Origin of the sequence: Streptomyces sp. NPDC058257 (genome assembly GCF_042881845.1) — a bacterium.
Lineage (GTDB): Bacteria > Actinomycetota > Actinomycetes > Streptomycetales > Streptomycetaceae > Streptomyces.
Genome location: NZ_JBHVXJ010000013.1, coordinates 22,320 through 78,772 on the forward strand (window position 1 = coordinate 22,320; position 56,453 = coordinate 78,772).

General features: G+C 70.0%; 51 protein-coding genes and 3 pseudogenes (1 of these 54 only partly in view). 31 read left to right on the forward strand and 23 right to left on the reverse strand.

Annotation, left to right across the window (positions count from 1 at the left end):
- A partial coding sequence (locus ACFVXC_RS27555; RefSeq protein WP_389910094.1) for a winged helix-turn-helix transcriptional regulator occupies positions 1 to 272 on the reverse strand: 272 nt, incomplete at its 3' end.
- Positions 273 to 502: 230 nt separating this feature from the next.
- On the opposite strand from ACFVXC_RS27555, the gene ACFVXC_RS27560 reads away from it, so the two are divergent.
- Positions 503 to 964 carry a nuclear transport factor 2 family protein gene (locus tag ACFVXC_RS27560; protein WP_389910097.1) on the forward strand — a complete coding sequence of 154 codons (462 nt, stop codon included), beginning with the start codon at positions 503 to 505 and terminating at the stop codon, positions 962 to 964.
- A 4-nt stretch (positions 965 to 968) separates the two neighbouring features.
- Here ACFVXC_RS27560 and ACFVXC_RS27565 read toward each other — a convergent pair whose 3' ends face one another.
- Positions 969 to 1,925, reverse strand: a complete 957-nt coding sequence (locus ACFVXC_RS27565) for an endonuclease/exonuclease/phosphatase family protein (RefSeq protein ID WP_389910100.1) — start codon at positions 1,923 to 1,925, stop codon at positions 969 to 971.
- Between the two features lie 105 nt (positions 1,926 to 2,030).
- On the opposite strand from ACFVXC_RS27565, the gene ACFVXC_RS27570 reads away from it, so the two are divergent.
- From ACFVXC_RS27570 to ACFVXC_RS27580, 3 genes are all read left to right on the forward strand, one after another.
- Positions 2,031 to 3,392, forward strand: a complete 1,362-nt coding sequence (locus ACFVXC_RS27570) for an amidohydrolase (protein WP_389910103.1) — start codon at positions 2,031 to 2,033, stop codon at positions 3,390 to 3,392.
- A gap of 300 nt (positions 3,393 to 3,692) precedes the next feature.
- Positions 3,693 to 4,382: a DUF899 domain-containing protein gene (locus tag ACFVXC_RS27575; RefSeq protein ID WP_389910106.1), complete on the forward strand. Its 690-nt coding sequence runs from the start codon at positions 3,693 to 3,695 to the stop codon at positions 4,380 to 4,382.
- A 117-nt stretch (positions 4,383 to 4,499) separates the two neighbouring features.
- A complete protein-coding gene (locus tag ACFVXC_RS27580) occupies positions 4,500 to 4,715 on the forward strand; it encodes a hypothetical protein (RefSeq protein ID WP_389910621.1) in 216 nt (71 codons plus the stop codon).
- A 55-nt stretch (positions 4,716 to 4,770) separates the two neighbouring features.
- Here ACFVXC_RS27580 and ACFVXC_RS27585 read toward each other — a convergent pair.
- The 7 genes and pseudogenes from ACFVXC_RS27585 to ACFVXC_RS27615 form a co-directional block, all read right to left on the reverse strand.
- Positions 4,771 to 6,099, reverse strand: a pseudogene (locus ACFVXC_RS27585) (ABC transporter ATP-binding protein); the annotation flags it as partial.
- Between the two features lie 176 nt (positions 6,100 to 6,275).
- Positions 6,276 to 7,352, reverse strand: a complete 1,077-nt coding sequence (locus ACFVXC_RS27590; RefSeq protein WP_389910109.1) for a protein kinase family protein — start codon at positions 7,350 to 7,352, stop codon at positions 6,276 to 6,278.
- A 1-nt stretch (position 7,353) separates the two neighbouring features.
- The gene (locus ACFVXC_RS27595) at positions 7,354 to 7,854 is read right to left on the reverse strand and encodes a hypothetical protein (protein WP_389910112.1); all 501 of its coding nucleotides are present in this window, start codon (positions 7,852 to 7,854) and stop codon (positions 7,354 to 7,356) included.
- 1 nt (position 7,855) lies between these two features.
- Positions 7,856 to 9,895, reverse strand: coding sequence for an integrase (locus ACFVXC_RS27600; RefSeq protein ID WP_389910115.1), 2,040 nt, complete (start codon positions 9,893 to 9,895; stop codon positions 7,856 to 7,858).
- Between the two features lie 137 nt (positions 9,896 to 10,032).
- Complete coding sequence (locus tag ACFVXC_RS27605) at positions 10,033 to 11,781, reverse strand: hypothetical protein (protein WP_389910118.1); 1,749 nt, start codon at positions 11,779 to 11,781, stop codon at positions 10,033 to 10,035.
- Positions 11,781 to 13,232 (reverse strand): site-specific integrase, encoded by a 1,452-nt coding sequence (locus ACFVXC_RS27610; protein WP_389910121.1) that lies wholly within the window; start codon positions 13,230 to 13,232, stop codon positions 11,781 to 11,783. Before ACFVXC_RS27610 ends, ACFVXC_RS27605 begins: the two co-directional genes overlap by 1 nt.
- 105 nt (positions 13,233 to 13,337) lie before the next feature.
- Positions 13,338 to 13,913, reverse strand: a pseudogene (locus ACFVXC_RS27615) (ABC transporter ATP-binding protein); the annotation flags it as partial.
- Between the two features lie 539 nt (positions 13,914 to 14,452).
- Between ACFVXC_RS27615 and ACFVXC_RS27620 the strand changes: the two are divergent.
- A complete protein-coding gene (locus ACFVXC_RS27620; RefSeq protein ID WP_389910124.1) occupies positions 14,453 to 14,611 on the forward strand; it encodes a hypothetical protein in 159 nt (52 codons plus the stop codon).
- Positions 14,612 to 14,639: 28 nt separating this feature from the next.
- Here the strand turns inward: ACFVXC_RS27620 and ACFVXC_RS27625 are convergent, their stop codons facing one another.
- The gene (locus tag ACFVXC_RS27625) at positions 14,640 to 15,092 is read right to left on the reverse strand and encodes a hypothetical protein (protein ID WP_389910126.1); all 453 of its coding nucleotides are present in this window, start codon (positions 15,090 to 15,092) and stop codon (positions 14,640 to 14,642) included.
- A gap of 45 nt (positions 15,093 to 15,137) precedes the next feature.
- A complete protein-coding gene (locus tag ACFVXC_RS27630) occupies positions 15,138 to 15,506 on the reverse strand; it encodes an ATP-binding protein (RefSeq protein ID WP_389910128.1) in 369 nt (122 codons plus the stop codon).
- A 263-nt stretch (positions 15,507 to 15,769) separates the two neighbouring features.
- Between ACFVXC_RS27630 and ACFVXC_RS27635 the strand changes: the two genes are divergently transcribed.
- Positions 15,770 to 16,630 (forward strand): helix-turn-helix domain-containing protein, encoded by an 861-nt coding sequence (locus ACFVXC_RS27635; RefSeq protein WP_389910131.1) that lies wholly within the window; start codon positions 15,770 to 15,772, stop codon positions 16,628 to 16,630.
- Positions 16,631 to 16,723: 93 nt separating this feature from the next.
- Entirely contained in the window at positions 16,724 to 16,939 is a 216-nt protein-coding gene (locus ACFVXC_RS27640; RefSeq protein ID WP_383272964.1) for a DUF397 domain-containing protein, read from the forward strand.
- 48 nt (positions 16,940 to 16,987) lie between these two features.
- Here the strand turns inward: ACFVXC_RS27640 and ACFVXC_RS27645 are convergent, their stop codons facing one another.
- From ACFVXC_RS27645 to ACFVXC_RS27655, 3 genes are all read right to left on the reverse strand, one after another.
- On the reverse strand, positions 16,988 to 18,478 hold the full coding sequence (locus ACFVXC_RS27645) for a glutamate synthase subunit beta (RefSeq protein WP_389910132.1): 1,491 nt from the start codon (positions 18,476 to 18,478) through the stop codon (positions 16,988 to 16,990).
- Positions 18,479 to 18,592: 114 nt separating this feature from the next.
- Positions 18,593 to 19,072: a DUF1772 domain-containing protein gene (locus tag ACFVXC_RS27650; protein ID WP_389910135.1), complete on the reverse strand. Its 480-nt coding sequence runs from the start codon at positions 19,070 to 19,072 to the stop codon at positions 18,593 to 18,595.
- Between the two features lie 446 nt (positions 19,073 to 19,518).
- Positions 19,519 to 20,214, reverse strand: a complete 696-nt coding sequence (locus ACFVXC_RS27655) for a DUF2293 domain-containing protein (protein WP_389910137.1) — start codon at positions 20,212 to 20,214, stop codon at positions 19,519 to 19,521.
- Positions 20,215 to 20,304: 90 nt separating this feature from the next.
- On the opposite strand from ACFVXC_RS27655, the gene ACFVXC_RS27660 reads away from it, so the two are divergent.
- From ACFVXC_RS27660 to ACFVXC_RS27670, 3 genes are all read left to right on the forward strand, one after another.
- Positions 20,305 to 20,946: a uridine kinase gene (locus ACFVXC_RS27660; RefSeq protein WP_389910624.1), complete on the forward strand. Its 642-nt coding sequence runs from the start codon at positions 20,305 to 20,307 to the stop codon at positions 20,944 to 20,946.
- Positions 20,947 to 21,025: 79 nt separating this feature from the next.
- Complete coding sequence (locus ACFVXC_RS27665; RefSeq protein ID WP_389910139.1) at positions 21,026 to 21,430, forward strand: PPOX class F420-dependent oxidoreductase; 405 nt, start codon at positions 21,026 to 21,028, stop codon at positions 21,428 to 21,430.
- A 170-nt stretch (positions 21,431 to 21,600) separates the two neighbouring features.
- The gene (locus ACFVXC_RS27670) at positions 21,601 to 22,020 is read left to right on the forward strand and encodes a CBS domain-containing protein (RefSeq protein ID WP_389910142.1); all 420 of its coding nucleotides are present in this window, start codon (positions 21,601 to 21,603) and stop codon (positions 22,018 to 22,020) included.
- Positions 22,021 to 22,118: 98 nt separating this feature from the next.
- Here the strand turns inward: ACFVXC_RS27670 and ACFVXC_RS27675 are convergent, their stop codons facing one another.
- The gene (locus ACFVXC_RS27675; RefSeq protein ID WP_389910145.1) at positions 22,119 to 23,255 is read right to left on the reverse strand and encodes a magnesium and cobalt transport protein CorA; all 1,137 of its coding nucleotides are present in this window, start codon (positions 23,253 to 23,255) and stop codon (positions 22,119 to 22,121) included.
- 147 nt (positions 23,256 to 23,402) lie between these two features.
- Between ACFVXC_RS27675 and ACFVXC_RS27680 the strand changes: the two genes are divergently transcribed.
- The 3 genes and pseudogenes from ACFVXC_RS27680 to ACFVXC_RS27690 all read left to right on the forward strand — a co-directional run bounded on the left by ACFVXC_RS27680 (position 23,403) and on the right by ACFVXC_RS27690 (position 25,167).
- Positions 23,403 to 24,215, forward strand: a complete 813-nt coding sequence (locus tag ACFVXC_RS27680; RefSeq protein ID WP_389910148.1) for a class I SAM-dependent methyltransferase — start codon at positions 23,403 to 23,405, stop codon at positions 24,213 to 24,215.
- Positions 24,216 to 24,291: 76 nt separating this feature from the next.
- Positions 24,292 to 24,713 (forward strand): annotated as a pseudogene (locus tag ACFVXC_RS27685) (VOC family protein); the annotation flags it as partial.
- An 88-nt stretch (positions 24,714 to 24,801) separates the two neighbouring features.
- Positions 24,802 to 25,167, forward strand: a complete 366-nt coding sequence (locus tag ACFVXC_RS27690; protein WP_389910150.1) for a cupin domain-containing protein — start codon at positions 24,802 to 24,804, stop codon at positions 25,165 to 25,167.
- A gap of 24 nt (positions 25,168 to 25,191) precedes the next feature.
- On the opposite strand, the gene ACFVXC_RS27695 is transcribed toward ACFVXC_RS27690, so the two are convergent.
- The 3 genes from ACFVXC_RS27695 to ACFVXC_RS27705 all read right to left on the reverse strand — a co-directional run bounded on the left by ACFVXC_RS27695 (position 25,192) and on the right by ACFVXC_RS27705 (position 28,124).
- Positions 25,192 to 26,454: an MFS transporter gene (locus tag ACFVXC_RS27695; protein WP_389910153.1), complete on the reverse strand. Its 1,263-nt coding sequence runs from the start codon at positions 26,452 to 26,454 to the stop codon at positions 25,192 to 25,194.
- A 130-nt stretch (positions 26,455 to 26,584) separates the two neighbouring features.
- A complete protein-coding gene (locus ACFVXC_RS27700; protein WP_389910155.1) occupies positions 26,585 to 27,163 on the reverse strand; it encodes a methylated-DNA--[protein]-cysteine S-methyltransferase in 579 nt (192 codons plus the stop codon).
- A gap of 64 nt (positions 27,164 to 27,227) precedes the next feature.
- Positions 27,228 to 28,124, reverse strand: a complete 897-nt coding sequence (locus ACFVXC_RS27705; RefSeq protein ID WP_389910158.1) for a glycerophosphodiester phosphodiesterase — start codon at positions 28,122 to 28,124, stop codon at positions 27,228 to 27,230.
- A 249-nt stretch (positions 28,125 to 28,373) separates the two neighbouring features.
- Between ACFVXC_RS27705 and ACFVXC_RS27710 the strand changes: the two genes are divergently transcribed.
- The 7 genes from ACFVXC_RS27710 to aroQ all read left to right on the forward strand — a co-directional run bounded on the left by ACFVXC_RS27710 (position 28,374) and on the right by aroQ (position 37,202).
- Entirely contained in the window at positions 28,374 to 29,243 is an 870-nt protein-coding gene (locus ACFVXC_RS27710; RefSeq protein WP_389910160.1) for an MHYT domain-containing protein, read from the forward strand.
- Between the two features lie 40 nt (positions 29,244 to 29,283).
- Positions 29,284 to 31,413, forward strand: coding sequence for an excinuclease ABC subunit UvrB (uvrB, locus tag ACFVXC_RS27715; RefSeq protein WP_389910163.1), 2,130 nt, complete (start codon positions 29,284 to 29,286; stop codon positions 31,411 to 31,413).
- 132 nt (positions 31,414 to 31,545) lie between these two features.
- Positions 31,546 to 32,124 carry a TerD family protein gene (locus ACFVXC_RS27720; RefSeq protein ID WP_389910165.1) on the forward strand — a complete coding sequence of 193 codons (579 nt, stop codon included), beginning with the start codon at positions 31,546 to 31,548 and terminating at the stop codon, positions 32,122 to 32,124.
- A gap of 46 nt (positions 32,125 to 32,170) precedes the next feature.
- On the forward strand, positions 32,171 to 34,108 hold the full coding sequence (locus tag ACFVXC_RS27725; RefSeq protein ID WP_389910168.1) for a TerD family protein: 1,938 nt from the start codon (positions 32,171 to 32,173) through the stop codon (positions 34,106 to 34,108).
- 307 nt (positions 34,109 to 34,415) lie between these two features.
- Positions 34,416 to 35,405 (forward strand): TerC family protein, encoded by a 990-nt coding sequence (locus ACFVXC_RS27730; protein WP_389910171.1) that lies wholly within the window; start codon positions 34,416 to 34,418, stop codon positions 35,403 to 35,405.
- Between the two features lie 182 nt (positions 35,406 to 35,587).
- Complete coding sequence (locus ACFVXC_RS27735; RefSeq protein ID WP_389910173.1) at positions 35,588 to 36,685, forward strand: calcium:proton antiporter; 1,098 nt, start codon at positions 35,588 to 35,590, stop codon at positions 36,683 to 36,685.
- 55 nt (positions 36,686 to 36,740) lie between these two features.
- Complete coding sequence (gene aroQ / locus ACFVXC_RS27740; protein ID WP_389910176.1) at positions 36,741 to 37,202, forward strand: type II 3-dehydroquinate dehydratase; 462 nt, start codon at positions 36,741 to 36,743, stop codon at positions 37,200 to 37,202.
- Positions 37,203 to 37,245: 43 nt separating this feature from the next.
- On the opposite strand, the gene ACFVXC_RS27745 is transcribed toward aroQ, so the two are convergent.
- Entirely contained in the window at positions 37,246 to 37,902 is a 657-nt protein-coding gene (locus tag ACFVXC_RS27745) for an MBL fold metallo-hydrolase (protein ID WP_389910179.1), read from the reverse strand.
- Between the two features lie 10 nt (positions 37,903 to 37,912).
- Entirely contained in the window at positions 37,913 to 38,596 is a 684-nt protein-coding gene (locus ACFVXC_RS27750; protein ID WP_389910181.1) for a maleylpyruvate isomerase family mycothiol-dependent enzyme, read from the reverse strand.
- 223 nt (positions 38,597 to 38,819) lie between these two features.
- On the opposite strand from ACFVXC_RS27750, the gene uvrA reads away from it, so the two are divergent.
- Both uvrA and ACFVXC_RS27760 read left to right on the forward strand, forming a co-directional pair.
- A complete protein-coding gene (uvrA, locus tag ACFVXC_RS27755; protein ID WP_389910184.1) occupies positions 38,820 to 41,834 on the forward strand; it encodes an excinuclease ABC subunit UvrA in 3,015 nt (1,004 codons plus the stop codon).
- A 139-nt stretch (positions 41,835 to 41,973) separates the two neighbouring features.
- Positions 41,974 to 42,741 carry a crotonase/enoyl-CoA hydratase family protein gene (locus ACFVXC_RS27760; protein WP_389910187.1) on the forward strand — a complete coding sequence of 256 codons (768 nt, stop codon included), beginning with the start codon at positions 41,974 to 41,976 and terminating at the stop codon, positions 42,739 to 42,741.
- Positions 42,742 to 42,847: 106 nt separating this feature from the next.
- Here ACFVXC_RS27760 and ACFVXC_RS27765 read toward each other — a convergent pair whose 3' ends face one another.
- Complete coding sequence (locus ACFVXC_RS27765) at positions 42,848 to 43,432, reverse strand: YceI family protein (RefSeq protein WP_389910190.1); 585 nt, start codon at positions 43,430 to 43,432, stop codon at positions 42,848 to 42,850.
- A 102-nt stretch (positions 43,433 to 43,534) separates the two neighbouring features.
- Between ACFVXC_RS27765 and ACFVXC_RS27770 the strand changes: the two genes are divergently transcribed.
- On the forward strand, positions 43,535 to 44,389 hold the full coding sequence (locus ACFVXC_RS27770) for a helix-turn-helix domain-containing protein (RefSeq protein WP_389910193.1): 855 nt from the start codon (positions 43,535 to 43,537) through the stop codon (positions 44,387 to 44,389).
- Between the two features lie 6 nt (positions 44,390 to 44,395).
- On the opposite strand, the gene ACFVXC_RS27775 is transcribed toward ACFVXC_RS27770, so the two are convergent.
- Positions 44,396 to 45,307, reverse strand: a complete 912-nt coding sequence (locus ACFVXC_RS27775; RefSeq protein WP_389910196.1) for a carbohydrate kinase — start codon at positions 45,305 to 45,307, stop codon at positions 44,396 to 44,398.
- Between the two features lie 200 nt (positions 45,308 to 45,507).
- Here ACFVXC_RS27775 and ACFVXC_RS27780 point away from each other — a divergent pair, with 200 nt between their 5' ends.
- The gene (locus ACFVXC_RS27780) at positions 45,508 to 45,927 is read left to right on the forward strand and encodes a Rieske (2Fe-2S) protein (protein WP_389910199.1); all 420 of its coding nucleotides are present in this window, start codon (positions 45,508 to 45,510) and stop codon (positions 45,925 to 45,927) included.
- Between the two features lie 134 nt (positions 45,928 to 46,061).
- Here ACFVXC_RS27780 and ACFVXC_RS27785 read toward each other — a convergent pair whose 3' ends face one another.
- The gene (locus tag ACFVXC_RS27785) at positions 46,062 to 47,009 is read right to left on the reverse strand and encodes a hypothetical protein (RefSeq protein WP_389910202.1); all 948 of its coding nucleotides are present in this window, start codon (positions 47,007 to 47,009) and stop codon (positions 46,062 to 46,064) included.
- Between the two features lie 228 nt (positions 47,010 to 47,237).
- Here ACFVXC_RS27785 and ACFVXC_RS27790 point away from each other — a divergent pair, with 228 nt between their 5' ends.
- The 7 genes from ACFVXC_RS27790 to ACFVXC_RS27820 all read left to right on the forward strand — a co-directional run.
- Positions 47,238 to 47,891: a papain-like cysteine protease family protein gene (locus ACFVXC_RS27790; RefSeq protein WP_389910205.1), complete on the forward strand. Its 654-nt coding sequence runs from the start codon at positions 47,238 to 47,240 to the stop codon at positions 47,889 to 47,891.
- Positions 47,892 to 47,896: 5 nt separating this feature from the next.
- Positions 47,897 to 48,733 (forward strand): hypothetical protein, encoded by an 837-nt coding sequence (locus ACFVXC_RS27795; protein ID WP_389910626.1) that lies wholly within the window; start codon positions 47,897 to 47,899, stop codon positions 48,731 to 48,733.
- Between the two features lie 195 nt (positions 48,734 to 48,928).
- Entirely contained in the window at positions 48,929 to 51,022 is a 2,094-nt protein-coding gene (gene uvrC, locus ACFVXC_RS27800; protein ID WP_389910208.1) for an excinuclease ABC subunit UvrC, read from the forward strand.
- Positions 51,019 to 51,954, forward strand: coding sequence for an RNase adapter RapZ (rapZ, locus tag ACFVXC_RS27805; RefSeq protein ID WP_389910211.1), 936 nt, complete (start codon positions 51,019 to 51,021; stop codon positions 51,952 to 51,954). Before uvrC ends, rapZ begins: the two co-directional genes overlap by 4 nt.
- Entirely contained in the window at positions 51,951 to 52,958 is a 1,008-nt protein-coding gene (gene yvcK / locus ACFVXC_RS27810; protein WP_389910214.1) for a uridine diphosphate-N-acetylglucosamine-binding protein YvcK, read from the forward strand. The genes rapZ and yvcK overlap by 4 nt, the downstream gene beginning before the upstream one ends.
- Positions 52,949 to 53,938, forward strand: coding sequence for a DNA-binding protein WhiA (gene whiA / locus ACFVXC_RS27815; protein ID WP_383282218.1), 990 nt, complete (start codon positions 52,949 to 52,951; stop codon positions 53,936 to 53,938). Before yvcK ends, whiA begins: the two co-directional genes overlap by 10 nt.
- A 160-nt stretch (positions 53,939 to 54,098) precedes the next feature.
- Positions 54,099 to 56,453: the 5' portion of a M14 family zinc carboxypeptidase gene (locus ACFVXC_RS27820; RefSeq protein WP_389910217.1), read on the forward strand. The gene runs 618 nt beyond the window's last position; only the first 2,355 of its 2,973 coding nucleotides appear in the window; the start codon lies at positions 54,099 to 54,101; its stop codon lies beyond the right edge, outside the window.

Below are 56,453 nucleotides of genomic sequence, written 5' to 3' on the forward strand. Positions count from 1 at the left end.
TTCCGCGCGCCGCGGCGGGGGGGCCGGGGGCCCCGGGGGGGGGGGGGGGGGCGCCCCCCCCCCCCCCCCCCCCCCACGACGCCCTCGGCGGTCAGGTGTTCGAGACGGTCCGCCAGGATGTTCGTCGCGATGCCCAGGTCGGCGCGGAGGTCCTCGTAGCGGTTCAGGCCCAGGAACAGGTCGCGCAGGATCAGCACCGTCCACCGGTCGGCCGTCACGGCCGCCGCGCGCGCCACCGAGCAGTGCATGCGGGCAAAGCGTTCGCCTTTCATGGCGCCCACGGTACTCGCTTGTGATTTGCAAGGGACCGGCTCACCGGCTTACGGTTGCCAGGGATGGTCCCTTGTGAAATGCAAGCCACACGTGCGAGTCGATCGTGCAAGCCACACGCGCGAGTAGGTCGTGCGAGCCACACGCGCGAGTAGGTCGTGCGAGCCACACGCGCGAGTAGGTCGTGCGAGCCGCACGCGCGCACGTCACTCGGTCACCGGAGGTGCCCCCGATGTACCACGCCATCGTCCGCCGCAAGGTCCGAGCTCTCTGGCGCATCGCCGGCGACGGCAGCGGAAACTACCGGCCCGCCGTCGCCATGGCTGCCCCCGATCTGAGGTTCCGCTTCATCGGCGACGGCGTCCTCGGCGCCGAACTGCGCGGCCCCGCGGCTTTCGCCGACTGGTTCGAGCGGGCCAACCGGTGCATCCCCGGCATGCGGCTCAGCCTCACCGACGTGGTCGTCAAGGGCTGGCCCTGGAACACCGACGTCGTCGTCCGGCTGCGCATCGAGGCGACCCTCGCGGACGGCAGCCTGTACGAGAACGAGGGCATCCAGTGGGCCAGGATCCGCTGGGGCCGCATGGTCGAGGACACGGTCCTCGAAGACACGTTGCGGCTCCAGCAGGCATGGGAGCGCCAGCAGACGGCGACGGCAGCAGCGGTCGGGATCGCCGTGACCGGCCGGGGCTAGGGCCCTAGCGCTCGATCCGGATCCACACCGGCGCGTGGTCCGAGCCCCTCGCGTCCCTGCGTACCGCCGGATTCTCGTCCCGCACCGACGGCAGCGCGGTCGCCGTCGAGCCGGGCACGCCCGTGCCCGCCGCCGTGACCAGGCCGAGAAGGCCGCGGCTCACCAGGACGTGGTCGATCAGCTCGCGGCGCCCCGCATGGATACGGGAGTAACGCTGCTCGGCCGGGATGCGCGGCGCCACGTTCCACAGCCGCTGCGCGTCCCCTTTGTCCGGCTGGTCGAATCCCGGGGTGCCGATCTCGGAGCCGGGCGGACCGAGCAGGATCTGAGTCGTCGCCGCGGACACCTCGTCGTTCAGGTCGCCGAGCACTACGACATCGTGCTCGCGGCCGTCCCCCCGCAGGAGACGGCCGGCCACCGAACGCACCAGCGCGGCCTCCGCCGAGCGCCGGTTCAGCGCGTACGCCCCGAAGCGGGCCCGCTCTCCCTCGTCCCGCGGCTGGAACCGGCCACCGCCGTACGAGAGCAGCTTCGACTTCAGATGGCAGACGGCCGCGTCGAAGAAGAAGGCGCGCGTCGAGACCGTCACCGCGAGCACCCCGCGCCCCGCCCGCGCCACCGGCTTGCCCGCGTCGCTGATCTGCACAGGCCGCAGCGGTGCGGGGAAGCGGTCCTCGTCGGCCACGACCGAGACCGGGAGCGAGCTGAGGAAGCCGACGCGGGTGCCTCGCTCGTCCGCGTGCTCCGAGAGCGTGGTGTGCCAGTTGCCCTCCAGCATCCCGGCCAGGTCCGTGAGGGCCTCCGGGTCGCCGACCTCCTGCACGCCGAGGACACTCGGGTCCAGCGCCTTGATCGTCGCGGCGAGCGAGGCCAGCTTCGCCTCGTACGCGGCCTTGTCCTTGGGCCCGAACCTGCCGCCGGGCCGGTAGAGGTTCTCCAGGTTCCACGTGCCGAGGAGCATGACGGGCTCCAACTGTAATCGCGCGGCGGGTAGTTGACATCAGCGTGCTCGCGAAACGGGCGACGCGACAGGGTACGGGATGCGCACTCCCCGTACCGTGAAGAGATGACGCCGCCCCCCGCGCACGGCCCCGCCGACCTCGTCATCACGGGCTGCACGGCCCTCGTCCACGACTCACAGGGCCAGATCGGCTTTCTCGACGACGCGGCCATCGTCGTACGCGACGGTCGCATCGAATCCGTCACCGCCACCCCCGTGGTCGCGGGACTCCAGGCCGCCGAGCACATCGACGGGCGTGGCCAGGTGGCCCTGCCGGGTCTGATCAACTGCCATACGCACACGCCGATGGTGGCCCTGCGCGGCATCGCCGAGGATCTGCCGGAGCACGAGTGGTTCAACGACTGGATCTGGCCCATCGAGTCGAATCTGACCGAGCGGGTCGTGGGACTCGGCGCGCGGCTCGCCTGCGCCGAGATGATCCGTGGCGGAGTGACGACCTTCGCCGACCACTACTTCGCGATGGACACCGTCGCCGACGTCGTCGACCGGAGTGGACTTCGCGCCAATCTCGGCGCGGCCTTCTTCTCCTCGCAGGGACCTGAGGGACGCGCCGCCTCGCTGGAGTTCGCGCTGAGGCAGCGCGGCGCAGCCGACGGCCGCATCACCACCTCGCTCGCCCCGCACGCCCCGTACACCGTCGACGACACGGACCTCGCCGCGACCGCCGAGCTCGCCCGCGAGCACGGCCTCATGGTCCATCTGCACGCGGCGGAGAACCGCGCCCAGACCGACCACAGTCTCGACCGCCACGGCCGCACCCCCATCGAGACCCTGCACCGCACAGGACTGCTCGACGTCGACGTCCTCATCGCGCACGGCACCGGAATCCTCGACCGCGACCTGCCCTTCCTCAAGGAGGGCACGGGGCGCGTCGCCGTCGCGTCAGCGCCCCGCGGCTACCTCAAGTTCGGCTGGGACACCACGCCGGTGCGCGCCCTGCGTGAGATCGGCATCCCCGTCGGCCTGGCCACGGACGGCGCCGCGTCGAACAACACCCTGGACGTGTGGGAGTCCATGACGCTCACCGCGCTCGTGCAGAAGTCCACGCGGCGCGACCCGGCGTGGCTGACCGCACGCCAGGCCCTCGACCACGCCACGCTGCAGAGCGCGCGGGCCGTCGGCCTGGGGGACGACATCGGCAGCCTCGCGCCGGGCCGCCGTGCGGACATCGTCCTCGTAGGCCTCGACGGGCCGCACACCCGGCCCGTGCACGACCTCGCGGCCACGCTCGTGCACAGCGCCCGCTCGTCGGATGTCACCACGACGATCGTCGACGGACGGATCCTGATGCGCGACCGGCGACTGCTGACCCTCGATGTGCCGGAAATCGTCGCGGAGTTGGAAGCCGAACTTCCTGCCCTGATCGACCGCGGCCACGGCGGACGCATCCAGGAGTACGAGGGCTGACCACAAGGACCGAGGGCGTGAGCGGGGCCGGGCGGCTACCGGGGTCGGGCGGCTACCGGGGATTGGCTTCCGCCCGCCCTGGAGCGCCCGCCCTGGACGCGAACCTGCTCACCACGGATTCGCCGGACCGCACCCGCACCCGCATCAGGCGCCCGGTGTCGGATACCGGCGCCACCCCAGATTCTTCTGGATTCTTTGGAAGATTCTCCGCCGCGACCGATGAGTTCCGACGATCCCGCAGGTCACCCCTCTCAGAAGTACGGATCCGAGGGGCGGGTCCGCAGGAGGGACTGACGGATCATGGGACTTCCCGACATCGTCACGCGCGAGGAGTGGCTCGCCGCGCGCAAGGACCTGCTCGCCAAGGAGAAGGCGGAGACCAGAGCGCGCGACGCGCTCAACGCCGAGCGGCGCCGGCTTCCGATGGTCGAGATCGAGAAGGAATATCTGTTCCACGGTTCCGACGGCAAGGCGACGCTGTTCGACCTCTTCGCCGGAGACGCCCAACTGATCGTCTACCACTTCATGTTCGCCCCGGAGTGGGACGCGGGATGCCGCAGCTGCTCGGCGTTCATCGACCAGATCGGGCACCTCGCGCATCTGCGGGCCCGGGGCACGAACTTCATCTCCGTCTCCCGTGCGCCGTTCACCAAGATCCTGCCCTTCAAGGCGCGGATGGGCTGGACGGTGCCGTGGTACTCCTCGAACGACAGCGACTTCAACCACGACTTCGACGCCACCGTCGACAAGGGCGAAGGCTCCTACGAACAGCCCGGCCTCAGCTGCTTCCTGCGTGACGGGGACCGCGTCTTCCACACGTACTCGACGTACGACCGCGGCCTCGACTGGATCGCCTCGTACTCCAGCTTCCTCGATCTCACCGTCCTTGGCCGACAGGAGGAGTGGGAGGAGCCGAAGGGCCGCTCGACTGGGCTCGGGGCTCCGGCGGGCAGCAGCCGACTGCGGTATCACGACGAGTACGAGTTGTGAGGAACTGACACAACTCGGTGTCAGGTACGTCACGTTGCGAGTCTTTCAGGCCCCTCGGCGCGTTCTACTTCGAAAGAGTCCTACGAGGACTGCCAACGGGGGAGCAGAAGGACAATGATGAACAGTCGAGTGGTACTTGAACGCTTTCCGGCCGGTGGGTCGCGAGGATCGTGGCCCGCGGAGGAGTTCGCGCGGGCCCGCCGTACGGAGGGGCAGCAGGCGGAGGTCGTGATGGACCTCGCCTCCGACGCCTTCCTGGTGATCGTGCGCCGTCCCGCCGCGACCGCGGTGACGGATCTGGCCGATCTGGCCGAGATAGCCGTCGCCGCGTAGGCCCGGGCCGGGCACGGCCCTCAGCGCTCAGGCCTCAGGCCTTGGGCCTTGGGCCTCAGCGCTCGGCGTGTCCGTTCGGTGAGGGGATCTTCGCCGTGAACTGGTCGGCCTGCAAGGCGTACAGCTCCGCGTAGACACCACCCGTCCGCAGGAGCTCGTCGGGCGAGCCCGACTCCACCAGGCGGCCGCCCTCCAGGACGTGGACCAGGTCCGCGTGGCGCACGGAGGCCAGGCGGTGGGTGATGAGGATGACGGTCTGGCCCGTTCCGGCAAGGGCCCGGATCTTCTCGAAGACCTCTAGCTCGGCGCGGGCGTCGAGCGCCGCCGTCGGCTCGTCCACGATGAGGATGCTGCCGCGCCGGTACGCGGCACGCGCGATGCCGAGCCGCTGCCACTGACCACCGGAAAGCTCGTGCCCGCCGGTGAACGCGCGGGCCAGCAACGTATCGAGTCCGCGCGGCAGATCGGCCACGACGTCCCCGGCACCGGCCTCCCCGACGGAGTCGCCGATCCGGTCGTCCGTGAGCGGCACCGACGACCGGCCGATCGCGATGTTCACGCGCGCCGTGAACGGCCAGCGCTTGAAGTCCTGCGCCACCATCGCGATACGTTCCGCCAACTGATGCCGGTCCGCGCTCGCCGCGTCGACGTCGTCCCACAGGATCCGGCCGCCCTTCGGCGCGTACAGGCCCGCGAGCAGCTTGACCAGCGTGGTCTTGCCGGAGCCGTTCTCGCCCACGAGGGCGACGATCTTCCCGGTGGGCAGGGTGAGGGAGATGTCGCTGAGCGCGTCCTTGCCCGAGGCCCCCGGATAGCGGAAGGTGACGTTCTCGAACCGTATCTCCCGTGGATCCGCGGGGAGTTCGGCGCCGCCGACCGGGATCGCGCGCTGCGCCGCCTCCACGAAGAGCCGCTCCAGGTCGCCGACGAACAGGGCGTCCTCGTGCAGGGAGTTGATCTCCACGACGAGAGTGTCGAGATTGGAGGCGCCGGTGCGGATCGCGATGACGGCGGTGCCCGCCACGGAGAGCGCCATCGCCCCGGCGAGCATCAGCCCGCCCAGCGTCGCGTACGTCGCCACCGTGGCGAGGCCGGTCCAGGCCGCCGCGAACAGACCCGTCCGGGCGGCGAGCCGCGCCAGGCGCGCCTGCTCCTCCTCCGCGGCCTCCGCCATGGAACGGAAGTGCCGCAGCAGGAACGGACCCACGCCGTGCACCCGGATCTCCGGGGCCGCCCGCGCCTCCGTGAGCAGGCTGCCGATGAGCCGCCCCGCACGGGCGTGCTGCACCCAGGCGTGGAAGGAGACATAGCGGCGCCGGGCGATCGTCAGTGCGCTCCACGCGCTCGGCAGGGTCATCGTCACCAGGAGCGGGAGCAGCAGCGGGTTAGTCGTTGCAGACACCGTGTCCCCCGCAGGTCGTGTCGCTTTACACCAGGGCAGAGCCTCTGGTGCGTGTCGCGTTGCGGCGAGCCATCGTGTCCCTTTCCGGCTGCAGCCTGTGGCCGGTGTCACGTCTCCTTGGGTCCCTACGCCAGGTGGCATCTTGTCTTGCAGGTCCGTCAGCCGACGGATGGGCTGTACATGCGGCCGATCCGGCGGATCTCCTCCAGCGGATATGGGGTCTGCCTGCTCTCGCGCTGGAACTTGCGGTTGAAGTCCGATATCACGGCGGCGATTGGCGCGTGCTGGGCGAGGATCGCTGCAGCCTCCTCTGGGATTCCGGTGGGGCGCTCGCCCTCTGCGTAGGCGCGGACCAGCTCGTAGCGGCCGTCCCGGTCCTCCCTCTGGTATCCGAACAGAGCGGTGACCAGCCAGTTCACCAGATATGTGGCGGTGTAACAGCGGTCGTAGGTTTGATGCCTGTCGAAGAAGTCGGCCTCGTCCTGCGACAGCTCGAACTGGGAGGAGATCGCGAGGCCGTAGTCTGCGAAGTAGAGGCGCTGACCATCGGTCAGGATGTTCTCGAAGTGCGCGTCGAAGTGCAGGAGCCCGCGGTTGTTCATGAACGAGATACCGGCTGCCAGTTCCCTCTCCACCATCACGCAAGCCCGGTTGGCGACCTCGTCGCCTGCTTCGACCTGAGTGCCCAGCCACTGGTGCAGGTTTCGCGGGATGTACTCCAGGAACAGCGCGACGCTCGCCGAGGACTGCTGGAGAGCCTCGATCCGGCGGCGTATCTGCGATCCGCCACCCCGGTAGGCAACAGCCCGTTCGATGTCGGCCAGGTCCTCGGGCAGGGGCGTCGAGTCCGGCAGCACCCGCCAGTGGTACATCAGAGGGAAGCCCTCGTGTTCCGCCGCGAGCACCCAGTTCGTCGTCATGGTGTGCACGGCGAGTTCTCTCCAGGCCCCGAAGCCCGGCCCGGCGATGGTGCCGACGCCGTAGTGGCAGAAGACGGGCAGCTCGAACAGGTTCGCCGTGGACCGGACGTGCTCAGGTTGCCCCTCCAAGCCGGTCAGGGGCACCCGTTTTACGAAGACCGGGGTTCCGGCGACCTCCAGCAGGGACGACTTCCCGCCGATGCCGGATCCGATCGGCACGGCCGTGTCCACGAGCTCGCGCAGGGCGCGATCACTGCACAGGGCCAGGGATGTGGAGACGGCGCTATGGGCGGTGAGGCGCACACGTCGCGACATGTCAGGGACGTTCACTGTTGCCTCCACCGATACGGTCTGCGGTTCCCGGTAACAGTCTCACGGTGCGTCCCTCGGCAACTTGGCGACGCAGACGTTCGATCTCGTCGTGCTGTGCAGCAAGGCGGGAGATAGCCAGGGTCCGGAACTCGGTGAGCTGCGCAATTTTCTCGTCGCGGGCGATGATGCGCTCCTTGAACTCGGTGTTCTGAGCCCTGAGGCGTTCGATCTGCGCGAGTCGTGGATCGACGATCTCGCCAGCATCGCGAAGAGCTTCGAGCCTGCGCTCGAACTCCTCGGCGAGGTGCTGGTAGGCGCCGGGCCTGGCCGTTCCGTCGCGGTTCTTCTTGGGATAGAAACCGGTGCGGGTCACGCCGGCCAGGGCGGCGAGGGTCTTCAGGTCAGCTTTGCCGCCGGGCGGGAGATCTCCCTTCAGGATGCGTTCCATGGCGGATCGGATCGCGGCTTCGTTATGAGTCTTGGACTCCTCGGTGAGCCGGGCCATCTCAGTCCTCTCCAATGGACGCGGTCTGGGCGGCGTCGATCTCGGCGACGACTCGCAGGGCGCGATCGCGTTCTGGGGCCAGCCGCGCCTTCTCGCCCTTGGCGACCCGGGGGCTTTCGATGAACACGTCGATAGCGGTGGCCTGCCCGGCCCACACGGGACGGTGACAGGGATGGTGCGTGGCCTGCGGGCAGCGCGCCGAGTCACACATCCCCACCAGCGGCTTCGTGGCATTGGGCGTGCCGGCCAGGCGCAGGCAAAGGGCCTTGGACGGGTCGCGGAACCAGCAGAAGTTGGCGGGCCCGACGTGGAGTGTCTTGGCCTGCTTGCGCAGGAGACCCTCCAGGTGACGGTCGTCCTTGAGGATTTTCGGGTCCGTACGGGCCGCGTCCTTCAACTGAGCGTCCACGTGGTGGAACGCCTCGATCAGGCTCCGCGCACCGGGACCGGCGGGCATCCGGCCCGCCTGGACATCCCGGAATGCCTCCACCGTCAGCTGCACGTGATGGGTTTCCTCGGCCTCCTCGATCTCGGCATGGAACAGTCGCTGGGATCCGCCAGGGCGAGCGGCGTATCCCTCCGTGGTGGCCACGGAGATGTGCTTGAGGGCGACCTTCGCCGCCAGGAGGCCGCCGGGCCGTTCAGCGATGGCCAGGGACAGTGTCCGGCGCAGCATCCGGGCGTTGAGCGGACCTTGGGGAATGACCGGCAAGCCCCAGCGTTCCCGGTTGCCGGTCCGCTCCAGCCAGCCGCGCAGATTCTTCAACCGGCCGGCCAGGTCGATGGTGCCGAACAGCGCCTCACCGGCCGGCCGGTCCACCAGCCGTTCGGCAAGGGCCACCGCGCGGTCCACCTGCTCGATGACCACCCACTCGTCGGGGACGCCCCCGAACTTCTGCCCCTTGATCAGGCGGCTGGCGAGCCGGAACCGCCGGCCGCCCCCGGGCGTCGCCGCGGCGGGGAGCCGGCAACCTGCTTCGAGTTCCAGCAGTTCACTGGTCCGCATCCCACTGAGCGCACAGGTCACCACCAGACAGGCCGTCACCGCGTGATCGACCATGAAGAAGAGATCACCGTCGGCCAGCGGCAGCGTCCATGGCACGAGGTCGCCGTCGGCCACACGCGGGATGACTGCGGCCTGCCGGGCCAGCGGCGGCTGGAAGCCGATCTCGGAGGCCAGCACGGTCAGCTCCGGGATCAGAGACTGCCGCGCGTCGTCCCCGAATCTCCGGGCGCCGACCGTGCGGGCGAGGGCTTCCCAGCCCAGATGCTTCAGCGGGCCTTCCTCTCCCAGTGTGGTCCGCTTGCGCAGTTGAACGTCATCGACGGCGGGCAGGGGCTCTCCCGATGCTCGCATGCGTTCCAGGACCTGCCGCAGAACGGGGAGCTGTGCCAGGGTCACGCCGCCCGACGTCGGAAGGGCCGCTCTGTCGGCGCGCACCGTCTCCATCAGGTCTGCGAGATGCGGCCCCACCTCGTTGACCAGGTGCAGGCAAGTGGCCAGCAGTGGTTGCAGCATGGAGTCCGGCACGGGAGGCGTCAGGTTCGGCCCCTTCGACTTGTAGCCGACGACCTGGGTGGCGGTCTTCCCCTTCCACGGTACGAACCCCGCCTCGTAGCCGTCGCCGGACAGCAGCTCCTCGTACTGGGCGATCAGCTTGAGGATCCTGACGTGCGCCACGGTCGAGTACGGCTCCAGACGTCGTCGGGGCCGCCCCGGGCGGGGAACACTCCATGAGTGTTCCTCCAGATAGCGCTCACACAGTTCCTGCGAGACACCACTCAGCGTGGTAATGCCTTTCTCTGTAAGCCAGTTGAACCACTCGATGTACTTCTCGAGGAAGCCGAAGAGGGTCCGAGGGGAGCGAGCCGCCCGCAGCGCATGCGCACACTCCAGCACCGCCTCGTACTGCGGGGCCAGCATCGCTAGCAGGATCTCCTTGGCCACGACCCGCCATTGCGGATTGATGATCTCGGTGAAGTCCCAGATCTGCTCGCGCTCGGTCATCATCCGGTGTGCGTCCACGAGACCGGAGAACACCCAGCGATCTTGCTCGAATCGCGGGCGCATCGCCCCCTCGGCCAGCCTCAGCCCGGCGATCTCACACACGTCCCCCTGGGCGAAGACCGAGACAACCCGACGGTGACGAGGCGGGGACGCGGATACGGGTAGGTGCATCACAGGGTTCCCTCCTCGGGCCGGAGCGGGAGATCAGTGTCGTCGTCTGCCACCTCGTGTGCGGCTTTCTCCTTGGTCTCCTGGGAGAGCTTCGGCAGGATCTCGTTGGCCAGGCGGTCGGCGTACGGACCGAAGACCCGGACGAAGTTCTCCGTGGGCATCTGCCGGAACTGCCGCGAGAAGAAGGCGTTCAACCGCAGCAGGTTCGCCGCGTGACGTGGAAGGAACACCGACAGCGGGCACAGCAGGCACACCCACGGACGGGCCGGACACGGCTGGCCGGCCGGACCGTGAACCCCGGCCAGTTGATCGGCGCACGACGCAGTGAACACATCACGCTCGCCACCGACCAACTCGGCGATGGCCGCAGCATCCAGCTCGAGCCGCTTCACTTCGTCAGGGAAGTCCTCGGCGAACCGGGCCGCCTGCTCCGCCGAGAGCACCACCGGCGGCAGCGCCTTGCGCAGCACGTCGCCCTGACCGTCCTCGATGATCGACTCCACCGCGTCAAGCTGGGCGGGGCTGGTCGGGGTGACGTAGTGATCGCCTTCGGTGCGGGCGGTGTGGTTCGGATCGATCGTGGCCCGTCCGGTCCATCCCCGTCTCGCCAGTCGTTCGTGGTACGTCGCACGAATCCGGCCGCGATGGATCACGAACGGATTCCCCGCATCGTCCACCAGGCCCACCTGCTTCACCAGATCCCGATGGCGGTTCGTGCCCGGCGGAGGACCGACGATCGGGCTGAACCCTCCACTCGTCGTGAACCACTTCGGGCTGTACGAGATCCACAGCTGCCCTCGGAGCTCGTCGTCGGCGAAGCTCCGCAACGGAGCCGAGTACTCCAGCCACCGCTCCAAGAGCCGCACCGCGCGAGCCGGGAGATGGGAACTCTCGCGTGCGGTACGGCCCTTGATGTAGGTGATCAACATCGAGGTGTCGCCGGTCCACTCGAGACCATCCAGCTTCAGATCGTCGATGCCGTCCGGGACGACCCCGCAGTACATGCCGAACAACACGGAGTAGGCGACTTGGACAACCGGATGTGGAAATAGATCGCTGCGCACCTGCCGCACGGCCCGGCGCAGGTCCCACTGCGGCGACCTCGCGCTCCGGGCTTGGGCTTGGACCCGGTACCCGAGTCGGTCCGGGAAAGGGCCGTCGTGCAGCAGCAGCCAGGCGATGTCCTGCGAGCTGTGGTCCGTGCCCGCTGATGGTTCCGCGCCCCCAGCGGCCAGTGCCAGAGCGCGCCGGTGTCGACCCCAGCTGTCGTCCATCACCGCCCGGCAGCCCGTCTCCAACCGGTCCCACTCGCCGTCTGTGTACGCTTTGTACGGACTGGTGCTGCGATACGCCTGGATCTGGTTCCCCAAGAGATACGCGCGCACTTCTGGACGCAGGGCTCCTGTGACCGCGTCGAAGCCCTTCAACAGCATGCGGGTCTCGCGCTCACGGGAATACGTGCTGGTCATCCAGTAACGGACCAGAGACGCCCGTGTCAGCTCCGAGGCGGACCCGGAAAACCCGGCCGTGCTCAAGGCAGTCACCATCTTGCGGACGGCCACCGCGTACGCCTTGACCGTGTTCTTTGCGCCGATCCCGCCATTCGGATGGGCGTTGGCCGCGAGACCCTGTGCCAGGTCGCGCGCCAGTCCGGGGTTGGGGAGGCCGGCCAGAGCAGCCGTCCACTCGCTGCCGTTGGGGAACGTGAATTGCACGGACAACGGTTCGTCGATCACGTAGGCGGGCATCAGTCCGTCTCCTCGTCGTCGAACTCGGCCGCCGCCTCGGCGGTGGCTCCCGGATCCGGAGCACCGGTCGTGTCCTTGTAGACGTCGCGATAGATCCGCGTGACGTCCAGGCGAGCGATGTAGAGCTCCGTCGACAGGACGCTCTGGTGGCCCAGCAGGTCCCGCAGGATCAACATGGGGTCGTTCCGGGTCAGATACAGAGCCATCGCGGCGTCATCCCCGGTGCTTGCCGCAAGGGCGGCCGCCCGCTGGTAATAGCCCGTGACCAGCCACTCCAGGGTTGCCATCGCCATCGAATGGCGGAGTCGGTGCGGGGCCACCATCGGAAACCGCGGCTCGAACCGCTCCCGAACACGGGCCGACGTCCGGCGAAAGACCGTTGCCCAGTCCACGAACGGCTTTCCCGAGGACTGCAGGCCCACCAGCGCCGACCCGCCCTCCGGGGTCACCAGGCGGAGCCGCTCGGCAGGACGTAGCTTTCGCCACGACCGCCGTTCTCCGTTGAGGAACGCCCCTTCCCAGTCGGGCTTCTCGACGATCAGAGGCACCCCCAGCTTCGACGGTGGCCTCCACCGGTAACCCTCCGCCGACGCCGCCCGGTCCAGTTCGATGTACTGATGCACGTCGGCAAGCGCCTCATAGCTGATCCACGACGTACGGGCCTTCTGCCCCTTGGTGATCGCATGGCTCAGTGGAAACAGCACGGGCAGCTTGCGCGGACGGGACGGGAGCGGCGGCAATTCGTAGATCGTCAGGTGCGTGAACTCCTGCCGGCGCAGACCGCTGGACAGCACGAGGCCGCCCATCGCCGCGTTGCGAGCCCCCTCCCGGCTGCGGTAAAGCGGGTCCGGCTCGCCATCCGGGCCGAGCCCCGCCAAGCCCCGCACGAACAGCTCCGCGAAGTCCCGCTCCAGGTACTTGATCGTCGTGTGCGGCCTCGGGGTACGCAGCTTGGCGAGGTTCCGCTCCACCTCGACCAGAACGCCATCCGCCATGCGCCGGCCCACCCGGTAGCTGAACGGCACAGAGGCAGCGACGCCTTCGTCTCGGGCCCACGTGTAAAAGCCGGACAGAATGCCCATGTTGAGGTTCCACGTGGTGGGGTCCCAGCGTTCCTTCAACTCGCCGCCCAGTCGATACTCGGCGTACATGCTCAAGGCGGCGCGCAGTTCTGTGCGGTCGCCCAAGGGGCGGATGCCACGGGCCTGGAGGAACGTCAGCCAATCCCGGAGGCAGCTGGCGCTGTTCTGCCACGTACGCACGGCCGGGGAGCCGTTCAGCGGCAGCTCACGCAGCCACTGGTTGACGAGCACCGTCGGGCGGGGCATTCCGGGAGCGTCCTCGAGTATCAGGTCGTCGTCGATGAGCACAGGCATCTGGTCGCGGATGAGCGGCTGTTGGTCCACATCCCAGGACTCCCAGCCCATGGCGGAGAAGCTGATCAGGTGCATGGTTCGGAGACTAGATATTCGACACGAGCTGGATGCAACAGACTTCGAGGGATCACTCGAAGGTGTACCGCATGGAATGCGACACGGTGATTAAGCATCGACTTGCGGGTGCAGGACGGTCAACACGCTCGCCGCCGCGATCAGCGAGATCATCGCGTTCACCACGCGCGTGGCGATGCCGATCATGCGGCGGGCGGACGCGGCTCCGTACTGCGCGGTGTCGAGCAGCTTGTGGAACGCGTCGTCCTCGATGGCGGAGAGCTCCACCGACGCCGCCCGCTCCAAGTACTGCTCGGTGGCGACGCGTTCGACCTTCGGTTCAAGACGGCCCGTCGCGTACGTCGACGCGGCGCGCAGCAGCGCGGCCACGAGCAGCACGCACGCCACCGTCACCAGGGCGGGTGTGGCGCCGCGCAGCCGGTCGGCCACCGGGGCGTCGGTCATCAGACGGCCGAGGACGCTGTTGACCGCGAGGAGGCTCACCGCCTGGGCGAGCCCGCGGCCCAGCTCGGAGCCGATGACGATGCGCGCGGCCCGCCGGTCGGCCTGCCGGGCGAGCCGGAAGCTGGCGGCGAGGAGCGCGGGAAGCCGTTTCAGCATGGACCGGAACCCCAGCTGGAGGAAGGCCTCCTCGTACTGGGCCCAGCCGGTGTCGTAGCGCAGGGGGCCACCGAAGAGCAGCGCCTCAGAATCCGAAGTCGCGCTCCGTGAGCGGCTGTCGCTCTGCTCGTCGTTCTGCTTGTCGCTCTGTTTGTCGCTGTCGCTCTGCTGCTTGTTGTCGTTCTGCTCGTCGTTCGTCTGTTTCTCCGTCTGCTTCTCCTTCTGCGTTCTGCGTACGCCGGATGTGGGCTTGCGGACCCGGGGCGACCGTCGCCGGTTCGTCCGGGCCGCAGTGCCATACCCCATGCACGCGGCTCCGCACCCGCGCAGGCAAAGGAGTTCTTCCGTGTGCGACACAGTCCGGACACCTCAAGCACCCCGTGAGTACGGCCTTGACGGCGCCGCGCTGCCTGACGCGTACCGCACGACGCGTACGATCCGTGACTTCGAGGAGCGCCTCCACGCGGGGTTCGCGACCGGTGACATCCCCGGTTTCGTCCACTTCTGCGCAGGTGAGGAGGCGGGTCAGCCGCCGGAGTGTGCGTCCATCCCGACGACGACCGTGACGGCATCGCCTCCACGCACCGTGGCCACGCCACCGCATCGCCGAGCACGTCGACGTGAAGTCGATGATGGCCGAGATCTACGGGCGCACGACCGGGGCGTGTCACGGCGAGGGTGGCTTCATGCGCATCGCCGACCTCATCCGCGGAGCAGCCGAGGTCGGCATCGAGCGGGCGCGTCTGTGGGGTGAAGGGCGCGTGTGTGGAAGCCGGTGATGGCGGCGCCCAAGGCCCCCTTGCCCGGCTACGCCCGTACGGCCCGCGACCACGCGGGCGTGGTCCCCGTGGCCCTGCACCACGCCAGATACAGCGGAATCGGCGGCGTATAGGGAACCTCGCCCCCGGAGGGGCTGTGGATCAGGGAGGGAGCGCGCCGGGCGCCCGGCACCACGGCTCCCGCGGAGTAATAGGCGGGGGACGGCCAATCCAGGGCGACATCGGAGTCGGCGGGCACGATCCACCACCAGCGCGCCGCGTCCACGTCCTCGTACACACAGCCGGCGCGAGGCAACCGTGCCATCAGCAGGGGCCCGAACCGAGAAGGCACCGAGACCGCGTCACACCCCAGGGGCTGCGACATCCCGTCCGGGACGGCGAGCCGCGTCAGGGGCGGTGGGGAGACGGCGGCAGACCGCCTCCTCTCGAAGCGGACCAGCGTGTCCAGATCCAACAGCCGCCGCACCGTCACCGTGCTCACACGCCCCCTGTCCACGTCGTTCTCACGCCCACACCGTCATTCACGTCACGCCCGCAGTTCCGCCCATACGGTGAGGCCGGCTCCGGGACCCTCGTCCCGCACACCCCACGCGTTGCTCACCGCTTCGACGAGGAGCAGTCCCCTCCCGTGCTCATCGTCTGCGTCGGGCCCCTCCTGGGCGGGCCGCGGGACACCTGATCCGTATCCATCGTCACGCACAGCTATGCGCAGTGTCCCGGGCCGTGTGCAGAGTTCGCAGACGATCCGGTGGCTCGCGGTGTGCACGATCGCGTTCGTCACCAGCTCGGACACCACGAGGGCGGCCGCGTCGCGGGCATCCTCGCCTATGTTCCAGCCCAGGAGCTGGGCTTTGGCCAGCTGTCTGGCCTGCGCGGCGGAGCCCGGCCGTGGCACGAGCGCGAAGCTGACGCAGAGCTCGGAGCCGCCATCGGCCCACACGTCGGCAAAAACGCCAACAGGGGCTTCGGCGGCAGCTGTGTGTAACGGCGCGGGCGGAGTCACGCCATCCACTATCGCCCCGCCGGGAACACCTTGGCAAGACCCACTCTGAAAAGTGCACAGTGGCGTGTCCCTTAGAGACGGCACATGGCACACTGCTCGCAACGGCTCCAGGTGCGGAGTGAATTGGCATTACATGGAGTACGTGGAGGTAGGACGTGAGCGAACCGCGGTCCGCGCCGACCGTCGGCCAGGTCGTCCTCGGCCGTCGCTTGCAGGACCTGCGTGAGCGCGCGGGCCTCAAGCGAGAGGAGGCGGCGCGGATTCTTCGCGTCGCCCCCGCCACGGTCCGCCGCATGGAGATGGCCGAGGTCGCGCTCAAGATCCCGTATCTCCAGCTCCTCCTGAAGTCCTACGGCGTCGCCGACGACGAGGCGGACGCCTTCGTGACGCTCGCCGAGGAGGCGAACAAGCCGGGCTGGTGGCAGCGGTTCCACGACATCCTGCCGGGCTGGTTCAGCATGTACGTCAGCCTGGAGGGCGCGGCCAGCCTCATCAGGTCCTACGAGCCGCACTTCGTGCCCGGCCTGCTGCAGACCGAGGAGTACGCGCGTGGTGTGATGCGTTCCGGGGCGATCGGCCAGACCCGCCCCGAGGACGTCGAGCGGTATGTGGCGCTGCGCATGGAGCGCCAGTCGCTGCTCAGCCGTGAGGACGCGCCACGGCTCTGGATGGTGATGGACGAGACCGCCCTGCGCAGACCGGTGGGCGGTTCCGATGTGATGCGCGAGCAGATCGACAAGCTGCTCGAAGCCGTCGAGCTTCCGCATGTGACGTTGCAGATCGCGCCGTTCGCGGCGGGTCCGCACCCGGGCACGTACGGTCCGTTCGTGCTCTTCCGCTTCGCCATGGCGGAACTGCCGGACATGGTCTACAGCGAGTACCTGACCGGCGCCGTCTATCTGGACGCGCGCACCGAGGTCGCGACCCACCTCGAGGTCATGGACCGCATGGCGGCGCAAGCCGCGACGGCACAACGCACAAAGGAGCTCCTGAGGGACCTCCGCAAGGAGCTGTGAATGGATCGACACCGAGCCGGTACGCGACCCGGGTCCAAGCCCGGAGCCGGGTCACGCCCCGAGTCCCGGGACGACTCCCGGATCTACAACGGCATGCCCGCGCGTGACCTCGGCAGCGAGGGCTGGCACAAGCCGTGGAGCGGTGGCAACGGAGGCAACTGCCTGGAGGCCATGAAGCTGGCCGACGGCCGGGTCGCGGTCCGCCAGTCGGCCGATCCGGACGGTCCCGCGCTGATCTACACGTACGGCGAGATCAACGCGTTCATCCAGGGGGCGAAGGCGGGGGAGGCCGACTTCCTGCTGTCCTGAGCAGGTGGTTGTCCCTGAGCAGGTGGTGTCCCTGAGCGGACGGATGGTTCATACGGTCATCGGCCGGTCGTACGGCCCGATCGGTGCCGCGAGCCGGGTCGTGCCCGTCAGCCACCGGTCCACCGCGGCCGCGGTGGACCGGCCCTCGGCTATGGCCCACACGATCAGTGACGCGCCGCGGGCCGCGTCGCCCGTCACGAAGACGCCCGGCACGTTCGTCGTGAAGTCCGCGTCACGGGCGAGGGCGCCGCGGTCGTCCACATCCAGGCCGAGCTGCTCGACCAGGCCGCCCGGCGTCCGCTCGGGCCCGGAGAAGCCGAGCGCGAGCAGCACCAGATCGGCGGGGAGCGTACGGGTGGTGCCGGGCCGCGGGCGGCGATCCGCGTCCACCTCGGTCAGCCGCAGGGAGCGCACATGGCCCGCCGCGTCGCCGCTGAAGCGGAGGGTGGAGGCGGCGAACAGGCGCGCGTCGGCGTGCGCCGCGGGTGCGGTGCGCAGCTCGCCCGCCTCCTCGTGCGCGCCGGAGAGGCGGTAGACCTTGGGGTACGTCGGCCAGGGCTCGGCCAGTTCGTCGCGCAGGTCACCGGGCCGCTCGTAGATGTCCAACTGCGTGACGGAGGCGGCCCCTTCACGCACCGCCGTGCCCAGGCAGTCCGCTCCGGTGTCCCCGCCACCGATGATCACGACATGCTTGCCGTCGGCGGTCAGCGGCGACGTGCCGAAGTCGCCCTCGCACACGCGGTTGGCGAGCGGCAGATACTCCATCGCCTGCTGGATGCCGGTCAGCTGCCGCCCCGGCACGTCCAGGTCGCGCCAGGCGGTGGCGCCGATGGCGAGCACCACCGCGTCGTACCTGGCCCGCAGCTCCGCGGCGCCGATGTCCCGCCCGATCGCGACGGACGTACGGAAGACCGTGCCTTCGTCCCGCATCTGCGCCAGCCGCCGCTCCAGGTGATGCTTCTCCATCTTGAACGCGGGGATTCCGTACCGCAGGAGCCCGCCCACGCGGTCCTCGCGCTCGTACACGGCGACGGTGTGCCCTGCCCGTGTCAGCTGTTGCGCGGCGGCCAGTCCGGCAGGTCCCGAGCCGACGACGGCGACGGTCCTCCCGGAGTGCCGGTCCGGGGGGCGGGCCTGGTTGAGGCCGTCCTGCCATGAGCGGTCGGCGATGGCCACTTCGACGTTCTTGATGGTGACGGCGGGCTGGTTGATCGCGAGGACGCAGCCCGCCTCGCAGGGTGCGGGGCAGAGGCGTCCGGTGAACTCGGGGAAGTTGTTCGTGGCGTGCAGCCGGTCGGCCGCCGCGCGCCAGTCGGAGCGCGAGACGAGCTCGTTCCAGTCGGGGATCAGATTGCCCAGCGGACAGGCGTCGTGGCAGAAGGGGATGCCGCAGTCCATGCAGCGATCGGCCTGCCGCTCGATGAGGGGCAGCAGCGCACCGGGGACGTACACCTCGTCCCAGTCCTTGACCCGATCGCCGACGGGGCGGCGCGGCCATTCCTGGCGGGCGGTGGTGAGGAAGCCTTTGGGGTCGGCCATGGCCGTCTCCCTCGCGTGCTTTCACAGGCTTCCGGCCACTGTACGACGGGTGGGCGGGCCCGGCACGTTCGGCGGGGAGACGGGTGTCAGGTCAGGCAGGTCAGGCAGGTCAGGTCAGGTCAGGGCGAGGGTGAAGGACGCCGTCGCGGCCAGGGACGCGCCGACCCGGACGTGGTTCCACAGGGTCCACTCACGGACGTACGTGCGCCAGTGGTCCGCGCTCTGCGGCGCCTGCGCGTCGAGCTTGGCGAGGGCGTCGTTGCGGGGGACGTTCGCGGCGACGGTCACCCCGAACGAGCCGAAGAGGTACAGCGCGCTGCCGAGGAGCAGCTCGACGGTGCCGTCGTCGGGCCAGAGCACGAAGGTGACGACGGCGACGACCGCGCTGAGTCCGGCGGCGCCCATGAACACGGTCATGAACCCCGCGGTGAGCGCCTTGACGTTGATCGACTGCATCGCCGCGATGCCTTGCGCCGGGGGCAACGCGGCCAGGCCCCGCATCACGAAGGTCGAGAACGCGACGAACGCTCCGGCGACCAGGCCGCAGGCGAGCGCGCTCAGCACGACGAGCACGAAATACGGTCCCTCGATCATGGCAACTCCCGCGTTGGGTAAGGCGGCCGGCAGGTGAGTGAGCCGCAGTGATCCTCCACGGCGCGGCCCCCCACCACAAGTGAATTGCCCTTACCGGGACGGGGCCATGTGCGGGCCGCGCGAGCGCATGCGCGGGCGTCTGGCCTGGGGGCCCGGGGACGCGCTGTCCCTGGCTCTGGGCGTGTCGCCCGCTTCCCCGTCGGGGTGGGATGGCCCTGTCCGGCCGCCTCGCGCCGGATCGTTCCCGCCCAACCGCCTCGCGCCGGATCGTTCCCGCCCAACCGCCTCGGGCCGGATCGTTCCCGCCCAACCGCCTCGGGCCGGATCGTTCCCGCCCAACCGCCTCGGGCCGGATCGTTCCCGCCCAACCGCCCGATTACCCCGCGTAGAGCAGCGAGGCGGGGCGGTCAGCTGCGGGGGCAGGCTCCCGCCAAGGCCGTCGCACCTCAGACCGCCACGCCCCTGCGCCCAGGCCCCTGCCAGGCCCGAAGCGCCGCCTCCACCGCCGGAGCGATCCGCCGACGGGCCTCCCTCCGGGGGACCCCGCTCATGAGGAGGCGGTCGTAGGGCGTCTCCGTGTGCCGGACGGCGGCGACCACCGCCCCCGTCACCGCTCCGGCCGACAGAGCCCGGCCCCCCGCGCTTCTCCCCACCCGCCCACTGCCCCGCACGGACGCGTGCGCGGCGATCGCACGGGCCCGCTCCTCGGGGCACCCGGGGAAGAGGCGGCGTATCTCGTCGGAGAAGGCCGCGGTGAAGCGGACGTCCTGCGCGGCCCGGCGCGCCGCGTCCCGTGCCCGACGGCGCGCCCGAGCCTCCGCGTCGGCGAGGCACCGCTCCTCGGCCCGTGTCAGTGCCTCCTCCTCGACGAGGACGCCCTGGCGCTCGTACCGTCCTTGGCGCCGGTTGAAGCGGACGACCACCGCCGAGAGTCCGCTGCCCTCGCGGGCCCGACGTGTCAGCGCGGTGTCGCCGCGTGGCAGGAGGACGAGATGGCCAAGGTCGGCGCAGTCCAGGCAGCGTGGCTCGGCGTCCTCGATGACCAGGAGGGCGAGCGGTCCGCCACGACACTCCGCGCAGTGGCGGTGCTTGAGGGGCTGGATGGCGAGAAGTCCGCTTCGGGGGAGGGGAATTGGTGCCATACAGGGTTCATTCCCCGGTCGGTGGGCGCGTACCGTCGCGGGGGAGGGGCGGGAGAGCCCGGCGGCACCATGGCGGGACGGCCCGGCATCATGGGACGGGTGCGACTCGAAGCGATCACCTGGGACCGGCTCACGGACACGCTCGCCGACCGCCTGCTCGACCTGAAGACGGCCGACGCGAGCCCCTGGCCCCGCATCGCCTTCGACGGGGCCCCGGCGGGCAGGCCCGGCGAACTGGCACGGAGCGTGGCCGACGCGCTGCGGGTGCGCGGGCGATCGGCTCTCGTCGTCGGCACGCAGGGCTTTCTGCGCCCCGCATCGCTGCGCCTCGAATACGGGCGCCAGGACGTGGAGTCGTACTACAGCGGCTGGTTCGACACCGGCGCGCTCTGGCGCGAGGTCTTCGGGCCGCTGGATCCGGGCGGCACGGGACGGGTGCTGCCCGACCTGTGGGACCCGGCAGCGGACCGTGCGACACGCAGCCCGTACGTCCAACTCAAGGACGGCGCGATGCTGTTGCTGCACGGCCCGCTGCTGCTCGGCCATTGGTTCTCCTTCGACCTGACGGTCCATACGAGCCTCTCGCCGGGCGCCCTGCGGCGACGCACGCCGGAGAGCGAACAATGGACGCTGCCCGCCTTCGAGCGGTACGAGAGGGAGAGGGAACCCGGCGCGGTGGCCGACGTGGTCGTACGCGCGGACGATCCACGGCATCCGGCGTGGAGCGGCTGAGGGGTCCGACGCGCGGGAGACATGAAGACGGGCACCGAAAACCCTTTTATATGCACGTGCATGTAGTTAGGGTCTGGGCATGGCTACGGAAGCGCTTCACTTCAGCGACTCGGTCCGCACTCTCCTCGACGGCAAGAACTTCGCCGGCATCGCGACACTCGGCCCCGACGGCGCACCCCAGAACTCGGTGGTGTGGATCCAGCGGGAGGGCGACACCGTGCTGTTCTCCTCCACGGCACGGCGGCAGAAAGTCCGCAATCTCGAACGCGACCCGCGCATCAGCGTCTCGGTCTTCGACCTGGCCGACCCGTACACGTCGGTCGAGATCCGTGGCGTCGCCGAGATCCTCCCCGACCCGGAGAAGCGGCTTCCGCACGAGCTCTCGCACAAGTACCTCGGCATCGACCCGCCCGGCGAGAAGGACGAGGAGACCCGGGTGATCGTCAAGGTGATCCCGCGGAAGGTCGTCGGCTTCTCGGCCTGAGAGGCGTCCGTCCCTGTTCCGAGGGGGGCCCGGCCTCCGCCCCGGCCTCCGCCCCGGCCTCCGCCCCGGCTTCCGGCGTGCGGACCTCCGTGGGCCCGGCGAGAATGAGGGACGCCGGGACTAGCGGCGCCTCCGCGCCGCGCCGGCCGCCCGGCACCGGGAGGTACCTCATGACCACCGCCGGAGACATCATGCACCGCGGCGCCCAGTGGATCCCCGCACACGAGACCCTGGACCGCGCCGCACAACTGATGCGCCAGCTGGACGTGGGCGCGCTGCCCATCAGTGACGGGAACGAGCGGCTCTGCGGCATCCTCACCGACCGTGACATCGTGGTCGGCTGCGTGGCGATGGGGCACGATCCGTCCCGGGTGACCGCGGGTGACATGGCCAAGGGCACACCGCGCTGGATCGACGCGGGCGCGGGCGTCGACGAGGTCCTCAAGGAGATGAAGGGCAGCCAGATCCGCAGGCTCCCGGTCATCGAGAACAAACGCCTCGTCGGCATGATCAGCGAGGCCGACCTCGCCACGCACCTCACCGACGACCAGCTCGCGGGCTGGGTCGAGAGCGTGTACGCGAAGGGCTGACCGCCGGATGCTGGAGGTTGGCAGCTGACCGCCGGGCGTTGGAGGTTGGCAGCTCGTCGACCCGGCGTGCGGCGTTGACCTCCTGGGGCCCGTACAGCCTAGAGCCAGCCGTTGCGCCGGAAGCCGCGGTAGAGCGCGAAACAGATGGTGGCGATCAGGCCGACCACCATTCCGTAGCCGTACTTCCAGTGCAGTTCGGGCATGTGGTCGAAGTTCATGCCGTACACACCGCAGACCATCGTCGGTACGGCGATCACGGCGGCCCAGGCGGTGATCTTCCGCATGTCCTCGTTCTGCGCGACCGTCACCTGTGCGAGATGGGCCTGAAGAATGGAGTTCAGGAGTTCGTCGAAGGAGGCGATCTGCTCCGTGACCCGCTTGAGGTGGTCGTCGACGTCCCGGAAGTAGGCCTGTATCTCCGGGGCGACCGCCCGCATCGGCTGGGTGGAGAGGATCTGCAGGGGGCGGCCGAGCGGCACCACGGCCCGCTTCAGTTCGAGGAGTTCCCGCTTGAGCTGGTATATGCGCCCGGGGTCGGCGCGCTCCCCGTCCTTGGAGAAGACGTCCATCTCCACCTGGTCGATGTCGGCCTGCACCGCGTCCGTCACCACGAGATAGTCGTCCACGACGTGGTCGGCGAGGGCGTGCAGGACCGCCGCGGGCCCCTGCGCGAGCTGCTCGGGCGCCGATTCGAGCTCCTCGCGCAGCGGACCGAGCGAACCATGGCGGCCGTGCCGCACGGTGATCACGAACTCCGCGCCGACGAAGACCATGATCTCGCCGGTGTCCACCACCTCGCTGGTCGCGGTGAGTTCGGCATGCTCCACGTAACAGACGGTCTTGAAGACGGCGAACAGTGTCTCGTCGTACCGCTCCACCTTCGGCCGCTGGTGGGCGTGGACCGCGTCCTCCACAGCGAGCGGGTGCAGGTCGAAGAGATCGGCGACGCCCGCGAACTCCTGCTCCGTCGGCTCGTGCAGCCCGAGCCAGACGAATCCGTCACCGCTCTTGCGGACGCGCTCGACCTCCTCGACGAGATCGCGGCCGCCCTCCTGGCGCACGCCGTTGCGATACGTCACGCACTTCACCACCGCCGAGCCCAGCGGTGACCGGGCCGGGTGACTCAGGTCGACGCGCTTGTGCTTGCGCACGAACTGGGCGACCCGCGCGACCTTCCGCAGGCCTCCTACCTTGCGGAGGTTCCCTACCTTTCGCAGGTTGCCTGCCATCGACATGCGTGGCTCCTCGTTCTGGTGACTTGGCGTGCCAGTCTGCCAGTACGTTCCGACATCGCGTCCCGAGCCTGTGGGAACGGAACACTCCGCTCCAGGTGTTCGGAGCCGCCTCCCGGGAGTAGGCCGGATAATTGGGATAATCACCGCATGACGCTCATTGACGGCTATCTGACGGGTAATCGGAATCGGCACGCCCAAGGGGCCGCCGAGGGGGCGGGCGCGGGCCGGCGCTCCGAGGCGTTCTCCGCGCTCTTCGACCCCACGACCTTCCGGCACATCGAGCGACTCGGCATCGGGCCGGGGTGGCGCTGCTGGGAGGTCGGCGCGGGCGGTTTCTCCGTCGTCTCCTGGCTGGCCAAGCGGGTCGGCCCCACCGGACGGATCCTCGCTACCGACACGGACATCTCCTGGCAGACGTCGGCCGCCCGGCCACCGGTCGAGGTGCGCACGCACGACGTGGGGGCGGACGCGCCGCCCGGCGGGGGCTTCGACCTCGTCCACGCGCGGCTCGTGCTCGCCCGGGTGCCCGACCGGGAGCTGGCGCTGCGCTCGATGATCCGGGCGCTGCGTCCCGGGGGCCGCCTGCTGATCGAGGAGGCCGATCCGGCCCTGCAGCCCCTGCCCTGCCCGGACGAGCACGGACCGGCACAGCAGCTGGCGAACCGCCTGCGGCACGCCCTGATCACCCAGCGCGGCACCGAACTCGCGTACGGCCGCGGCCTGCCGCGTCTGCTCCGCGCGGCGGGCCTGCGCCAGGTGGAGGCCGACGCGTACTTCCCGCTGACCTCGCCCGCCTGCGCGGCCCTGGAGACGGCCACGATCCAGCAGTCCCGCACGGCCATGACCGACGCGGGCCTGGCCACCGACGCCGACATCACCGACCACCTCGCGAACATCGCGTCGGAGCCGATGGACCTGGCGGCCTCCCCCCTGATCTCGGCCTGGGGAAGGAAGGCCTAGCGGAGTCGCCCTCCCCGGCGGTCGGCGCGCCCGCCCGACCCTTGCGGCGTCGGGGGCGGGGCAGCGGCCTGGGCGCATGACGGGCAACACGGCACGTCTCGGCCACGTCGTTCTGTGGGTGCGCGACCCCGCGGCGGCAGCCGGCTTCTACGAGAAGGCGCTCGGCCTCGAAGCCACTGGGCGTCGCCGAGTTCGCCGCGGGCAAGGCCCCGTTCCCCTCCGTGCGGCTCAACGAGGAGACCGTCTTCGACCTCGCCCCGCTCACGCCCGCCGAGCGCATGAGCGTCGTGCGGGCCCGGACAGAGCGCGGGGCACCCGGTCGACCACGCCCGCCTCGTCCTGGCGGAGAACGGCTTCGAGGCGCTGCGTGCCCGTCCGGAGGAGCGCGGGACGCCGGTGTCGGACATCTCGCACGACGCGTTCGGTGCTCGCGGCAGGGCCCTGGGCAGCCTCTGCTTCCGTGACCCGGACGGGAACATACTCGAAGCGCGGCACCACGGAGAGGCGGAAGAAGCCGGAGAGGCCGAAGAGTCCCGACCCACCCGTGCCGGGAGGGCTGTGCGGGGCCCGGCTAGGGTGACCGGCCATGACCACGAATGATCAAGCTGTCGCGTCCTTCGCCGTACACATTCCTGATGTCGACCTGGAGGCCGAGCCCCTCGATCCCGAGCAGATCGTCTCCGGCACCCCGGAAGTCACCGGGAAGGTCCTGTGGGAGTCCCCCGACGGCAAGCAGCTGCGCGGGATCTGGCAGATCACGCCCGGCGTGGTCACCGACACCGAGGCCGATGAACTCTTCGTCGTCGTCAGTGGCCGCGCCACGATCGCGGTCGAGGGCGGTGCCGTGATCGAGGTCGGCCCCGGCGACGCGGCCGTCCTGCGCGAGGGCGACCGTACGACGTGGACCGTGCACGAGACCCTGCGCAAGGCGTACCACATCACGCTCCGGTGACCACCGGGGTCACGAGCCCCCGGATCAGGCCTTCCTGACCGCCCGGCGCAGCGCGAGCGCCGCCAACGGCAGCAGCACGCAGACGCCCGTGAGGTTGAGCCAGCCGTAGCTCGCCCGCGCGACGATGAGGCCGGCGGCCGCGCCCCCGATGCCCGCCGCCGTGTTCATGGTCAGGTCCGACAGGCCCTGCACGGCGGCCCGGGCGGGCTGCGGCACGGAGTCGGTCAGCAGCGCGGAGCCGGAGACCAGGCCGGCGGACCAGCCGAGGCCGAGAACGAAGAGACCGGCGGCGGCCTTGCCGTGGCTCGGCCCCGCCGTGCCGGCAAGGAGTGCGGCGCAGCCCAGCAGCCCGACCGCGAGGCCGATCACGCAGAGCCGTCCGAACCGGTCGGAGAGCCAGCCCATCACCGGTGACAGCGCGTACATGCCCGCGATGTGACCGCTGATGACCAGGCCGACCAGTTGCAGGTCCGCGCCGTGGTGCCCCAGGTCGACCGGGGTCATGACCATGATCGAGACCATCACCGTGTGCGACACGGCCACCGTCACCAGGGCGAGCCGGGCCATCGGCGACGCGGCCACCGCGGCGACACCGGCCCGCAGCGAACGGCTCTGCGCGCGATGGTCTTCCTGCGGGGCGAGCGCGCGAGCGGTGAGCAACGGGTCGGGGCGTAGCAGCACCGCCACCACGAGACCGGCGACGGCGAAGATCCCGGCAGCGAAGAGGAAGGGTCCCGCCGACTCGGGGACGGAGGTGCCGGCGAAGGCGTGACTCGTGGGCGCGGCGATGTTCGGGCCGAGGACCGAGCCGATGGTGGTGGCCCAGATGACGAGGGAGATGGCACGGCCGCGCCGGTCGGGCTCGGCGAGGTCAGCCGCTGCGAAGCGGGCCTGGAGATTGGCCGACGAGCCCGCCCCGAAGCCCGCCATGCCGAGCAGCAGCAGGGGGAAGCTCTGGATGACGGCGGCGAGCACCACGAGTCCCGCTCCGAGCGCTCCGATCAGATACGCGAGGACGAGGCCGGGCCGCCGCCCGCGCGACGTCATCAGGGCGGCGAGCGGCAGCGAGAGCAGGGCGGTACCGGCCACGGACGCGGTGGGCGCGAGGCCGGACAGCGCCTCCGTCCCGCTCACCTCGGTCGCGAGCGTCGGAGCCAGGGCGATGCCGATCGGTACCCCGAGCCCGCCCAGTATCTGACTGGAGACCAGCACGGCGGTGGTGCGGCGGCGCAGGGCCGGCAGCGCCTCCGGCGCGGGTATGTCAGGAGCGTCGAGGGTCGAAGTCACTGACGCAGTGTGCCAGGGCGTTCGTACGCGGGAAACGCCGTTTTCACAGTCGCCGGGACGCCCTTGCCGGGACGCCCTTGCCTGGACGCCTTTGCCGGGGCGTCGAAGGAGCGGCTTGAGCGGCTTCGCGTCAGAACAGCGGCTCCGGGAGCACCCCTTCCAGGGCGAGCAGCCGCCGCTTGGTCTCGACGCCGCCACCGAACCCGCCGATGCCGCCGTCCTTCTCGACCACCCGGTGGCACGGCACCACGACCGGCAGCGGGTTGGCGCCCATCGCCATGCCGACCGCCTGGGCCGCGCCGGGCTGACCGACGCGGCGGGCCAGGTCTCCGTAGCCCACGACAGCGCCGTACGGAACTGTCGTCAGCTCGCGCAGGACCTGGCGGTTGAATCCGGAGATCAGCGACCAGTCGAGCGGCAGCTCGAAGTTGTGGCGCTTGCCCGCGAAGTAGTCCGCGAGCTGGCGTATGGGCTCGGCGAGGAGCTCGGAGCCGGGTGCTTCGAGCGGCTCGGCCCCCAGTCGGGAGCCGAGCCGCTCGACTGCCTGGTCGCGCACCGCGTCCGTGGCGTGGAAGACGACGGTGACCAGACCGTCGTCGGTCGCGGCGAGCAGCAGCGGGCCGATGTCGCTCGCGACGACGGCCCACACCGCCTGCCGCGGGTCGTCCTGCCCCGGCCCGCCCTGCCCGTGCTGCCCCTTGGCGTTCATGAGGACCACCGTACGACCGGGCACTGACAACGCGGCCCCGCGAGCCCGCCGGTGCTGGGCAGCGCTAGTCGGAGATCGCCTTGCGCACGACATCGGGCGTGTTCGTGATGATGCCGTTCACTCCGAAGCCCGCCACCCGCTGAGCGGTGGCCGCGTCGTTCACGGTCCAGGTGAAGATCTCCAGGCGCTTGCGGTGCGGCCCCTTGAGCGAGTGGATCGCGGAGACGTACTCCTTGGAGATGGAGGTGTGCGTCGAGTTGATCTGGTCGGAGAACTTGGCGTACTCGGGCAGCTCGGCGACCGTGGGCGTACCGAGGAAGCCGGTCTTTATGTCGGGCCGCAGCTTGTGCACCGTCTTGACGCTGTCCGCGCTGAAGCTCTGGATGACGAGCTTGTTCTTGACGTGGTGCTTGTCCAGCCAGCCCGTCTTGCGCAGGACGTCGAGGCCCTGCTTCTCGATGCCCGGGTACAGCTCGGGCTTCTTGAACTCGAAGACGAGCTTCTGGTGGTTGCGCGAGACCCGGTTCATGTACTGCTTCAGCGTCGGCACCCGCTGTCCCGCGTACTTCGGGCTGAACCAGCTGCCCGCGTCAAGCGTGGCGATCTCCGCCGCGGTGAAGTCCCCGACCTTCCACGGCGCGCGGTCGGGGAAGCGCTCCTCGACGTTCGTCGTCCGCTTCAGGGTGTCGTCGTGCACGATCACGAGCTCGCCGTCCTTGGTGCGCTGGACGTCGTTCTCGACCCAGCGGAACCCCATGTCAGCCGCCTTGTCGATGGCTGCGAAAGTGTTCTCGGGCGCATAGGCGGACGCGCCCCGGTGAGCGACGACCAACGGTCTGTCGTGCGAGACGGACGCCCGTGCCGACGGCTTGTCGGCGGCGTGAGCGGTGGCGGAGGGGAGAACGAGCGCACCGGCTCCGAGGAGAGCGGCGGTGGCGGCAGCGGCAAGACGTGCGGACAAGGGTGACTCCTCGCGATGAATGGGCACGGACCGGTTGAGAGTGACAGTCCACGGCCAACGCGAGACAGGTGCAGGATGGCCACAGGTTGAACGGAGACAGCCGGGTCTATTTCCCGGAAAATCGTTCGCAAGTTCCGGAGTGAGCTTTACTCTCTGCTTCAGTCCATGGCCTGTCAGTAGACAGCCGACTGGGGCCACTTGGGTGCAATCCCGGGCAAATGGACACATTAGGCGGAAGGGCTACCGCTCATGCAGGGCACGGTCGACGGTTTCAGTTATGGACTAGTCACACCGGTGGCGGCGTACCTCATGGCGTGCCTCGGCGGAGCGCTCGGTCTGCGCTGCACCACCAGGTCGCTCCTTGTCGCGCACTCCTGGCGGCCCGGCTGGCTCGCGCTCGGCTCGGCGGCGATCGGCTCCGGCATATGGACGATGCACTTCATCGCGATGATGGGCTTCTCCGTCGAGCAGGCCCCGATCCACTACGACAGGGCGCTGACCTTCGCGAGTCTCGCCGTGGCCATCGTCATGGTCGGCATCGGGATCTTCATCGTGGGCTACCGCGGCGCGACCGGGACAGCGCTGTTCACCGGGGGGACGGTCACCGGTCTCGGCGTCGCGTCGATGCACTACCTGGGAATGGCCGGAATGCGTCTGCGCGGGACGCTGGACTACAACACGCTCACCGTTTCGGCGTCCGTCGTGATCGCCGTCGTCGCCGCCACCGCGGCACTATGGGCGGCCGCACAGGTCAGAGGCTTCCTCTGGAGCCTGGGCGCGAGCCTCGTCATGGGCCTGGCCGTCACCGGCATGCACTACACCGGGATGGCCGCCCTCCGGGTCCATCTGCACGAGGGCTCGTCCGCGGCGCCGGCCACGGGGGACTCGGCCGCCGAGCTGCTCGCACCCATGATGATCGGCCCCCTCGCCTTCCTGCTCCTCGCGGGTGTCATCGTGATGTTCGACCCGCTGATGGTGATGGGCAAGGCGGACCTGCAGAACGCCGCACAGGGGCCTCGCGCCCCCTACCCCGTCCCCCGCTCGGGCGACCGGCACGACCCGCGAACGGGCCACAGGCCCCAGCAGCGCTCCGGTCCCAGGACCCCGCAGAGCTGGTGATCCGACCCCGTTGTCAGTGCGGGGTCGTACGGTGGGTTCCATGCGGCCCGTATCCAAGATCGAACGCACGGTGGCACCTTTCGAGGTCGTCAGTGACTACACGCCAAGCGGCGACCAGCCGGCGGCCATCGCCGACCTGGAGCGGCGCGTCAGCGCAGGTGAGAAGGATGTCGTCCTGCTCGGCGCGACCGGCACCGGCAAGTCGGCCACCACCGCGTGGATGATCGAGAAGCTCCAGCGCCCCACCCTCGTGATGGCGCCGAACAAGACGCTGGCCGCCCAGCTGGCCAACGAGTTCCGAGAGCTCCTGCCGAACAACGCGGTGGAGTACTTCGTCTCGTATTACGACTACTACCAGCCCGAGGCGTACGTCCCGCAGTCGGACACGTACATCGAGAAGGACTCCTCGATCAACGAGGAGGTCGAGCGCCTGCGCCACTCCGCGACGAACTCGCTGCTCACCCGGCGTGACGTGATCGTGGTCGCCTCCGTCTCCTGCATCTACGGCCTCGGCACCCCGCAGGAGTACGTCGACCGGATGGTGTCGCTCAAGGTCGGCGACGAGATCGACCGCGACCAGCTCCTGCGCCGCTTCGTCGACATCCAGTACACCCGCAACGACGTGGCCTTCGCCCGCGGCACCTTCCGGGTCCGCGGCGACACCATCGAGATCTTCCCGGTCTACGAAGAGCTGGCCGTCCGCATCGAGATGTTCGGCGACGAGATCGAGGCTCTCTCCACGCTGCACCCCCTCACCGGCGAGGTCATCAGCGACGACGACCACCTGTACGTCTTCCCTGCCTCGCACTACGTGGCGGGCCCGGAGCGCATGGAGAAGGCGGTCAACGGCATCGAGAAGGAGCTCGCCGAGCGCCTCTCCGAGCTGGAGAAGCAGGGCAAGATGCTGGAGGCCCAGCGCCTGCGCATGCGCACGACGTACGACCTGGAGATGCTCCGCCAGATCGGCTCCTGCTCCGGCATCGAGAACTACTCGATGCACTTCGACGACCGCGAGCCCGGCTCGGCGCCGAACACCCTCATCGACTACTTCCCCGAGGACTTCCTCCTCGTCATCGACGAGTCGCACGTCACGGTCCCGCAGATCGGCGCGATGTACGAAGGGGACGCCTCCCGCAAGCGCACCCTGGTGGACCACGGCTTCCGGCTGCCGTCCGCGCTCGACAACCGCCCGCTGAAGTGGGAGGAGTTCCTCGGCCGCATCGGCCAGACCGTCTACCTCTCCGCGACCCCCGGGAAGTACGAGCTCTCGCGCGGTGACGGTTTCGTCGAGCAGATCATCCGCCCCACCGGCCTCATCGACCCGGAGGTCGTGGTCAAGCCCACCGAGGGGCAGATCGACGACCTGGTGCACGAGATCCGCACGCGCACCGAGAAGGACGAGCGCGTCCTGGTCACCACGCTCACCAAGAAGATGGCCGAGGACCTCACCGACTACTTCCTCGAACTGGGCATCCAGGTCCGCTATCTGCACAGTGACGTCGACACCCTGCGCCGCGTCGAACTCCTGCGCGAGCTGCGCGCCGGTGAGTACGACGTCCTGGTCGGCATCAACCTCCTGCGCGAGGGCCTCGACCTGCCCGAGGTCTCCCTGGTGTCGATCCTCGACGCCGACAAGCAGGGCTTCCTGCGCTCCGGCACCTCACTGATCCAGACGATCGGCCGCGCGGCACGCAACGTCTCCGGCCAGGTCCATATGTACGCGGACAAGGTCACCCCGGCGATGGAGCAGGCCATCGACGAGACCAACCGCCGCCGCGAGAAGCAGATCGCGTACAACAAGGAGAAGGGGATCGACCCGCAGCCGCTGCGCAAGAAGATCAACGACATCGTGTCGGCGATCGCGCGCGAGGAGGTCGACACGGAGCAGCTGCTCGGCACCGACTACCGCAAGGCGAAGGACGGCAAGGACGCCAAGGCGCCGGTGCCCGCGCTCGGCGGCAAGGCGGACAGGGCGGCCAAGGGCAAGACCGCCGAGAAGGTGCCCACCGACCGCCCCGCGGCCGAACTGGCCGAGCAGATCGAGGAGATGACCGCACGGATGCGCGCGGCCGCAGGCGACCTGCAGTTCGAGATCGCCGCACGGCTGCGTGACGAGGTGTCAGAGATGAAGAAGGAGCTGCGGCAGATGAGGGAGGCGGGGCAGGCGTAGGCGTACTGCCTGGTGTGTTGCAAGACCGACACAAAGTGCCGTCCACACTGCGGCACTGTCAGTGCCTCTGCGTAGGGTGCTGGGCAACCGCGCAGACCGGCGGTTGCCAGGCATTTCGAGAGGGGACAGCGCGTGACGGTCAACATGACCAAGGGTCAGGCCATCAGCCTGCAGAAGGACGACGGGGGCGCCCTGACCGCGGTGCGCATGGGGCTCGGCTGGCAGGCGGCCCCGAGGCGGGGCCTGTTCGGCACGCGCACGCGTGAGGTCGACCTGGACGCGTCGGCGGTTCTGTTCGCCGACAAGCAGCCGGTGGACGTCGTGTTCTTCCGTCACCTCGTCAGTGACGACGGTTCCGTGCGGCACACCGGTGACAACCTCGTCGGCGGTGTCGGCCAGGGCGGGGACGACGAGGCGATCCTCGTCGACCTGGCGCGGATCCCGGTCCACATCGACCAGATCGTCTTCACGGTGAACTCCTTCACGGGTCAGACGTTCCAGGAGGTGCAGAACGCGTTCTGCCGCCTGGTCGACGAGACCAACGGCCAGGAGCTCGCCCGCTACACACTCGACGGCGGCGGTCAGTACACCGCGCAGATCATGGCGAAGGTCCACCGCGCCGGTTCCGGCTGGCAGATGACGGCCATCGGCAACCCCGCCAACGGCCGCACTTTCCAGGATCTGATGCCGTCGATCCTGCCGCACCTGTAGCCACGCGGCACCAGTAAGCACAGAGGGCACGAGGGGGACGAAGGCGATGACGGCCGAGCTGGTCCGGGGGCAGAACCACCCGCTTCCCGAGACCCGTCTGGAGATCAGGGTCTCGGTCGGCAAGCCGATCGTGGCCGGGATCACGCTCAGCGACGACGAGGGCAAGGTGCGCGGCACGGACTGGGTGGCCCATCCCGGCTCGCCCACGCTGCCGGGGCTCGAGGTGCCCAGGCAGGCCGCCGCCGACCACCGCCTCGCGGTGGACCTCGGCGCCGTGCCGCAGGCGGTGCAGCGGGTGAACGTCCTGCTCGCGCTGCCCGTCGGCGTCGGAGGGCCGGTCAGCTTCGGCTCCCTCGCCGCCCCCTTCGTGGCCGTCACCGCACTCGACGGCTCCGAGGTCGCCAGCTACACCATCACCGACCTGGACGCCGAGTCCGCGGTCGTCGCCCTGGAGCTCTACCGCAGGCAGGACGCGTGGAAGGTGCGCGCCGTCGGCCAGGGGTACGCGGGCGGCCTCGCCGCCATGCTCACCGACCAGGGCCTTGTGCGGGCCCATGAACTGGCGGGCACGATCAACGAAGCGGTGGCCCAGGGCCTCGCCCGCTCGGTGGCGGTGCCACCGCCCCGCCCCTCGGACGAGGCCCGCGTGCGGGCGACGGGGCGGACCGCCCCCGGTCCCGGGGCGCCGGGCCCGGACGGCGCCGTGACTCCCGATCCCACCCCGCCGACGCGCCGGCCGGGCGACGCGGGCGCCGCGGCCGACGGCCCCGTCAACTACACCCACCCCAGCCGTCAGACCGGCGCACCGCCCCCGCCCTCGCCGGCCGCGGCCCCGGCCGAGCCGGGCAAGGCCGCCCAGCCCGTGGCGGGCGACGCGACCGGCTGGTCCATGGAGGAGCGGCTCTACAACCAGGTGTGGGGCATGTTCGAGGACTTGGCCCGCACCACGGCCGCGTACCGAAGTGCCGTCGACTTCGCCGAGTCGCGCATGGACCAGGAGCTCGACAAGGTCCTCTCCGACCCGCGCAGCCGCATCGGTGACACCGGAGATGCCGCGCGTGAGGCCGCCCGTGCCAAGCACGGCCTCCTCGTCGACCGGGCGAAGGCCGCCCTCGACCGTGACCTGGGTCAGCTCGCCGCCGAGTCCGAGGTCGTCGAGCCCGCCCTGCCCCTGGCGTTCGCAGGCTGGGACAGCCCCGTCTGGCACGCCTACCGCACCCCCATGGAGATCCCCATGGCCCTGCGCCTCGGCGACCTCCACCTGCCCGAGCGGCCCGACCTGCACATCCCGATGCTGGTGCGGCTGCCCCTGGAGCGCGGCCTGTGGATCGACAGCGGCCGCTCGTCGGGTACGGACTCCCTGGCCGACGGGGACCAGCTGCGCCGCCTGGCCATGGACAGCGCGGTCGCGCACGCCGCCCGGCTGCTCGCGGTCTATCCGGCGGGGGAGTTCACGGTGCACGTCATCGACGCGGCGGGCTCCGCGGCGGGCGCGCTCTCCCCACTGGTGACGGCGGGCCTGCTCGACGAGCCCCCGGCCTCCGGCGCCGCAGGCGTCCGCGCGGTCCTCGCCAAGCTTACCCAGCGCGTCGACCTGGTGCAGATGGCGATCCGCGCGGGCGCCGCCGACGCGCTGCCGCCCGACCTGGACACCGCCGAGCAGCTCCTGATCGTCAACGACTTCCCGCACGGCTTCGACGACCGCGCCGTGACCCAGCTCCGCTACCTCGCCGACGAGGGCCCCGCGGTCGGCGTGCACCTGATGATGGTCGCCGACCGCGAGGACGCCACCGAGTACGGCCCGCTGCTCGACCCCCTCTGGCGCGCGCTCCTGCGTCTGACCCCGGTGGCCGGCGACCATCTCGCCGACCCCTGGGTGGGCCATGCGTGGACGTATGAACCTCCGATGGCGCCGTCCGGCAGCCAGGTGCTCACGCAGGTCCTGAACCAGGTCGCGCACGCCCGGCGCACGGGCGGCCGCTGACGCGTCGGCGGGCCCTGAGAATCGGCACGACGCTGATGGCGACTAACGGTAAAGCGACTTTTGACCCTCGCTGACCTGCCCTTTTGGCTCTTGCTTGCCATCTTCTTTACTAAGTCTTGGTGTTTCGCGTACTCTTCTTGCAGCGGAGGGGAGTACTCCCGAACGCGACGTACCCGTCAATACGGACCGCCATCGGTCCCGGGGCGTCGGCCCGCGGGGCTGTGAGCCGCCTCGGGTGGAAGAGACCTCCGGCAGCGACGACGCTGATCAGTAGCCGTACGACGCCGGAGGCGCAGTGGACGTTTCAATGACCCTTTGGGTACTGACCATTCTTGGTCTGTGTGCCCTGATCGCGGTCGACTTCTTCATCGGCCGCAAGCCGCATGACGTGTCGATCAAGGAAGCCGGAATCTGGACGGGTGTCTGGATCGCCCTTGCCGGGCTCTTCGGAGCGGGCCTGGTGATCTGGGGCGGTGGCCAGGCGGGCGGTGAGTTCTTCGCGGGCTTCATCACCGAGAAGTCGCTCAGCGTCGACAACCTCTTCGTCTTCATCCTGATCATGGCGAAGTTCTCGGTGCCCAGCCATCTCCAGCAGCGGGTGCTGCTCTTCGGCGTGCTGATCGCGCTCGTCCTGCGAGCGATCTTCATCGCCGCCGGCGCCGCGGTCATCGCCAACTTCTCCTGGGTCTTCTACATCTTCGGCGCGTTCCTGATCTACACCGCCTGGAAGCTCATCCAGGAGGCGCGCTCCGGGGACGACGAAGAGGAGTGGGAGGAGAACCGCCTCCTGAAGGCCGCCGAGAAGAAGTTCGGCGTCGCCGACCAGTACCACGGCACCAAGCTGTTCATCCAGAAGAACGGCAAGAAGATCATGACGCCGCTCATGATCGTCATGCTCGCCATCGGCACCACCGATGTGCTCTTCGCGATGGACTCGATCCCCGCGATCTTCGGCCTCACCCAGGACCCGTACATCGTGTTCACGGCGAACGCCTTCGCCCTGATGGGTCTGCGCCAGCTGTACTTCCTCATCGGCGGACTGCTCAAGAAGCTGGTCCACCTCAGCTACGGCCTGTCGGTCATCCTGGGCTTCATCGGCGTGAAGCTGGTCCTGCACGCCCTGCACGAGAACGGCGTGCACGTTCCCGAGATCTCCATCCCGGTCTCGCTCGGCGTCATCTGCGGTGTCCTGGTCATCACGACGATCACCAGCCTCATGGCCACCAAGAAGCAGGCGAAGAAGGAGGCCGCGGAGAAGGCCGCCGACGAGACTTCGAAGGACAGCATCGGCACCTGACGGCATCCGACGCGGGAGTTACCAGCACGGGCAGTGGCCCGCGGCATCGAGCCGCGGGCCACAGCCCGTGCTGGCCCGGACGCATGAAGTCCGTCCGGACGACCGAGTTCAGGGGCCGTGACGTACGGGAGACGACGGAACTGAAGTAGCGGGGCCCCGGCGCCCGGTGCAGCATCGAAGGCATGATCACTCGGCTCCGGGGACTCGCCACGCAGTGGACGGCGGCCGTGCCGATCCTGGCCGTCGTGCTGCTCGTCCTCACCTGGGGCCGCGATCTGCCGGGCGCGGTCGTGGCCCTGGTGACGCTCGTGCTCGCCGGGGCCGTGCTCGCCGCCGTGCACCACGCCGAGGTGATCGCGCACCGCGTCGGTGAACCCTTCGGCTCGCTCGTCCTCGCGGTCGCCGTGACGATCATCGAGGTCGCGCTGATCGTCACGCTCATGGCCGACGGCGGTGACAAGAGTTCCACGCTGGCCCGTGACACCGTGTTCGCCGCCGTGATGATCACCTGCAACGGCATCATCGGCCTGTGCCTCCTGGTGGGCGCCCTGCGCCACCGCGTCGCCGTCTTCCAGTCCGAGGGGACCGGCGCCGCCCTCGCGACCGTCGCCACGCTCGCCACCCTGAGCCTGGTCCTGCCGACCTTCACCACGAGCAAGCAGGGCCCGGAGTTCTCCACGGCGCAGCTCACCTTCGCCGCCCTCGCCTCGCTCGTCCTGTACGGCCTGTTCGTGACGACCCAGACCGTGCGCCACCGCGAGTACTTCCTGCCGATCACCCGCAAGGGCGAGGTGATCGACTCCGAGGAAGCCACAGGTCCCTCCACCCGCACCGCCCTGATCAGCCTGGGCCTGCTCGCCCTCGCCCTGATCGGGGTGGTCGGCCTCGCCAAGGGGGTCTCCCCGACGATCGAGTCCGGCGTGGAGAGCGCCGGCATGCCGCACTCCGTGGTCGGCGTGATCATCGCGCTGCTCGTGCTGCTCCCGGAGACCATCGCGGCCGTGCGCGCCACGCGCCGCGACCGGGTGCAGACCAGCCTCAACCTCGCCCTGGGGTCCGCGATGGCCAGCATCGGCCTGACCATCCCGGCCGTCGCGGTCGCCTCCGTCTGGCTCTCCGGGCCGCTGGTGCTCGGGCTCGGCCCGACCCACATGGTGCTGCTTGCGCTCACCTTGATCGTCGGCACGCTCACGGTCGTGCCGGGGCGCGCAACTCCGCTGCAGGGCGGCGTCCATCTGGTGCTGTTCGCGGCGTACTTGGAACTGGCGGTCACGCCGTGACGGGCGGCCCCAGGGGGCTACGGAGGCGCGGCCCGCTCCTCAGTACGCTGACCCCATGACCCGCACCCTCGCCACCGCCCCGATCATGATCCTGAACGGCCCCAATCTGAACCTGCTCGGCCAGCGCCAGCCCGAGATCTACGGCTCCGACACCCTCGCCGACGTCGAGGCGCTGTGCGCCAAGGCCGCGGCCGCGCACGGCGGCACCGTGGACCTCCGGCAGAGCAACCACGAGGGTCAGCTGGTGGACTGGATCCACGAGGCGCGCGAGCACCATGCGGGCATCGTCATCAACCCCGCCGCCTACTCGCACACGTCGGTCGCGATTCTCGACGCGCTCAACACCTGTGACGGCATGCCGGTGGTGGAGGTCCACATCTCCAACATTCATCAGCGCGAGGCGTTCCGGCACCATTCGTACGTCTCCCAGCGCGCCGACGGTGTCATCGCGGGGTGCGGTGTGCAGGGGTACGCGTTCGCGGTGGAGCGGGTGGCGGCGCTGGTCGCCGGGGCCTGATCCCCGGCGACGTACGGCAGTTCACCAGCCGACGTACGGCAGTTCACCAGCCCCGCTGACGCCACTCCGCCAGGTGCGGGCGCTCGGTGCCAAGGGTCGTGTCGTTCCCGTGGCCGGGGTAGACCCAGGTCTCGTCGGGGAGCGTGCCGAAGATCTTCGTCTCGACGTCGGTCAGGAGACTCGCGAAGGCCTGCGGGTCCTGGTGCGTGTTGCCGATGCCGCCGGGGAAGAGGCAGTCGCCGGTGAAGACATGCGGGTGGCCGTGCGGGTCGTCGTAGACGAGGGCGATCGAGCCCGGCGTGTGGCCCACCAGGTGGCGCGCGGTGAGCGAGACCCGGCCGACCTGGACGGTGTCGCCGTCCACGAGCGGGACGTCCGTGGGCACCGGGATGCCCACCGTGTCCTCGCGGCCCGCGTGGGTCCGTGCGCCGGTCGCCTCGACGACCGCGGCGAGGGCCTGCCAGTGGTCGCCGTGCTGGTGGGTGGTGACGACGGACGCGATGCCGTCGTCACCGATCAGTGTGAGCAGCGTCTCGGCGTCGTTCGCCGCGTCGATCAGGAGCTGCTCGTCGGTGGCCCGGCAGCGCAGCAGATAGGCGTTGTTGTCCATCGGGCCGACGGCGACCTTCGAGATCATCAGGTCCTGCAACTCGTGTACGTCCGCACCGCCGCCGACCTTCACTGCTCCGCTGTACGTCATGCGCCTCAGCCTATAGCGGGGGCAGGGCGGGCAGGAGGCCGCCTTCGGCCGTCAGCGCGGAGCCGTCGCGACGGCCCGCGAGCCACCCCACCACGTCGGGCGCGGGGCCGAAGACGGTGACCTCGGGCTCGCCGTCCCGGCCGGTGCTCCACGCGTGCGTGCCGTCCGTCACCCGCGTGGGCGGGACGTCGGCGTTCCCCGAGAAGCGCGCCGCCAGAAACGCGGTCTCCCGCCGCACGAACTCTTCCGGCAGATCCTCCAGCCCGTACCCGATACCCAGGTCGACGTGGTGCAGCTCCACCTCGGCCCACCGCCGGAACGGCACCCGCGACGCGGAATCCGTCACCCCGTTGCGCATCGTGATGGTGCGGGTCCAGTCGGCGGGGACGGCGGCCCGGGTCTCGAAGCGCTCCGCGGACTCGCGTACGTCGACAAGCTGCTCGGCCAGTGGCCGGGGCGCGTCCCGCTCGATGTCCGCGTCCCGGGCGTCCGCGCTGACGTACATGGGCCGTCCGGCGAGAACATTGACGAGCGCGTCCGCGTTCCGGGCGAGGTGGGCGAGGACGTGACCGCGGGTCCAGCCCGGCAGGCGTGACGGCTCGGCGGTCGAATCGTTGTTCAGTTTCGCGGCTGCTGTGAGCAGCCGGTCGGTCGCGTCACGTACAGACGCCAGGTCGCGCACATGATCAATCATGCGTCCGACGATAGCCGTGCCACACGTTCGGGTGAAGGTGCCGGAGCGGCACCGCAAATCGAATGCACGTGCTATATGGTCGGGTGCGGCATCGGGCATTCTTGGCGGTCCGGGTTTGTTATCACCCAGGGCATCCGTCCCGGCGTTGTCAGTGGCTCGCCCTAGTCTGTGAATGACAGGGGTCCCGCCCCTGTCACTTCTCTCAAGAAAGGTGCGGACCGGCGTGGCCGACCGTCTCATCGTCCGTGGCGCGCGCGAGCACAATCTCAAGAACGTCTCGCTCGACCTCCCGCGTGACTCCCTCATCGTCTTCACCGGGCTCTCCGGGTCGGGCAAGTCCTCGCTCGCGTTCGACACGATCTTCGCCGAGGGCCAGCGGCGGTACGTGGAGTCGCTTTCCTCGTACGCCAGGCAGTTCCTCGGCCAGATGGACAAGCCGGACGTCGACTTCATCGAAGGCCTCTCGCCCGCGGTCTCCATCGACCAGAAGTCGACCTCGCGCAACCCGCGCTCCACGGTCGGCACCATCACGGAGGTCTACGACTACCTCCGCCTGCTCTTCGCGCGCATCGGCAAGCCGCACTGCCCCGAGTGCGGGCGCCCCATCTCCCGGCAGTCGCCGCAGGCCATCGTCGACAAGGTCCTCGAGCTGCCGGAAGGCAGCCGCTTCCAGGTCCTCTCGCCGCTGGTGCGCGAGCGCAAGGGCGAGTTCGTCGACCTCTTCGCCGACCTCCAGACCAAGGGCTACAGCCGCGCGCGGGTCGACGGCGAGACGATCCAGCTCTCCGAGCCGCCCACGCTGAAGAAGCAGGAGAAGCACACCATCGAGGTGGTCATCGACCGCCTCACGGTGAAGGACTCCGCCAAGCGCCGCCTCACCGACTCCGTGGAGACCGCGCTCGGCCTCGCCGGCGGCATGGTCGTGCTCGACTTCGTCGACCTCCCCGAGGACGACCCCGAGCGCGAGCGGATGTACTCGGAGCACCTGTACTGCCCGTACGACGACCTGTCCTTCGAGGAGCTGGAGCCCCGCTCCTTCTCCTTCAACTCGCCCTTTGGCGCCTGCCCGGACTGCTCGGGTATCGGTACGCGCATGGAGGTCGACCCCGAGCTGATCGTCCCGGACGAGGACAAGTCGCTCGACGAAGGCGCCATCCACCCCTGGTCGCACGGCCACACCAAGGACTACTTCGCACGCCTGGTCGGCGCACTCGCCGACGCCCTCGGCTTCGCCACGGACATGCCCTGGGCCGGCCTGCCGCAGCGCGCGAAGAAGGCCCTCCTGAACGGGCACAAGACCCAGATCGAGGTCCGCTACAGGAACAGGTACGGCCGCGAGCGGGTCTACACCACCGCCTTCGAAGGCGCCGTCCCCTTCGTCAAGCGCCGCCACAGCGAGGCCGAGAGCGACGCGAGCCGCGAGCGCTTCGAGGGCTACATGCGCGAGGTGCCCTGCCCCACCTGTGAGGGCACACGTCTGAAGCCGATCGTCCTCGCCGTCTCGGTCATGGGGAAGTCCATCGCCGAGGTCTCCGCGATGTCCATCAGCGACTGCGCGGACTTCCTCGCCGAGCTGAAGCTGGGCGCCCGCGACAAGAAGATCGCCGAGCGCGTCCTGAAGGAGGTCAACGAACGGCTGCGGTTCCTGGTCGACGTAGGCCTTGACTACCTCTCGCTGAACCGCGCCGCTGGCACGCTCTCCGGAGGCGAGGCCCAGCGCATCCGCCTGGCCACCCAGATCGGCTCGGGCCTCGTCGGCGTCCTCTACGTACTGGACGAGCCGTCCATCGGCCTGCACCAGCGCGACAACCACCGCCTGATCGAGACCCTCGTGCGCCTGCGCGACATGGGCAACACGCTCATCGTCGTCGAGCACGACGAGGACACCATCAAGGTCGCCGACTGGGTCGTCGACATCGGCCCCGGCGCGGGGGAGCACGGCGGCAAGGTCGTGCACAGCGGCTCCATGAAGGAGCTCCTGGCCAACGACAAGTCGATCACCGGTCAGTACCTCTCCGGCAAGAAGTCCATCCCGGTGCCCGACGTGCGCCGCCCCGCCGACCCCACCCGGCAGCTGACGGTGCACGGCGCCCGGGAGAACAACCTCCAGGACATCGACGTCTCCTTCCCCCTCGGCGTCCTCACCGCGGTCACCGGTGTCTCGGGCTCCGGAAAGTCGACGCTGGTCAACGACATCCTCTATACGCACCTGGCGCGCGAGCTGAACGGCGCCAGGTCCGTCCCCGGGCGGCACACGCGCGTGGAGGGCGACGACCTGGTCGACAAGGTCGTGCACGTCGACCAGTCGCCGATCGGCCGCACACCCCGGTCGAACCCGGCGACGTACACCGGAGTCTTCGACCACGTCCGCAGGCTGTTCGCGGAGACGATGGAGGCGAAGGTCCGCGGCTATCTGCCCGGCCGCTTCTCCTTCAACGTCAAGGGCGGGCGCTGCGAGAACTGCTCCGGCGACGGCACGATCAAGATCGAGATGAACTTCCTCCCGGATGTGTACGTGCCGTGCGAGGTCTGCCACGGGGCGCGCTACAACCGCGAGACGCTGGACGTCCACTACAAGGGCAAGTCCATCGCCGAGGTCCTGGACATGCCGATCGAGGAGGCGCTCGACTTCTTCGAGGCGGTGCCCGCCATCTCCCGCCACCTGCGCACGCTCAACGACGTGGGTCTGGGGTACGTCCGGCTCGGCCAGTCCGCCCCCACGCTCTCCGGCGGTGAGGCCCAACGCGTGAAGCTGGCCTCCGAGCTGCAGAAGCGCTCCACGGGACGGACCGTCTACGTCCTGGACGAGCCGACCACCGGTCTGCACTTCCAGGACATCAGCAAGCTGATCGCGGTCCTGTCCGGCCTGGTCGACAAGGGCAACACGGTCATCGTCATCGAGCACAACCTCGACGTCGTCAAGACCGCGGACTGGGTCGTCGACATGGGCCCCGAAGGCGGCAACGGCGGCGGTCTCGTCGTCGCCGAGGGCACGCCCGAGGAGGTCGCGGGGGTCCCGACGAGCCACACGGGCAAGTTCCTGCGGGACATCCTGGCGGCGGACCGGATCAGCGACGCGTTGCCCTCGCAGGGGCGTAAGCGGGTTGTCGCGTCGGCGGCCAAGAAGACGGCGGCGAAGGCTGTCGCCAAGACGGCAGCGAACAAGAAGGCCACTGCCAAGAAGGCCACTGCCAAGAAGGCTGCTCCGAAGAAGGTGGCCAAGGCCCCTAAGAGCTGACGGCGCGCCGTACGCATCCGCGGGTGCGCTGCGGCTGGTCGCGCAGTTCCCCGCGCCCCTTCGGGCGCTCCCGCGAACGGGCCGCCGGACAAGGGTTCCCCCTTGTCCGGCGGCCCGTTCCCGTGGTCGCCTGGGCGGCATGACCGTACGTACGGAACGTGCAGGCCCCGTCACCACCATCGTGCTGTCCCGGCCCGGCGTGCGGAACGCGGTCGACGGGCCCACCGCCCGTGCGCTCGCGGACGCCTTCCGGGACTTCGACGCCGACCCCGACGCGTCCGTCGCCGTGCTGTGGGGCGAGGGCGGCACCTTCTGTGCCGGTGCGGATCTCAAGGCCATCGGGACCCCGGCAGGGAACGAGGTGACCGAGAAGGGGGACGGGCCCATGGGGCCGACCCGGATGCGTCTGTCCAAGCCCGTCGTCGCCGCGATCTCCGGACACGCGGTCGCCGGAGGCCTGGAGCTGGCGCTCTGGTGCGACCTGCGCGTGGCCGACGAGGACGCGGTGCTCGGAGTCTTCTGCCGCCGCCTGGGCGTCCCGCTCATCGACGGCGGGACCGTGCGGCTGCCCCGGCTCATCGGGGAGAGCCGCGCCATGGACCTGGTGCTCACCGGCCGCCCCGTACCCGCCGCCGAGGCGCTGGCGATGGGCCTGGTCAACAGGACCGTACCGCCGGGTACGTCCCGCGCCGCGGCCGAGCGCCTCGCCGCGGAGATCGCCGCGTTCCCGCAGACCTGCCTCCGGAACGACCGGCACTCCGTGCTTGAACAGGGCGGCCTGACCGAGCAGGAGGCGATGGCGGGTGAACTGCGCCACGGACTGGGGTCCCTCGCCGAGGCGGCGGACGGCGCGGCCAGGTTCGCGGCGGGGGCGGGGCGGCACGGAGCGTTCACCGGCGGCGAGTGAGGCGCTCGGCTGCCTCCGCGGAACCAGCCTTCGCAGCGGAAACCAGCCTCCGCAGAACCAGCCTCCGCAGCGGAAACCAGCCTCCGCGGAACCAGCCTCCGTCGAACTAACCTTCGGTGGGCGCGGCCTCCGGCTCCAGGAACTGCATGTCCAGCTGGATCTTCACCACGTCACCGAGCAGCCCGGCACCGAAGTCGAGGCCGTATTCCTTGCGGCTGATCTCCCCGGTCGCCTCGAACCCGGCATGCCGTCGCGGGGAGCCGGGGAAGGCCTGGAGGCCGCCGAACTCGACGGCGAGGGTGACCGGCTTCGTCACGTCACCGATGGTCAGCTCGCCCTCCAGGGTCCACTCGTCCTCCTTGCCGATGACCCGCGTCGAGCGGAACGTCATCGTGGGGCGGCGCTCGACGTCAAGCAGGTCCGGCGCGCGGACATGGGCGTCGCGGTCCTTGTTGCCGGTGTCGATCGACGCCAGGTCGACGGTCGCCGTCACCGATGAGGTCTCGACGCTCCCGCCCACGACGAGACCGGCCGTCACCTCGCTGAAGCGGCCCCGCACCTTCGAGATCCCGAGGTGGCGGATGGTGAAGTTGACGGCGGAGTGGAACGGGTCGATCTCCCAGCTGCCCGCGGGCAGCGGCAGCGCGCCGGAAGCGGTCGTGGCGGTGGCTGTGCTGTCAGAAGTGGTCATGCGCTCCACTCTGCGCGGCGCGGCGGAGGCGAGGAAGGCCGAGCTGAGACTGGTAGTGACAGGGCCACGATCCGGTCCATCGGCAGCTGGTACGTTCGGCCGGTGAGCGACAACGAGCTGGGCACCTTCCTGCGCACCTGCCGTGAAGCGGTCACGCCCGCCGAAGTCGGCCTTCCCACCGGCCCCCGTCGCCGCACGCCGGGCCTGCGCCGCTCCGAGGTCGCCACGCTCGCCGGGGTCAGCGTCGAGTACCTCGCCCGGCTCGAACAGGGCCGGGACCGCCACCCGTCTCCGCAGGTGATGGGCGCGCTCGCGGACGCCCTGCGGCTGACGGTGGAAGAGCGCTTCCACCTGCGCCGCCTGGAGAAGGAGACGAGCGGCGACCCCTGCTGCCCGACGGCCAGCGTGCCGTCCCGGTCGGTGCGCCCCACCGTGCGGGCGCTCGTCGACCGCCTGGAGCCCACGCCCGCTGTCCTCTTCAACCGGCTCGGCGACATCCTCGCGTACACCACGGGCTACGAGCGGATCGTGCGGCCCTTCGGTCTCCTTGACGACGAGCGACCGAACCTCATCCGGTTCCTGTTCACGGACGAGCGGGCCCGCACCGCCTACCCCGAGTGGGACGCCGTCGCCGACGAGCAGATCGCCTTGTTCCGGGGCCAGTCCATGCTCGACGACCCGCACGCCGGGGGATTCGCCGACGAGCTGACCGTCGTCGCCGGTGCGCCGTTCGCCGACCGTATGACGGTCGTGCCGCGGCTGCCCCGGAACAGTGGCGTCGAACGTATGGCGCACCCGGAGGTCGGCGCGATGAGACTCTCCTACGAGACGCTGACGCTGCCCGATGCCGACGGTCAGCGACTGGTCGTCCACCTGCCGGCCGACGAAGCCTCGTCGGCCGCGCTTGACCGCCTCAACGGCCGCCAGCCGGGCGGTCTGCGCGCGGTGACGGGCTGACCCGCCTCACCCCAGCTCCTTCGCGTACGGCGGTTCCGCCCCCGCGCGGGACACGGTGACGGCCGCGGCGCGTGCCGCGAAGTCCAGGACCTCGCCCCAGCTGTCCGCGCCGAGCCCCGCGAGGGACTCCGTGGACAGCGCGTCCCGTGCGCAGAGTCCGTGCAGCAGGGCCGCGTTGACCGTGTCGCCCGCGCCGATGGTGTCCACCACGTCGACCCGCTCGCCCGGCACCGACCACTCCCCGCCGTCCCGTGTGAAGACGGTGAGACCTTTGCCGCCCCGCGTGATCACCACCGCGCCGGGGCCGGACGCGAGCCACTCCCGCGGCGTGCCGCCGAGCCAGCTCGCGTCGTCCTCCGAGAGCTTGAGCAGCGAGACCGACGGCAGCCAGCTCTTGAACCGGGCGCGGTAGGCGTCCGCGTCCGGGATCAGGCCCGCCCGGATGTTGGGGTCGAGCGCCGTGAACACGCCCCGCGCCGCCTCCCGGCGCATCAGCTCCTCGTACGCGCTCGCGCCCGGTTCGAGGACGAGCGAGCACGTGCCGAACGACAGCGCCGTCACGTCGTCGGGCAGCCGTTCCGGGGCCGTGAAGAGCCGGTCCGCCGTGCCCTCGACGTAGAAGGAGTATCCGGCGGAGCCGTCCGCGCCGATCGAGGCGACGGCGAGCGTCGTCGGCTCGGCGCCCCGCTGCACGTACGACACCTCGACACCCGCGGCCCGCAACTCGCCGACCAGCGCGTCACCGAACGCGTCCGCCGAGATCCGGGAGAGGAAGGCGACGGGGGAGCCGAGGCGGCCGAGTGCCACCGCGGTGTTGTACGGACCGCCGCCGAGCCGCGGCGCGAGAGGGGGCAGCCCGGTGCCGGTGGACTCCTGCGGGACGAGGTCGATCAGGGCCTCTCCTGCGACGACTATCACGGGTGGTTCCTCTCGGCTCTGCGCTCTCGGCTGTCGACTCTGCGGTCGTACTCCCCGGCTTTCCGCCACAGGCTAGGGCTTCCGGGCGGGCTCGGCCCGACACGGGCGGCACTCGGGCACGGCCGCGCCCAACGCGGACACGCGGCATCCCACCGGTATGGTCTGATCCGTCACTGAAGCGCCTGACCTGTGGAGATTCCATGCCCGGCACGCCGCCCCCCGCCCGTCGCGCCGTGCTGCGCGCCGCCGCCCTCGTACCGGCCGCCGGTCTGGGGATCACGGCCTGCTCGTCCGGCGGCGACGGCGGCTCCAACCGTTCGGCGCCGACCGCGCCGGTGGACATCGGTGCGGCCGACGAGGTGAAGGTGGGCGCATCGAAGCTCTACACCGACGAGAACGTGGTCGTGAGCCGCATCTCGCACGACGAGTACAAGGCGTTCAGCACGATCTGCACGCACGCCAAGTGCCCCATCAACAAGCTGGAGGGGCACAAGCTCATCTGCCCCTGCCACGGAAGTCAGTTCGACGCCACGAACGGCAAGGTGCTGCACGACCCGGCCGTCAACCCGCTGTCGGAGCTGCCGGTCAAGGTGGCGGACGGCAAGATCATCGCGGGCTGAGGGCTGAGGGCTGAGGGCTGAGGGCTGAGGGCTGAGGGCTGAGGGCTGAGGGCTGAGGGCTGAGGGCTGAGGGGCTGATGGGCTGATGGTCTGAGCGTCTGAGGGCTGTGCGGCGGTGTGCTTGCGCTTCCCGTTCACTCCCAGTCCCACGCGATCCCCAGGATCCCCGCCCGCACCTGGGGCTCCACGAGGTGCACCGACCGATGGCTGCCGCTCAGCGTCAGCTCCTGGCGCCCGCCGCGCGGCGCGGCGGCCGAATGCTGGGCGAAGCGGTGGCAGCGTACGGGCAGCGCGCCTTCGTCGAACCGCACCTGGAGCGCGTACTGCCCGCCCGCGAAGGTGAAGCCCCGGAAGTACTCGGTGGCCGTCCCCGCCGTGCCGTCCTCGAAGCCGTACCGGAACAGATGCGTGTCGCCCGCGCGCAGGCGCGCGTCGAAGAGCAGTTCGGCGACGAGCACCCCCGTCTCATGGTGCCACCGCACACGACCCGTGCGGCAGTTCTCCAGGGCGTGGACGCCGACGCGTTCCGGTGCGCAGCCGGGGTCGCCGCGGTAGATCGCGAGATAGCGGTCGACGGCGTCCCGGTGCGCGCGCACGACGTGCTGCGAGTCGCGGCCGAGCAGCTCGCGGCGCCCGCCGATGCGCACCCGTTCGTGGTGGCCGACGGTGTGCAGGCCGCCGTCGAGCGGTGATCCGAGCCCGGTGATCAGTTCCTGGAGGACGTCGGACCCTTCGAGCAGGGAGCGGTAGGAGCGGGCGGCCGGGCGTTCACAGCCGGGGTGTTCGGAGGACTTGGCGAGGAGCCGGATCAGTGACTCCTCGGGGAGTTCGAGGATCTCCTCCAGGGCACGCACGGCACGGAGCGACTCGGTGCGCTGCGGGCGCCGCGCGCCCTGCTGCCAGTAACTGAGGCTCGTCACGCCGACGTTGACGCCCTGGCGCGCGAGGTGATGCCGTACGCGTTGCAGGGGAAGGCGCCGTGCGGCGATCGCGGCCCGCAGCGCCACGTGGAAGGGGCCGGTGCGCAGCGCGGCCTCCAGGTCAGCGGGTGCGCCGTCCGCGAGCTGTGTGCCGTGCCGCATCGCAAGGCCCTTCTGTGAACATTCACATCGGCCGTCCGGGCATACGCGCCGGTCGGACCGGGCCACCAGGTGGGCGTACGAGGGGTGTTCACATACGTACGCCGCCGTTCACGGCCCAAGTAATCCCGCATTGAACCTTGTTGACCTGCACCGGACAACACTCGATGCTCAATCGCAGCGTCCGGACGCGCTCCTCCATCACCCCACCCCCCGCTCGGGAGGAACGCGATGCGCCATAGAAGCAGTAAGTACAGCGGACGCAGACGGTTGTCCGCACTCGCCGTCGTGGCGGCGGCCCTGGTGGCCGCACCGGCGGCCACGGCCACGGCCGTCCCCGAAACAGGCTCGTCCGGCGCGGTGCGCGCCGTCGACGCGGCCGGCCCCTCAGCTCCCTCGCTCCTCGCCGCCAAGCGCCTGAACATCACGATGCAGGCCCAGCAGAAGACCAACTGGTGCTGGGCAGCCTCCGGGAACACGATCGCCGCCTTCTACGGCAAGAACTACAGCCAGAACCAGTTCTGCAACGCGGCCTTCGGGCGCAACCAGAACACCGAGTGCCCCAACTCGCAGGCCACGCTCGGCGACGTGCAGAACGGTCTGGACTGGGCGGGCGTCAACGCCGGTTCGTACGTCAGCGGCTGGCTGCGCTACCCGACCGTGCAGGCCGAGATCAACGCGGGCCGTCCGGTCGAGACCCGCATCCAGTGGTCGAACGGCGGCGGCCACATGCACGTCCTCTACGGCTATGACGACGCGAGCAGCTGGGTCTACTGGGGTGACCCGTGGCCGTCCAACGACCGCTACAACTGGGCCTCGCACAGCTGGTACGTCAACAACAACACCTTCTCCTGGACCCACTCGCTGTACCGGATCGGGGCGTGAGCACGATGACCCGTCACCTTCCCCTGCCCCGCCCGCTTCCCCGGCACCTGTTGAGGGCGGCGCTCGCCGGCTCGGCCGCCACCCTGCTGCTCGGCCTCGCGGCGCCGTACGCCTCCGCGGACCCCGGGCCCCGGGACGCTTCCCTGGACGCGGCCCACGAGGCCGCTGGCGCCCCCAGGACCCTCGACACGCTCTCCCGCTTCTTCGCCCGCGAGGGGACCGTCAGCAGGGCGGCGGCGGACCCGCGGGTGCGGGGCGACGCCGTGCCCGTGCGCTATCTCTCCCCGGAGTTCGTCGCCGGTGAGAAGGGGGCGCCGGTCGCCCGCGTGGAGTTCCTCGCCAGCAAGGCGGTCTCCTCCGACGGGCAGGAAGCCTCCTTGTGGACGGTGAAACAGGGGGGCTCCTGGAAGGTCGTGAACATCGCCACCGGGGACGACGAGACGCGCTACGCGCGCGTGGGCGCCGACAAGCTCCCCGGGGGCACCGTTTTCCACGAGCCGCAGATCAATGCCTGGTACGTACAGGGGCGGGGGCGGGTCCTTCCGCTGAACGCGGACGCGGTGCGTGCCGTGGGCTCGGAGGGCGTCTCGGTCGCCGCGTATCAGAAGCGTGTGCACGACGCGTACGCCGACAAGCTGCCCGGCTCGGCGTACGCGAAGTCCGGCAAGGCGGGGGGCTTCGCCCCGAAGGAGCCGGTCGCGCGGCCCCCGGCGGCTCCGGCCGAGGCTTCGGCCGAGGGGCCCGTCACGGTCGCCTCCTCCGTGGCGGGAGCGGGGGCCCTGGTAGCCCTTGGCCTCTCCGGGGTGGCCGTCCTGCGACGTCGCGCCCGGCAGCGCGGCTGACCTGACCCCGGGCCCCTGCTCCCGGCCGGGGGCTTCCCCGCCCACCCGCCCTTCAGGCGGGTGGGCATGAGGGCGGGGGAGGCGGTGGTCCTGGGTGCGGGGAGCCGGAGTTCCCCGGCGGCGGGCCGTCGGGAGAGGGAGGGGCGGGCCCCCTCAAGACTCTGACTGTCAGCCCTCGCCAGTAGGGTGTGGAGCATGGCAGACCCCTCCAGCTACCGCCCCAAGCCGGGACAGATCCCCGACTCGCCGGGGGTCTATCGGTTCCGCGACGAACACCGCCGGGTGATCTACGTCGGCAAGGCCAAGAGCCTGCGCCAGCGCCTGGCCAGTTACTTCCAGGACCTCTCGAATCTGCACCCGCGCACCGCCACGATGGTGACGACGGCCGCCTCCGTCGAGTGGACGGTCGTCTCCACCGAGGTCGAGGCGCTACAGCTCGAATACTCCTGGATCAAGGAATTCGACCCCCGGTTCAACGTCAAGTACCGCGACGACAAGAGCTATCCGTATCTCGCGGTGACGATGAACGAGGAATTCCCGCGTGTGCAGGTGATGCGCGGCCAGAAGAAGAAGGGCGTCCGCTACTTCGGTCCTTACGGCCACGCGTGGGCGATCCGCGACACGGTGGACCTCCTCCTGCGTGTCTTCCCGGTCCGCACCTGCTCGGCGGGGGTCTTCAAGAACGCCGAGCGCACCGGCCGCCCCTGCCTCCTCGGCTACATCGGCAAGTGCGCGGCGCCCTGCGTCGAGCGCGTCTCCCCGCAGGAGCACCGCGAACTCGCCGAGGACTTCTGCGAGTTCATGACGGGCCGTACGGGGACGTACATCCGCCGTATCGAGCGACAGATGGCGGACGCCGCCGAAGACATGGAGTACGAGAAGGCGGGCCGTCTCCGCGACGACATCGGGGCCCTCAAGAAGGCCATGGAGAAGAGCGCCGTCGTCCTCACGGACGCCACGGACGCCGACCTCATCGCCCTCGCCGAGGACGAGCTCGAGGCGGCCGTCCAGATCTTCCACGTCCGTGGCGGCCGTGTGCGCGGTCAGCGCGGCTGGGTCACCGACAAGGTCGAGGCGGTCACCAGCGGTGACCTCGTCGAGCACGCCCTCCAGCAGCTCTATGGAGAGGAGAGCGGGGACTCCGTACCGAAGGAGGTCCTCGTGCCCGCGCTGCCCGAGCCCATAGAGCCCGTCCAGGAGTGGCTCACCGAGCGCCGCGGTTCGAACGTCTCGCTGCGCATCCCGCAGCGCGGCGACAAGAAGGCGCTCATGGAGACCGTGGCGCGCAACGCGCAGCAGTCCCTCGTGCTGCACAAGACCAAGCGCGCGTCCGACCTCACGACCCGATCGCGCGCCCTGGAGGAGATCGCGGAGGCGCTCGAACTGGACAGCGCCCCGCTGCGCATCGAGTGCTACGACATCTCGCACCTCCAGGGTGACGACGTCGTGGCCTCCATGGTCGTGTTCGAGGACGGCCTCGCACGAAAGAGCGAGTACCGCCGCTTCCAGATCAAGGGCTTCGAGGGCCAGGACGACGTCCGCTCCATGCACGAGGTGCTCACGCGCCGCTTCAAGCGCTACCTCTCCGACAAGCAGCAGACGGGGGAGTGGGACCCCGACGAGTCCGGCCAGTCCGGCCAGTCCGGCGAGATCGGCGAGACGAACGGCGAGGTGAGCGCCCTCACCGAGGAGGACGGCCGTCCCAAGCGCTTCGCCTACCCGCCCCAGCTCGTCGTCGTGGACGGCGGCCAGCCGCAGGTCGCGGCTGCCCAGCGGGCCCTCGACGAGCTCGGCATCGACGACATCGCGGTCTGCGGCCTCGCCAAGCGCCTCGAAGAGGTCTGGGTGCCGGGCGACGACGACCCGGTGATCCTGCCGCGCACCAGCGAAGGCCTGTACCTTCTCCAGCGGGTACGCGACGAGGCGCACCGCTTCGCGATCACGTATCAGCGGGCCAAGCGGGCCAAGCGTTTCAAGGCCGGACCGCTGGACGCCGTGCCGGGCCTCGGTGACGCGCGCAAGCAGACGCTGATCAAGCACTTCGGTTCCGTGAAGAAGCTGCGATCCGCGACAATCGAGCAGATCTGTGAGGTTCCGGGCGTAGGCCGCAAGACGGCCGAGTCGATCGTGGCGGCCCTGGCCGGAGCGGTACCCGCGGGACCCGCCGTGAACACGGCGACCGGAGAGATCATTGAAGAAGAGGAGCCCGCGAGCGCGGGAGCCTCTGGCGATGGCGAGGATCACGTGACCGCGGGCACCTCAGAGGAACGACGGGGGCAGGAGACATGACCACCGAGCACGACGAAGGCGGCGAGCAAGTGAGTACGGGCACGACCATCACGCCAGGTGAGACCGCCGAAGTGGTCCCCGAGCTGGTGATCATCTCCGGCATGTCGGGAGCCGGACGCAGCACCGCGGCGAAGTGTCTCGAGGACCTCGGCTGGTTCGTCGTCGACAACCTGCCGCCCGCGCTGATCCCCACCATGGTGGAGCTCGGCGCCCGCTCGCAGGGGAACGTCGCCCGCATCGCGGTCGTCGTCGATGTCCGCGGTCGCCGCTTCTTCGACAATCTGCGCCAGTCCCTCGCGGACCTGGAGGCCAAGCACGTCACCCGCCGGATCGTCTTCCTGGAGTCCTCGGACGACGCCCTGGTCCGCCGCTTCGAGTCGGTCCGCCGCCCCCACCCGCTGCAGGGCGACGGCCGCATCGTCGACGGCATCGAGGCCGAGCGCGAGCTCCTGCGCGAGCTGCGCGGCGACGCCGACCTGGTGATCGACACGTCCAGCCTGAACGTGCACGAGCTGCGCGCCAAGATGGACGCCCAGTTCGCGGGCGACGAGGAGCCCGAGCTGCGGGCCACTGTCATGTCGTTCGGCTACAAGTACGGCCTGCCGGTCGACGCCGACCTCGTCGTGGACTGCCGCTTCCTGCCCAATCCGCACTGGGTGCCGGAGCTGCGGCCCTTCACGGGGCTGAACGAAGAGGTCTCCGACTACGTCTTCAACCAGCCGGGCGCCAAGGAGTTCCTCGACCGGTACGCCGAGCTGCTCCAGCTCATCGCCGCGGGCTACCGCCGCGAGGGCAAGCGTTACGTGACGATCGCGGTCGGCTGCACGGGCGGCAAGCACCGCTCCGTCGCCATGTCGGAGAAGCTCGCGGCGCGCCTCGTCTCCGAGGGAGTCGAGACCGTCCTCGTCCATCGGGACATGGGGCGAGAGTGAAGTCCTCCCTGCGGCTGAACCGCCTGGGCCGCAAGCGGGGCACCCAGCCCAAGGTCGTGGCGCTCGGCGGCGGGATGGGCCTGTCCGCCTCGCTCGCCGGGCTGCGGCGCATCACCGGTGACCTCACCGCCGTGGTCACCGTCGCCGACGACGGCGGCTCCAGCGGGCGGCTCCGCGACGAACTGGGCGTCCTGCCGCCGGGCGACCTGCGCAAGGCGCTCGCCGCCCTGTGCGGCGACGACGACTGGGGCCAGACGTGGAGCCGCGTCATCCAGCACCGCTTCCAGTCCAAGGGCGATCTGCACGAACACGCGGTCGGCAATCTGCTGATCGTCGCTCTGTGGGAGCAGCTCGGCGATCACGTCCAGGCACTCGACCTGGTCGGCAAGCTGCTGGGCGCGCACGGGCGCGTGCTGCCCATGTCCGCGGTCCCGCTGGAGCTCCAGGCGCTGGTCAAGGGGCACGACCCGGAGCGCCCGGACGACGTGGACACGGTGCGCGGACAGGCCACGGTGGCGCTCACCCCGGGTGAGGTGCAGTCCGTGCACGTGGTCCCGCGCGACCCGCCGGCCGTCCCCGAAGCGGTCGCCGCCGTGCTCGACGCGGACTGGGTGGTGCTCGGCCCGGGCTCCTGGTTCTCGTCCGTGATCCCGCATCTGCTTGTCCCCGAACTGCTCGATGCGCTCATCCAGACGAAGGCCCGCAGGGTGCTCTCGCTGAACCTCGCGCCACAACCCGGTGAAACAGATGGGTTCTCTCCGCAGCGTCATTTGGAGGTTTTGGCCCGACACGCCCCTAAACTCGCCCTGGACGTGGTGCTGGCCGACGACGCCGCCGTGCCCGACCGTGAGTCACTCACCGATGCCGCCAAGCGGCTCGGCGCCACGGTCGAGCTGGCGCCGGTGGCCAGGCACGATGGCACTCCGAGGCACGATCCGGAGCTCCTGGCCACCGCGTACGACCGTATTTTTCGGATGCATGGAAGGATCGGCCCATGGCGATGACGGCAGCGGTGAAGGACGAAATCTCCCGGCTTCCCGTCACCCGGACCTGCTGCAGAAAGGCAGAGGTCTCGGCCATCCTGCGGTTCGCGGGCGGCCTTCACCTGGTGAGCGGCCGCATCGTGATCGAGGCGGAGCTGGACACGGCAATGGCCGCACGGCGGCTGAAGCGGGACATTCTTGAGATTTTCGGACATAGCTCGGAGCTGATCGTGATGGCTCCCGGCGGGCTGCGACGCGGCTCGCGCTATGTCGTACGGGTCGTGGCGGGCGGCGATCAGCTGGCCCGGCAGACAGGCCTCGTGGACGGCCGTGGCCGCCCCATCAGGGGCCTGCCGCCACAGGTGGTCTCGGGGGCCACCTGTGACGCCGAGGCGGCGTGGCGCGGGGCGTTCCTCGCGCACGGCTCGCTGACCGAGCCGGGGCGCTCCTCCTCCCTGGAGGTGACCTGCCCGGGTCCGGAGGCGGCCCTCGCGCTCGTCGGTGCCGCGCGCAGGCTGCAGATCGCGGCCAAGGCCCGCGAGGTGCGCGGCGTGGACCGCGTCGTGGTCCGGGACGGTGACGCGATCGGCGCCCTGCTCACCCGGCTCGGCGCCCACGAGTCCGTGCTCGCCTGGGAGGAGCGGCGGATGCGCCGCGAGGTGCGCGCCACCGCCAACCGCCTGGCCAACTTCGACGACGCCAACCTGCGCCGCTCGGCCCGCGCGGCCGTCGCCGCCGGTGCCCGCGTGCAGCGTGCCCTGGAGATCCTCGGCGACGAGGTCCCCGAGCACCTCGCGGCGGCCGGACGGCTGCGCATGGACCACAAACAGGCCTCCCTGGAGGAGCTTGGCGCGCTCGCCGAGCCCGCGCTGACGAAGGACGCGGTCGCGGGCCGCATCCGCCGCCTTCTCGCCATGGCGGACAAGCGGGCGCAGGACTTGGGGATCGCCGGTACGGAGTCCAACCTGAGCGAGGAGCTCGCCGACAACATGGCGGTCTGACCGCCGTCGTACGTCACGCAAGCCGCCGGGGCCCGCTGAGGCCCCGGCGGCTTCTTCGTGTCCTTTCCGCATCGCTCTTCACGCCATATTGACATGATCATGAAGTATCACGAGCCTGGCGTCCGCGCACAAATGTGCCGGACAACCGCAAGGGGGGCTCATGAGACGAAGAGTGAGATCCAGAGCCGGTTTCAGATCGGTCGTCGCCGCGGGCGCGTTACTCGTCGGCGGGCTCGTCGCCGTGCCGCACGCCCAGGCCGACAGCGGGGCGAAGGCCCCGGCCACCGGCGATCCGGCGGCCGTGAAGGTCTACGAGGCCCAGGTCACCAAGAAGCAGATCCCGATCCTCATCGAGGCGGGCCAGGACGCACGCGAGCTCGCGGGACAGGCCCCCGAGCGCGGCACCGCCCGCGTCGAGGTCTATCTGACCAGGGCGCAGGCCAAGGGCGTCGAGCGTGAGGGCGTCGAGCTCACCGAGCAGAAGGTCTCCGCGAGCACGGAGCGGAAGCTGAAGGCCGCGGGGGACGGCGTCTTCAGGCCGTACAGCGGCAAGGGAGGCCTGAAGGAGGAGATCGTCAAGACCGGTCAGGCCCACCCCGGCCTCACGAAGGTCGTCTCCATCGGCAAGACACTCAAGGGCCAGGACATCCTCGCTCTGAAGCTCTCCAAGGGCGCGAACAAGTCCAAGGACGGCTCCAAGCCGTCCACCCTCTACATGTCCAACCAGCACGCGCGCGAGTGGATCACCCCCGAGATGACCCGCCGCCTGATGCACCACTACCTCGACAACTACGGCAAGGACCAGCGCATCACCAAGCTCGTGGACTCCACCGAGCTGTGGTTCGTGCTCTCCGCCAACCCTGACGGCTACGACTTCACACACGCCGCCGACGGCGACCGTCAGTGGCGCAAGAACCTCCGCGACATCGACGGCGACGGCAGGACCGCGGCGGGCGACGGCGTCGACCTCAACCGCAACTTCACCTACAAGTGGGGCTACGACAACGAGGGTTCGTCCCCCGAGCCGTCCTCGGAGACCTACCGAGGCGCGGGCCCCATGTCCGAGCCCGAGACCAAGGCGCTCGACCGCTTCGAGAAGCGCATCGGCTTCGCATACGGCATCAACTACCACTCGGCGGCCGAACTGCTGCTCTACGGAGTGGGCTGGCAGGTCGCCACGCCGAGCCCCGACGACGTGCTCTACAAGGCACTCGCGGGCACCCCGGAGAACTCCGCGGTCCCCGGCTACCACCCACAGGTCTCCTCGGAGCTCTACACCACCAACGGCGAGGCGGACGGCCACGCGGGCAACATCAACGGCATGTCGATGTTCACGCCGGAGATGTCCACCTGCCAGACGGCCTCCGACATCGACCCGAACGACGCCTGGAAGCCCGAGGACTGCGCCTCCGTCTTCACCTTCCCGGACGACGAGAAGCTGATCCAGCAGGAGTTCGCGAAGAACGTCCCGTTCGCGCTCGCCGTCGCCGAGACCGCGCTCCATCCCGACCAGCCGGTCTCCGTACCCGGCATCGAGGCCCCCGACTTCACGCCGGACGCCTTCACCGCCTCCTACGCGCGCGGAGCGGACCAGGAAGTCGCCGTCACCGCCCGCAAGTCGGTGCGCGACAAGGAGCTCAACTACCGGATCAACGGCGGCCGTACGCACGACGAGGACCTCAAGGCCTGGAAGGGCGGCGAGACGTACGGCGGTGAGGACAACCTCCACTTCGACCAGTACCGCGCCGAGGTCGAGGACGCGCGCGTGGGCGACAAGGTCGAGGTGTGGTTCACCGGCCGCGACAAGAAGGGTCGTACCCAGAGCCCGCACTTCACGTACACCGTCACCGAGCGCGCCAAGGCCAGCACCCTCGTCGTGGCCGAGGAGGGCGCCGCGGCGACACAGGCCCAGAAGTACGTGGACGCCCTCAAGGCCAACGGGCGTCCGGCCGTGGTCTGGGACGTCGCCAAGCAGGGCGCCCCGCACCCGCTCGGCGTCCTGTCGCACTTCTCCGCGGTCGTGCACTACACCGGTGACCCGGTGCCAGGGGCGGCCACCCAGCTCGCCCTGCGCGCCTACCTCAACGAGGGCGGCAAGCTGATCGAGTCCGGCGAGCGCACCGGCGGAAACGTGGACCTCGGGGGCGCGCTCTCCGACGACTTCGCGCAGTACTACCTGGGTGCGTACGAACGCCTCTCCGCACCCGGCGCCACCAGCTTCGCCGGCAGCGGCGCGCTCGACGGCGTGAAGGCGTCGCTGGGCGCCGCCGACGCCAACCCCCTGGACAAGGCGGGCCGTTTCACCGTCACGTCCGACACCCTGCCCGCCGACGAGTTCCCGCAGTTCAAGAGCGCGGCGGCAGGCAGCTACCCCGGTCTCACCAACCCCTACGCACCCTTCGAGGGCCAGGGCATGGCATCGGCGACCCATGCCGACCAGGACTGGAAGCGGCTGACCCGCACCATCGACCTGACCGGGGTCACGGCCGCGGACAAGCCGGAGCTGCGGTTCGCG

Bases quoted from the DNA above. Each gene is read 5' to 3' on its own strand.
- ACFVXC_RS27560 (WP_389910097.1), top strand. From the start codon at position 503: ATGTACCACGCCATCGTCCGCCGCAAGGTCCGAGCTCTCTGGCGCATC.
- ACFVXC_RS27565 (WP_389910100.1), bottom strand. From the start codon at position 1,925: ATGCTCCTCGGCACGTGGAACCTGGAGAACCTCTACCGGCCCGGCGGC.
- ACFVXC_RS27570 (WP_389910103.1), top strand. From the start codon at position 2,031: ATGACGCCGCCCCCCGCGCACGGCCCCGCCGACCTCGTCATCACGGGC.
- ACFVXC_RS27575 (WP_389910106.1), top strand. From the start codon at position 3,693: ATGGGACTTCCCGACATCGTCACGCGCGAGGAGTGGCTCGCCGCGCGC.
- ACFVXC_RS27580 (WP_389910621.1), top strand. From the start codon at position 4,500: ATGAACAGTCGAGTGGTACTTGAACGCTTTCCGGCCGGTGGGTCGCGA.
- ACFVXC_RS27590 (WP_389910109.1), bottom strand. From the start codon at position 7,352: ATGTCGCGACGTGTGCGCCTCACCGCCCATAGCGCCGTCTCCACATCC.
- ACFVXC_RS27595 (WP_389910112.1), bottom strand. From the start codon at position 7,854: ATGGCCCGGCTCACCGAGGAGTCCAAGACTCATAACGAAGCCGCGATC.
- ACFVXC_RS27605 (WP_389910118.1), bottom strand. From the start codon at position 11,781: ATGCCCGCCTACGTGATCGACGAACCGTTGTCCGTGCAATTCACGTTC.
- ACFVXC_RS27610 (WP_389910121.1), bottom strand. From the start codon at position 13,232: ATGCACCTGATCAGCTTCTCCGCCATGGGCTGGGAGTCCTGGGATGTG.
- ACFVXC_RS27640 (WP_383272964.1), top strand. From the start codon at position 16,724: ATGCCCGCGCGTGACCTCGGCAGCGAGGGCTGGCACAAGCCGTGGAGC.
- ACFVXC_RS27645 (WP_389910132.1), bottom strand. From the start codon at position 18,478: ATGGCCGACCCCAAAGGCTTCCTCACCACCGCCCGCCAGGAATGGCCG.
- ACFVXC_RS27650 (WP_389910135.1), bottom strand. From the start codon at position 19,072: ATGATCGAGGGACCGTATTTCGTGCTCGTCGTGCTGAGCGCGCTCGCC.
- ACFVXC_RS27655 (WP_389910137.1), bottom strand. From the start codon at position 20,214: ATGGCACCAATTCCCCTCCCCCGAAGCGGACTTCTCGCCATCCAGCCC.
- ACFVXC_RS27660 (WP_389910624.1), top strand. From the start codon at position 20,305: ATGGGACGGGTGCGACTCGAAGCGATCACCTGGGACCGGCTCACGGAC.
- ACFVXC_RS27665 (WP_389910139.1), top strand. From the start codon at position 21,026: ATGGCTACGGAAGCGCTTCACTTCAGCGACTCGGTCCGCACTCTCCTC.
- ACFVXC_RS27670 (WP_389910142.1), top strand. From the start codon at position 21,601: ATGACCACCGCCGGAGACATCATGCACCGCGGCGCCCAGTGGATCCCC.
- ACFVXC_RS27675 (WP_389910145.1), bottom strand. From the start codon at position 23,255: ATGTCGATGGCAGGCAACCTGCGAAAGGTAGGGAACCTCCGCAAGGTA.
- ACFVXC_RS27680 (WP_389910148.1), top strand. From the start codon at position 23,403: ATGACGCTCATTGACGGCTATCTGACGGGTAATCGGAATCGGCACGCC.
- ACFVXC_RS27690 (WP_389910150.1), top strand. From the start codon at position 24,802: ATGACCACGAATGATCAAGCTGTCGCGTCCTTCGCCGTACACATTCCT.
- ACFVXC_RS27700 (WP_389910155.1), bottom strand. From the start codon at position 27,163: ATGAACGCCAAGGGGCAGCACGGGCAGGGCGGGCCGGGGCAGGACGAC.
- ACFVXC_RS27710 (WP_389910160.1), top strand. From the start codon at position 28,374: ATGCAGGGCACGGTCGACGGTTTCAGTTATGGACTAGTCACACCGGTG.
- uvrB (WP_389910163.1), top strand. From the start codon at position 29,284: ATGCGGCCCGTATCCAAGATCGAACGCACGGTGGCACCTTTCGAGGTC.
- ACFVXC_RS27725 (WP_389910168.1), top strand. From the start codon at position 32,171: ATGACGGCCGAGCTGGTCCGGGGGCAGAACCACCCGCTTCCCGAGACC.
- ACFVXC_RS27730 (WP_389910171.1), top strand. From the start codon at position 34,416: ATGACCCTTTGGGTACTGACCATTCTTGGTCTGTGTGCCCTGATCGCG.
- ACFVXC_RS27735 (WP_389910173.1), top strand. From the start codon at position 35,588: ATGATCACTCGGCTCCGGGGACTCGCCACGCAGTGGACGGCGGCCGTG.
- aroQ (WP_389910176.1), top strand. From the start codon at position 36,741: ATGACCCGCACCCTCGCCACCGCCCCGATCATGATCCTGAACGGCCCC.
- ACFVXC_RS27745 (WP_389910179.1), bottom strand. From the start codon at position 37,902: ATGACGTACAGCGGAGCAGTGAAGGTCGGCGGCGGTGCGGACGTACAC.
- ACFVXC_RS27750 (WP_389910181.1), bottom strand. From the start codon at position 38,596: ATGATTGATCATGTGCGCGACCTGGCGTCTGTACGTGACGCGACCGAC.
- ACFVXC_RS27760 (WP_389910187.1), top strand. From the start codon at position 41,974: ATGACCGTACGTACGGAACGTGCAGGCCCCGTCACCACCATCGTGCTG.
- ACFVXC_RS27765 (WP_389910190.1), bottom strand. From the start codon at position 43,432: ATGACCACTTCTGACAGCACAGCCACCGCCACGACCGCTTCCGGCGCG.
- ACFVXC_RS27780 (WP_389910199.1), top strand. From the start codon at position 45,508: ATGCCCGGCACGCCGCCCCCCGCCCGTCGCGCCGTGCTGCGCGCCGCC.
- ACFVXC_RS27785 (WP_389910202.1), bottom strand. From the start codon at position 47,009: ATGCGGCACGGCACACAGCTCGCGGACGGCGCACCCGCTGACCTGGAG.
- ACFVXC_RS27790 (WP_389910205.1), top strand. From the start codon at position 47,238: ATGCGCCATAGAAGCAGTAAGTACAGCGGACGCAGACGGTTGTCCGCA.
- ACFVXC_RS27795 (WP_389910626.1), top strand. From the start codon at position 47,897: ATGACCCGTCACCTTCCCCTGCCCCGCCCGCTTCCCCGGCACCTGTTG.
- uvrC (WP_389910208.1), top strand. From the start codon at position 48,929: ATGGCAGACCCCTCCAGCTACCGCCCCAAGCCGGGACAGATCCCCGAC.
- rapZ (WP_389910211.1), top strand. From the start codon at position 51,019: ATGACCACCGAGCACGACGAAGGCGGCGAGCAAGTGAGTACGGGCACG.
- whiA (WP_383282218.1), top strand. From the start codon at position 52,949: ATGGCGATGACGGCAGCGGTGAAGGACGAAATCTCCCGGCTTCCCGTC.